This window comes from Anaerococcus octavius (genome assembly GCF_900445265.1).
GTDB classification, from domain to species: Bacteria; Bacillota; Clostridia; order Tissierellales; family Peptoniphilaceae; genus Anaerococcus; species Anaerococcus octavius.
This window is the reverse complement of record NZ_UFTA01000002.1, coordinates 1,211,101-1,268,771: the sequence shown is the minus strand read 5'-3', so window position 1 is coordinate 1,268,771 and position 57,671 is coordinate 1,211,101. Positions and strand designations below refer to the sequence as shown.

Below are 57,671 nucleotides of genomic sequence, written 5' to 3'. Positions count from 1 at the left end.
GTGCTAATTATGACAACTACCAAAAAGAAAAAGCTACAGTAACAGCTGATCTTGGTAAATCAGTACCATACGAAGTAAAAACAAAAATCAAAAAAGATTCACACTACAAAAAATTAGTATGGAACGATAACATGACAAAAGGTCTAACATACCAAAAAGATCTTAAAGTTAATGGTGCTGGACTTACAGCAGATGATTATTTCGTAACAGAAACAGACGGAGGATTTACACTAGTTCTTAAAGAATCTGGTCTTACAAAAGTAGAAAACGCAGCTAAAGAAAAAGATGTTGAAATTAAATTAGTTTACTCTGCAAAAATCAATGGTAAAGCAGTAGTTGATAAACCAGAACTAAACGACATCGCACTTGACTATGCAAATAAAAAAGGTCATGATAGCGAACCAAAAGAATTTACACCTGGTCAAAAAGAAATTACAATGAAAAAATCTTGGGATGTAACAGGTGACCAAACTGTAACAGAAGCAGATAAAGGCGTAACAGCATACTTTACACTTCAAAAGAAAAATGACCAAGGTAAATGGGAAGATGTTGAAACTGTTGAAAAAACAGAAAAAGATAATTTTGAAGTAAAATTCTCAAATCTTGATGAAAACGGAACATACAGAATCGTTGAGTCTGTAAAAGGCTATGAAGCTGAATACATGGAATACAACAAAGAAACTGGCGAAATTGAAATCAAGGACCATAAAGATACAGACAACCCAGAAAAACTTAACCCAACAGAACCAAAAGTTCAACTTGGTGGAAGAAAATTCGTTAAAACTAATAACGAAGAAAAAGGTAGCGACAAACTAGAAAGACTTGTAGGAGCAGAATTCTACGTTAAAAATGCACAAGACCAATATCTAGTAGCAGCTAAAAAAGATGCAAAAGCAGTTACAGATGCAAAAGCAGCTCTTGATGATGCAGTAAAAGCTTATAATGACCTTTCAGCTGAAGACCAAAAAGGCGATAAAGGAACAGAAGCTAAAAATCTAATCAATGATAAACAAAAAAAATACAATGATGCATTCGTAGCTAACGCAACAGAATATACTTGGGGCGCAAAAGATGATGCTAACGTTGTTGTATTAACATCTGACGCAGAAGGTAGATTTGAAATTAAAGGTCTTGAATACAAAGAAGGCTACAAATTAGAAGAAAAAACAGCTCCAAAAGGATATGCAAAACTTCAATCTGATGAAGAATTCGAAGTAAAAGATGGTTCTTACGTAAGTACAGCTGATGAACTTCAATACAACAAAGACAATGCCGATAAAGGATACGGTTTACAAATCAAAAATAAGAACGTAACAATCCCACAAACAGGTGGTATTGGTTCATTAATCTTTGTTGTAGCAGGACTTGCACTAATGGCAGTTGCATTTGTAGCTATGAAAAGAAGAAATTCTTACGAAGCTTAATTATAATTAATAAGTAAGAAAAAATAAAAAAAGAAAAAGCAATCAAAAAGGCTCAGGAGAAGATCCTGGGTCTTTTTTTAAAAGGATATTTAGGAGAAAAAATGTATTTATCTAAAGAATCAAAAAAAGATATAAGGATAGGTTTGTCTATAGTCGTATCTGCTTTATCAATATTAGCATACATATTTGTTTCTATTTTAATGTCTAAATTTATCACAAATGAAATTTTATTGATTATTTTGTTATTTCTTGTTAGCTTATTTATAACAGCTGTTATGATGGGAATAATGAGAAAAAGTGAAATGTTCAATATTAAAGACTACGAATTTGTAATCAACTTTTTTGATATAATTGATAATGTTATCACTGTTCTAACCTTTGTTTTAGCATATATAGGAATAGAAACAAAAAAGTTTGCTAGTTATAAAGAAATTATTTTATTATTAATATGTATTAAAATTTTAGCTACATCCGTCAAAGGGTTAAAGTTTAAAATTGATATTAATAAACTAAAATGATTTGATTCAATATGTAATTAATTGATTATTATCAATACTGTGTTTTGATAATTAAATTAATTTCTAACTAGTTCTATAATTGCTCATAATAAGATTAAATATTATGTAGAAGATAGATCATATATAGCCAATCCAGATGTAGAGCTACGTGATATAGAAACGGGTGTATTAAATATGTTGGTTTTACATTTTAATTTAATTAATAACATTAAAAATAGTTATCTAGGATCAGTCGATGATAATACTAATAATAGACAGGAAGTTAAAGAAATTTTCAACTTCTATTTTCCAGCACATATTAGATTTAATAAAAAATACATGGATATGTTGGAATACTCATTGGATAGGTTTGATATATAATATCTAATCGCATTTAAACTCTTAGAAAGTGCAACGTAAATTTTACGTTGTACAACGATAAAATAAAGTACTATTCCAAATTTTGCAAAAATAATTGTTATTATTGTGGAATTCGCAAATCAAATAAAAATGTTGATCGTTAATAAAAAAATATTTATAATTAGTATTTCATATTGTAAGTGGAATTATTTTAGAAACATTTTTAACAATCTTTTTAGATATGTTAACTTTATACTAAAATGCCTAAATTATAGGCTTTTTGGATTGTATATTTCCTATTAATAAGATATAATATATTTGAGTAAGTCTAACTTAATTTACAGAATTATTATACAAATATTTATGACAGGAGTTTTATTATGTTAAGGAAGAAAAGTTACAGTTTGATGGCTGGATTGCTTAGCTTATTTATGGTGCTAACTGCAATTTTTTCGCCTGTATCATTTGCTAAAAGTGCAAATGAAGATACTAGCAATAGTCATCTAACTATCAAAATCCCCAGAAATGGTAAGGATGCGGATGAAAATAGTTCGCCTCGTGAGTTGAAAGTGTATAAGATAAGTGATAAGAATCTTAGTACGGATGAACTTGTTTCTGCTCGTGAGAAATATGATGCTATGACTACAAATGAGATTAAAGATAAATTTGACCAAGTTGGAGAAGTTTTAACTTCAAAAGTTGAAAAAGATGATAATGGCAAATATATCGATCTCATTGAGCTAAAAGGATTAAAAGCGGGAGCTTACTTATTAAAAGAAACAGATGAGTCTTCAGAAAAACACGAATATAGGGTAATTAGCTCAACTACAAATATCCAAGATGGTATAATAGATGAACAAGAAATCAAGGTCAAAGTAGAGCTTAATAAGCCATTAAAATTACACAAATTTGCTTTAGTTGATGAAACTAAAGATGATAAGAAAGAAGAAAGTAAAGAATCAAAAGAAAAAAAGGAAATTGCATTAGCTGGTGTTAAATTTAATTTAATTGACAGTAGCCAAGAAAAGGAAGTTAAGCTTAAAAAAGCTGAAGATGGTACATATTCTTATGAAAATAACTCAGGAGAAGCTGAACTAGTTACCGACAAAGAAGGTAATATAATTATAAATAATCTTCCTAAAGGCAACTATTACTTTAAAGAGATTGAGACTATTGATGATTATGTAATTGATAATCCAAATACTGAAAAATTTGACTATTCTAGAAAAGATGGCTACGAATTAAATAAAATAAATAAGAAAGGAACTGATAAAGGTAAAAAGGTTAAAGTATCCTTACATAAAACAGATGAAGATACTAAGAAAAATTTAGCCGGAGTAGAATTTAGACTTTATCTAAGAACTGGTGATTTACTAACACCTGTTGGTAAAGATGAAAAAGGCAATTATGATGTTGGTGAACAATACACTGACGTTTTCAAAACTGATGAAAATGGTAATATCACTGTAGAAGATTTGCCTGCTCTATCTTCTTCATCAAATGAGTATGTATTTATCGAGACTAAAGCAATTGATGATTATTATTTAGATAAGGATAACAATTATCCAGTAAAAAATAATGATGTTGTGGAAATTGAAAACTACAAAAACCCAACACCTCAAGAATTAAAAATTACAAAGGTGGATTCATTTACAGATGAACCTATAGACAAAGTCGGTTTTGAACTTTACAAGGTAAGAGTAATTGATAATGGCAACAATACAAAAAAAATTACTGAAGAAAAAGTGGTGGTTGCTGGAAGCAATGGATCATACGAATACAAAGATAACATAGCCCAATCAGAACAAGTTTATCAATTATATACAGACAGTAATGGTCAAATCTCTGTTAAAAATTTACCAGATGGAGAATATTTCTTTAGGGAAAACGAACCACACAAAGATTATGATCTAGCAGAAAATCATGGCAAAGAAACAGAAAGATTAAGACGTAATAATACTAGCTACACCTTAAAGAATAGACCTATTAATCCACCAGGAATAGTTCCTCCGAATTCAAAATTTAAAAAGGGATCATATAATTTTGTAAAGGTAGACGATTCAAAGGATAAAAAAAGGTTAGCAGGTGCCACATTTGCCTTATACAAAATAGATGAGAATGGCAAGGCAATCCCATATGAGATGGATGGCAAAAGATATACAGTAAAATCTGGATCTAATGGAGAATTTAAAGTAGAAGACTTGACTTATGGAAAGTATTTACTAAGAGAAACAGCTGCTCCATCAGGATATATCCTAGATACAAAACCAATTGAGTTTACAATTTCAGAAAAATCTGCAACAGCAGAAGCTATTATGATTGTAAATAAACCAGATCAAGCAAAACCACCAGTAGTAACTCCACCAGGAAATACTCCTCCAGGATCAACTACTCCACCAACTACAACAAGAACCTCAGTCCCACCTACAAATACACCAAGAACTTACTATGTTCCAAAAGATAGACCAGGTTTATCAAAAGGACCTCTTGTTAAAACAGGTGATATTAGAATAATAATATTCGTAGTTATCGGTTTGGTAATGATTTTATTTGGTAATCATATAGTAAGAAAAGAAGAAAAAACTCAACTTACAAATATTCCTTTGCAATAGGAAGCTTTACTAATAAAAATAATTAAATAATAATAGCGGAGTATGAACAAAACGTTCATAAAAAAATAAACCGTGAAAGGTGCTTACGGAAAGCACCTTTTTTAAATGAAAAACGAGAGGCACTATGGCTTTTAAGAAAGAAGATAAAACTAAAGAAAAATCTAAAGATAATAAGTCAAATCCAAATGAAAAAGTCAAAAAGAAAAAGAAGCCTCAGTCAAAGGTTTCAAAGTGGGCCTGGCGATTAGTATTTTTATTGGGTATAGCCATAATGCTCTATCCACTAATAAATAAAATCTATTATCGTGTAGATTCTACTAATCAGGTAGACACTTTTAAATCTGGTACTGAAGAGTTGTCTACTGAAGAGATTAAAAGACGTATGGATTTGGCTCATGCTTATAACGAGTCATTATCAGGAGAAATTGCAGATGATCCTTATACTCGCAAAAAGCAAGAAGAAGGTCGTAAAGAATATGCTCGTATGCTAGAAGTAGAAGAAATGATTGGTCACGTAGAGATACCACGTATTGACCAAGATTTACCTATATATGCTGGTACTAGCGAGGATGTTTTGCAAAAGGGTGTAGGACATTTGGAAGGTACATCTTTGCCAGTTGGGGGCAATAGTACTCATTCAGTTTTGACTGCCCACACTGGCTTACCTGAAGCTACACTATTTACCCACTTAACAGAACTAGAAATTGGAGATAAATTTTATATTCACAACATAGAAGGCGTGATGGCATATCAGGTTGATCAAATAAAAGTTATCGAACCATCCAATTTCTCCGATTTGGAAGTTGTACCTGGTCATGATTATGTTACACTATTAACTTGTACACCGATTATGATCAACACCCACAGGCTGATAGTAAGAGGACACAGAGTACCATATGTACCAGCAGTAGATGAAGAATTAATTAGGACGAATAGAGCGAATTGGATGTTTAGAATATTATTTTTCGTAGCCTTATTCTTGATTTTAGTACTTATTATTAGATTGATAAAATTAAGAAAAGAAAACAAGGACTACTACAAACGACTTGAAGAAGTACGCAAAGAACAAGAAAATTTAAAAAATATTGTTATGAATGGTGCGGCTAATACTAGCTACCAATCTTATCAAAGTGGAACAGATATGTTTGAGCAAATGCGAAATACAGATGATCCAAATAATTCAAATGGTGGGATAAATGAATAGAAAAGATAGGCTAAAGAAAAATCTTCCCTTTGTTCTTATCTTTCTAGTAGGTCTTTTGATATTTGCCTATCCACTTATTAGCCAAAAATATTATGAAATAGAATCTGGTAGTGAACTAGTAGAATTTAAAAAGCAAACAGAAGATATTGACAAAGAAGAAGTAAAAAGGCGTATGGATCTAGCTCGTGCCTACAATGAGACTTTGGATCCATCACGTTTAGCCGATCCTTTTACTGAAAAAGAAAAAGCAGGACGAGCAGAATATGCAAGGATGCTGGAAGTAAATGAGATGCTAGGCCATGTGGAAATACCAAGAATTGGTCAAGACTTGCCAATTTATGCTGGAACTACTGATGAAGTTTTAGAAAAAGGCTGCGGTCACTTGGAAGGTACATCACTTCCAATTGGTGGAGATAACACTCACACAGTTATTACAGGACATAGAGGTTTGCCGAATGCAAAGCTATTTAGAAATCTAGACCAACTAGTAGAAGGGGATGTTTTTTACATTCATAATATAGAGGGCACCTTGGCATACCAAGTTGATAAAATTCAAGTGGTTGATCCATCAGACTTTAATCCTATTATGGTAGAAAAAGGTCACGATTATGCTACACTTTTGACATGTACACCATATATGATTAACTCTCATAGACTTTTAGTAAGAGGTCATAGGATTGCTTACCAAGAAGCTATAGATGATGGTGTAGCAAATAGTAAAAGGCTTGCTCCAGACTTTATGCAACTATTACTTATATTATTGCCAGTAATTGCTATTTTGATAATAATTGTAATTAAAGAACGTAGAAGAAGAACATCACTCAGCACGGAGGTAAAGACTATTGAAGAATCGATTAAGACTTACAAAAAGTAGCACCATAGGTTATTTGCTAATACTTTTTGGTTTGCTTTTTATAACTGTCCCACTTATTAGAAGAAGCTATAATGATTACTCAGCTATAGCCTCTAGAAAAAAATTTGAAGAAAGTCAAAAGCAAAGATCTGCTGATGAGATAGCTAAAGAAACTGAAAATGCAAAAGAATATAACCAAGTAATAGAAAATTCGGATATAACAGTTTCAGATCCCTTCACTGCTGAGGATTATGAAACAAAATATGAAAAATTTACAAAAACTAATACACCTTTTGCCTACCTATCCATTCCAAAATTAGATAAACATTTACCTTTATATTTGGATGCAAATCTAGATCATATATCAAAAGGAGTTGCCCAAGTAGATGGAACATCAATACCAATTGGCGGAGCAGGTACTAGATCAGTTATTGCAGGTCACAGAGGCTGGTGGACAGACACTATGTTTTTGTATGTTGATCAATTACAAGCTGGTGACTATGTCTATGTAGAACGTGCTGAAGAAACTATGCGCTATGTTGTCCATGACAAAGAGGTAATAGGACCATATGATTGGGACAAACTAGCTCCACGAGCAGATGAAGATATCATTACCCTAATGACTTGTAGCCCTTTTATGCCACCTAGACCAAACAGATTACTTATAAATTGCTATAGAGATGAAAGTGCTATAGCAGAAGAATTTGACATACCAGGCAAAGATTTGCCAGCTAGTCAAAATGAAAATACAGATGGCAAAACAGATAAAACGGTTAAGCTTACAAGAATAGCAACCCTTGTATTTGCAATACTTGGACTGGTATTGTTTGTAATGACTCTAATAAGATTTATAAAAAGATTAAAAGTAAATATATCTTATGCTAAATAAGATAATCCCTTACGTTTTGTGAGGGATTTTTTTAATTTGGACATTTCAGAGAATAATAAAAAAATTGCTTACATTTTATTATCTTAGGAAAATGATTTTCTTTATAAATGTTGAAATTACAATATTATAAAAAGAAAAAAACTTTGCTGAAATTTGAATTTTGATTGAAATATGTAGATTTTAGTGTAAAATAAAAACATAGTATATAATTAAAGAAAAAAATTAATTAATATAAATTATCATATATCAGAAAGGGGGAATGCTAAGTTTGAAATATAAGTTAATGTCAGCTATAATGGCTTTTACTATGCTGGTTTCTTCAACTATTGCACCATTTGTAGCAAGTAAATCTTATGCCAGTGCAAGTGAGACAGAAGCAAATACAAGCATTATGGAAGATAAAAATGATAAAAAAGATCAATTATCAGAAGAAGATGCTAGAGCAGATTTAGGAGAAGTAAAAATCGATGATAAAGAAAGACCTGAGTCGCAAACTAATGAAGAACAATCACAAGTTCATACAAATGATATAGAAAACTCAACAGATCAAACAGATACAACAGATTTAATTGAAGAAAAAGAAAAAATAATAAATAAATCTGTAGTTGCTAACTTATATATAGACCGTTCCTACACTAGATTGAGTAATAAAAATATAAATGTCAAAATCACAGGTCTCATGCCAGAAAATGCAAGTATCAAAGCCTATGAAATATCCAATCCGCCAATAGATAATCAAAAAGAAAGTTTAATAAGCATTGGATATGAAATATTTGATAAAGATAACAATATTTACAATAAAAAGTCTAGTGATAAATATAAAATAGAAATAAAATCTGACCAATTAAAAGAAGCAGATCAAATCTTTTTTTATGAAAGAAACTATGATCAATCAAGTTTTCAAGAAAGTAAAGACTTTATAAAAACTTCAGATTTGATAAAGCTAGAAAGCAAGGCAGATGAATTTGTGCTTGCTAAAGAAATAGAAAAGAAAGAAGATATATCAAAAAAAGAAGCTAAAAAAGATGAGAAATCTGCCTTATTAGCAGATAAAGATGCAAAGTCAGATAAAGAAAAGTTAATAGATAAAAAAGAAAGTACACAAGCAGAAGATATATTAGAAAATCTAACAAGTCCAATTGTAGGAAAAACTAATTTTAGCAATGAAAATAAAAATCTTGACTTAATAAATTGGAAAAAAGATTTACTAGAATCTTTGGTAGCAAGTAAAGAAAATGATAGTTCAAAAGAGCAAATAAAAAATAATCCTAGTATTTCTAAAAATGATTCGAAAAATATAGAAAAAACAGAAGATAAGGACGATGCTCAATCTAAAAACAAATTACAAACAAATATTACTGATCAAAGTTTAGAAGAAAATCTAACGTATCAACAAGTTTTAGCAGAAATCTATACAGATAGTAGCTATAGTCAAAAGTCTAATGATCAAACTAGTATAAAATTATCAGGCAATTTGCCAGGATATATGAGGGTAAAAGCCTATCCAGTAGAAATAAAAATTGAAGGCAAAGAAGTACTTGCAGCTTATGATATCACTATCTTTGATAAAGATAATAATGAATATAAAGTAGCATCAACTAATGATGTGAAAGTTCAAATCACAAATCAAAAGATACAAAAGGCAAAAGATGTAGAGGTTTATCATAAAGAAAACGAGCAGGCTCCAGAGGAGAAAGTAGCTATTGATAACAAGACAATGGATACTGTTATGTTTAGTGCAGAAAGCTTTTCTATCTATGCAGTTACAGATCCAAATGCACCAGCAACTAGAACATATGAATTTTGGATATTAGATGAAAATGGGAAGAAACAACAGTTGTGGGATAAGCAAACTATTAGAAATGGTCAATCCTTAGATAAACCACAAGTTCCTATCTTCAGTGACAGAGGTAGATATGCAGGATGGTTTCCTATTAATAAACAACAAGATGGATCGGATGAAATTGAATTTTTCAAGCCAATAAACTTTGATACATCTGTTAAGTCAAAAACTATAGATGTTACTCCAAAATTTATTGAAACGGCTCATATAGACTTTATTGATAGAAAATTTATCACTCCAGATAATATTGGAAATATGCAAGTGCCAGCAGGATATACTTTAAAAGATGGCTATTATGTCAATAGTGCTGGTGAGCGCTGGTATGTTGATAACATTTTTAAAACACGTACTCAAAATATGAATGAACCAATAGGACGTCCCAATGTACCTATTATACAAACTGAAAAAAACCAAAATTTAAGTACTGCATTAGAAAATGGATTTTCACACTGGTCAATAACACCAGACGGGGAGCCATTTGATATAGAAAACACCCCTATAACAAGAGATCTTATTGCTAAACAAAGCAAGTTGTCAGGGGAAGAGCAATTAACTAGATTAGATCTTTTTGCTGTATATAAAAAGGGTCATACATTAACTTTCGATACTCAAGGAGGAACTCACGTTCCAAAGCAATTCGTTGTTGAAGGTGACAAGGCTGATATGAGTAAAATAGATGGTCCTTATAGAGCAGGGTACAAATTTAAATATTGGTCTTTGACCCCAGACGGACCTGAATATCCAATTAATGACCATGTCATTACAAAAACAAAAACTTTGTATGCAATTTGGGAACCAATCCAAACTACTTATAAAGTTAATCATTATATAGAAAATCCTGATGATCAAGGATATTCTCTCTACAAATCTGAGACTATAAGTGGCGTAATGGTTGGAGAAAGTACTCAAGACGGTGATTATTTTAAAAACCCTTCAAATGATGATATAGCGAAAGACTTAAAATCACAACAACAATTTAAAGATCCTGAATACTATGGTCTAAGTGATCCTACAGATGATACAAAAGTTATCCATGCGGATGAAGAAGGAAATGGGATTACCGAAATTAATGTCTATTATGCTAGACCTCGTCATAAATTGACTTTTTATAGGCTAAAAGATGCTGGTGGAGGTGGTAGAAACTATCCACTTGAAACTTTTGATAATGTAAAATATGGAGAGAATACCTCTAAGTACTGGAATATTGCAACTGAGACTATGAGACAAAGATATAATAGACCTTGGATTGGTAGACAAGATGATCCAAACGGAAAAGAGCTTACATCTCCTCCTCAAATGCCAAATAGAGACTTTGAAATATTCTATAAGCAAGATTTGGGAAATGTTTTATGGACTCTAAAATTTAGAGAAATAAAGCCTGATGGATCTATAGGATTTATAAAAGATGAAGTATTTAATGCTATTCATCCTGATCAGGTTAACTATACTGGAGGAGCCACTCTCCCAGGCTATACCTATTCACATATAGATGATAAATTTATGTATGATAGAAATAGGGACATAGGAAGAGCTAAGGAAGTTTATGTTAATGGTGAGAAAACTTATGAGTTAATAGTATATTACACAAGAAATAACTATGATTTAAACTTTGTTGCTAATAATGTAGACTATAAAACACAAACTAACAGCGTAGCTTATCAAGAAAATATCAATAAATATGTACCTAAGAATCTTATTGTTAATCAAACTAGAGATAAAAAAGGATCCTTATTTAAGGGATGGTACGATAACCCAGACTTTACAGGTAACCCAATAGATTTTACAAAATATACTATGCCGGCTGGAGAGATGACCTTTTATGGCAAATGGGAATCTAACAAATATAGATTGAGGATTTACCATCAAATGACTACCCCTGGTGAAACAACCAATAAAGATATTTATGATGAGTATTCGATAGATAAAAATAGTTATTTAAGTAAAGATGATGAACGTCTTACAGCTAATAAACCAGTAGGACTAAACTATGATCCAAATAAATATAAGGTTGTTTGGTATGCCTTTCATGGTGGACAATATGAGCCTTACGATTTTAGAGAACCTATTAAAGAAGACTTGTTCCTTTATCCTGTTTGGAATTATCGTGAAGAAGGTAGTCAAAATTATAGGCCTCTTCAGACAGTACACACCATAACCTATGAAGGTGGTCAAGGTAATGGGGAATTCGTAGACCCAAACCGTTATTTGAATAATGCCGATGCAGTTGTATTAGCCCCATATGTTGATGGCAAGTATAACAAGGGTATTACTAAACCAGATGGCAAGCATTTCCAAGGATGGTTGATAAAAGGAAATGAAAATGCTGGTCTTCATAGACCAGGAACTACTATATCAGTTGATAGAGATATTACATTTGTAGCCCAATGGGGTGAATATGAATATACTACATTAGAACTATTTGATAGGAAACCAAATACTAATGATCAGTCTTCTCAAAAATTGAAATTAAAAGATAATGAAACGGTAAAATTGCCTATTCCAGAAGGTGTAGCAGGGTATAAATTTACAGGTTGGTCTACTAAAGAAAATGGTGGAAAAGTGTATGATGGAGGAGCAAGCATAATGGTAACAGATGAGAACTTACCAAATGTACTATATGGAAATTGGGAGAAAATATCTAATGTTCTAACTATCATAAATAAAACTTCTCAGGACTTAACTACCAAAGATAATAGCATTAACTATGAAATCACTTATAAGTTAGAAGGAGTAGAACACAAAGAAGAAATCACTATTCCTAATAATTCTCAAAAAGATATTTCTATACCTTATGGGACAAATAGTCTTAGAATACAATCATTAGCTGGCCAGAGAGTAAAGTATATTTATAATGGTTCTGAGTATGATAAAGATAGTCTTGATGTAGACTCAGTAAATGGTGATATTAAAGTAATATTTGAAACAGAACCACTCCCAGTGCCAACAGGCATTATAGATAATATTACCCCTATGGTTCTTATGCTAGCTCTTGCTATCATGGGATTTGCCTTTAGATTATATAAAAAATCTTTGCTAAAAGGGGGACTTGATGAATGATATAGAAAATATAGAAGAGTTTTTAAAGGATTTGAAATTTAAAAAGCAGACTTTTGGAGGAATATCTGAAAGCGATGCTCTGTCTAAAATCCAAAAGCTTTCAGATTTATATGCTAAAGCTTTTAAAATCCAACAAGTAAAATATGAAGCCTTGATTGATGAAAAGGACAAAGAACTAAGACAGTTAAGAGAGAATAGCAATGAGTAAGAAAGTAAAAATTACTCAAGCGGATAGTAAAAGCTTGCAAAATAAAATGGATTTTACTGAAATAAATAAAATCATTAGGCAAAAGCGAGTCGATGTTTCAAATAAAAATGCAATTAGAAGTTTTGTTAAAAAACTATTACTAATCATCTTAGTATTATGGTTGTTGTTCACTTTCATTTTTGGATTTTTTGTAGTCTATAATGACGATATGTTTCCCAAAATGGTACCAAGTGACTTGTTGATGTACTACAGGCTGGATAGAGATTTCTATGTTGGCGATGTAGTAGTGGTAGGCAAAAATGATGCAAACTACGCGCTACGAATAGTAGCGAGTGGTGGGGATGAAGTTGACATCTCCAAAGAAGGACAGTTGATAGTAAATGACTCATATCAAGCAGAAGATCAGATATTTTATCCGACAGGTCAGTATGAAGAAACTAGTACACAGGTAAAATTTCCAATGAAGCTAAAAGACAATGAGGTTTTTGCTCTGGGTGATATGAGAAAGGGCGCCAAAGATAGTAGATATTTTGGAGCGGTAGAGAAGAATGAAATAAAGGGAAAAGTATTTGCCCTTTATAGAAGAAGTAATTTTTAATAATATAAAATAGGAGAAAAGTAAATGAATTTAAATAACATTTTTAAAAAAGTAACAGGCATTGCACTAGCAGCAACATTATCATTTGGTGCATTTGTTGGTAATGCATTTGCAGCACAAACAGGTCCAATAAATACAGATGGTAGTTCTAATGCGCTAACAGAAGCACCATCTATTGAAAAAGAAGTAACAGGTGGATATTTCGGTGGTGGTACATTTGAATATGAAATAAAAGCAGCAGATGCACCAGCTTATTCTGGCTACCAATCTCGTACAAGTACAGATCCACTAATTGGTATAGGTGATGGAAATATAGAGTTAGAAGATGGAGAAACAACTGGTAGTGAAAAACTTACAGTAAATCAAGAAGCGGTAGATAAAGCACAACCTGGTGTTTATAGATATCAAGTTAGTGAAAAAGCTTCTGGTATTTCAGGTATGAAAGATGATGATAAAGTATATGATGTAGACGTATTTGTTACAAGTGATAACGGTACAGGAAGAAAAATTGCTTACTATATTGTTTCTTTAAAGGGAGAAAAAGCACCACTTAAATTTACTAATGAATTATCTCAAAAATCATTGAAAGTAACAAAAAAATAGATGGTAACCAAGCTGATCTATCTGATACATTTGAATTTACAATTGCTTTAGCTCAAGCTGAAGGAAAGAAAAATACATCCGTAAGATTAAATGGTACTACACCAATTAAGTCAGGCGAAAATGCAGTATCAGCAGGTCAAATTGGAAATGATGGATCATTTGAAATTACTGGATTAGCTAGTGGAGATAAAATTACAATTACTGAAAAAGATACTCAAGACAAACAAGGTTATAAAGCTAATGTAACTTATAATGATGGAAAATTAGAAAATGCAGATGTTAAAAAAGAAGGTACTAGTGTTACATTTACAGTTGCAGATGACGGGGAGATTACTTGGACAAATACAAGAAAAGGTGATATCCCAACAGGTCTTATTGAAAATGTAGCACCATTCGTTCTTGCAATCGCAGCAGCAGGTGTAATATTCTTTATCTACTTTAAAAACAACAAAAAAGAAGAGGAATTAGCATAACATAAATACTATCACCCCTTTTGTGGGTGGGTTTACATATTAAATTTTAAGGGAGGTAGATTTATTGCAAGTATTAGCTAATATATCACGCATTGGCGAGAAAATTCTTGACCGCATAGTCGCGATTTTTTTGATACTCGTTATACTTTTTGCAGGCTACTCCCTTTGGAATTCTTATATGCTATTTCGTGGGGGATTTGCGGGCGATGACCTCTTAAAATATAAACCACAGATATCAGAAGATGGAACAAACCCAACCTTGTGGGATCTGATGAAGATAAATGAAGATGTTATAGCTTGGATAACAATTGATGATACAAATATTGATCATCCAATTGTCCAAGGTGAGGACAATATGGAATATATAAACAAGGATGTATACAAGAAGTTTGCCTTAAGTGGGTCTATATTTCTTGACTATAGGAATAACAGAGACTTTACCGATCCTTATTCTCTTTTATATGGTCATCATATGGAAAGAGGAGGTATGTTTGGGGATGTAGTACTATTTGAAGACCAAAAATATTTTGATAAGCATAAGACTGGCACATTATTTTTGCCAGATCAGACTTTCAAAATAGAGATATTTATGGTCAGCAAAATTGATGCTTATGATCCAGTGATTTTTAATCCAAGTTCTATAAAAACTATGGATGGTAGAAATTACTTAATCGAACAAGCTAGGCAAAAAATGATTCATCAAAGAGATATAGATATTGGCAATGATAGAATAATAGCTTTATCTACTTGTGAAAAAGCAACTACCAACGGGAGGACTGTTATCTTAGCTGTGATTAGACCGATGAATGGAGACAAATAATGAAATCATCAAATAGATTTAAAAATTTAATATTAATAATGATGGTAGTTATATTTCCACTCCTTGTATCAAAAGCAGATGAAAAAATAAGCATACCCATATCTGTCGAATGGACTTATGAAGGTCAAAAATGGGAAAACAGTCCTCATCAGTCAAATGTCGTGATAAAAGCATTAAATGATGCACCAAGTTTTAGTAATAGCTCATTTAATTCTACAGGTAATTATAAAATAGAAATTACGGAGCCAAACTTTAATAAAGCTGGCAAATATGAGTATCTTATTTATCAAAACAATGAAGATTTTACAGAAAAAGGCAAAACTGTAATTTATGACAAAACAAAATACAGATTAGTATTTTTCGTACAAAATGGAACAAATGGTCTTACAAGTTCTGTGTATGTCTATAATGAATCGGATTATAAGGAAAATGATAATAATACTAATAAAAAAGCAGAAATAAAATTTATAAATGATGATCCTTACAAACATAAAGATAATGGTGAGATTGTAGGTCCTGATGATTCTAAAAATCCTCCTAAAAAAGAGGATGGGAATAAAGATAGTACTTTAGATCCAGAAAAGAATATTAAAGATAATAAGGGTAAATCTTGTATATATTTGGCAAATAAAAATAATAGTAATAGGCAATCAAACGACCGAGTTAAAACAGGTATAGAAAGTCTTGGAATTTGGTTAGTAATATTAATATTATCAGCATACTTACTTTATAAATTAGAAGTAAATAAAAGAAAAAAACCATACCATAGCTAAGAGCTTAGAGGAGATTTCCTTTAAGCTTTTTATTTTATACTAATATAAACTCATTTTTGTAAAACATTGAAATTTGAAGCTTGACACAGTATTTTTGATGATCACAATTTTGACATCATTTGCTAAATATTGTATAATTTATTTAGCTATAATTAAGTAATAGACTTAAATTTAAAGAAAAGTAGGAGCTAGAAATGAAAAGCAAAAAACTATATATAGGAACAATTGCTCTAGCGCTTTCTATAGGTACCCTAGCACCCTTAGGAAATAATGCGATTAGTTCTGTTGCATATGCAAGTGAGCAAAATAATCAAAAACAAAATGAAGAAAAAAATATAAATACCGAAGATGAAACAAAAAAAGATGAAAAACAGTCTGCAAAGTCAAATGAATTAAAAGAATTAATTGATGATGCATCATCAGTAAAAGAATCAGAGCGTTACAATAAAGCATCATCATTTGAGAAAGATGATTATAATAAAGCCATAGAAGCCGGTAAAAATCCAAAAGCTGAATCTGATCTACAACAATTAATAGATAATATTATATCAGCTAAAGAAAAATTAGGAGCAAGTTCATTTAATACATACAAACAACGTGAAGGTCTTAGCTCAACAATTGCCCTTGCAGAAAAATTATCTAAAAGCATAGAAAATAATAGCAATATATCAAAAGATGAAAAAGATAAGCTTAAAAATGCAATTGATAATGCAAAAGTATATGAAAAAAATGTAAACAAGAGTGGAGAAGAAATTAAATCTACAAATAACACTCTTGCTCAAAATATAAATGATCTAATTTCAAAATATAATTTAGATTTAGATAATCTTGCATTGACAAATGATGAATTTGATAAGATTATACCATCTGAAAATACAAGCTATGGTAAATCTTATAAAAATTTAGGATCATTAATAAATTCTGTAAAAGAATTTTCTGAAAAAGATACTTATAAAAAATTAAATTCAAAAGAAAAAAATAATCTAACTAATGCATCAAATCAAGCTATAGATATTCATAATAATTTTAAATCTACAACGGATCAGTTAAAACAAGCTTATAATAATTTGAACAAAGCTTATAATGATGCATTAGTAACTGTTAATTCAGAAGATACTCAAGTAAGTAGATTAAAAAAACAAATTCAAGAGGCAACTGCAAGCAATCCGGAAGGCTATGGCAATGCAGGAGAAGTAGCTAAACTATCTTATAATAATGCAAAAGCTAATGCTAATACTATTGCAAAAAAAGAAAATGCAACAGCTGATGAATTACAAAAAGCATTAAATAATTTAAAATTAGCAAAACTTACTCTAGCTCCAGTAAAAACAAAAACACTTGATGACGAACAAAATCAAAAATCAGCAAAAGAAAACTTGCAAAAACTAGTAGATGATGCCAAGTCTTATAAAAAAGAAAATCCTTACAAATCAGCTAGTGCTGAAAATAAAAAAGAATATGATGATGCAATTACAAAGGCAAGTGACCTTTTAAAAAATGCAAATTCAACTAATGCACAATTTGATGAACAATTAAAAAAAATTAATGATGCTAAAAGTAAATTAGCAGCTTCAAAATTAGATACAAACAATAATGATTTTGAACAAGGCAAAACATTTTTAGATAGTTTAGTAAGAAATAAAAAAATCGTAGAAGTTAGTTCTGCTTACAAGGATGCTGATTCTAGTAAAAAAGAAGCTTATGATAAGGCAATTTCTGATGCAAGTTTAATTTTGAAAGATATTGCTGATGGTAAAGATATTGCTGCTGAAAAAATAAATGAAAGTATAAATAAAATAGTAAATGCGCTAGCAGATATGAAATATATTGATGATATAAAATATCCATCTACCTTAAAAGAATTGATTGATGAAGCACCTAGCTTTAGGGAATCTTTGGGATACTATATTAAAAACAATAGTCAAAAAGATGCAGACAAGGCACTTATAAAAACTTATAATGATTTGATAGAAGAAGTTTCAAAAAATATAGATACTATTAATCAAGATCAAAAATTAGCTGAAAAATACGTAGAAAGAATTAATGATGTCAAGAAAACTATACAGGGAAAAATGACATCAGAAGAGCTTGATTTAAAATATAAGCTTAATAAATTGATAGATGATGCAGAAAAAGTATCAAAACGTCCAGACTTTAATAAAGCAGCTCAACAAAAAAGAGATGATTTAAATAAGGCTTTGGAAAAAGCGAAGAAAGCTGAAACAAATAAAGAAATAGAAGAAGCGATAAGCTATTTGGAAGCGGCTCTTAAAGGGTTCGAAAAAGAATCTTTAGAAGATTTACTAGCTTTAGCTAAAAAAGTTAAAGAACATGAAGATTATAAGGATGTTGGAGATACACAAAGAGAAAGCCTAGATAATGCCATAGCTGCTGCAAATAATGCTCTAGCAAGTGGAAATGATACTGAAAAAGAAATAGCTAGAACTGCTTTAGAAAACGCTCTAGATCAAAGCGAAATAAAAGCTATTGCAGATTTAATAAGATCTGGCAAAGAATCTAAAGATACTTCAAAAGATGGAAAAGAAACGGTAAATCCTAAACAAATAATTGAAAAAGTGATTGCTAATGATCAAACTCTAAAGGCAAGCGAAAAATACAAAAAAGCTCAAAAATCTTTAAGGGATGCATACGATAAAGCTCTTTTACAGGCAAGTGAATTAATTAATAAAGATGATGTTAAAGAGAAAGATCTAAAAGCAGCATCCGATAAATTAATTGCTGCTGCCCATGCATTAGATGGAGATAAATTCAAAGCGAGATTAAAAGAATTACAAGATAATTTTGCAAAAAATAAATCCAAAATAACAGATAAGACAAAAAGATCAGATCTAGAAGAAAAAATAAAAGCTTTAGACAATGAAAATGCAACAATGGATGATTTGTTAGCAGTAGAAAAAGCATATAAAGAAGCAACTGCAGTTACAGGTTCACAAACGCCTGTTCAAGGCAGTACAAGTACAACTACTAAATCAGTGCCAGGTACAACAACTACAACAACCCCAGTTACTACAACAAAAGAAGTTCCTGCTACAATAACTCCAGGATCAATAGTAAGAACGGGTATAAAATCAATTGTAGGTGTGGCGGTAGTTCTTGTAGTAGCACTTGGAGCATATGCTCTAACAGGCAAAAGCAAGAAAAAAGATGAAAATGAAAATACACAAAGGAGAAATGACAATGAAATTAAATAAAACACTAGCATCAGCATTATTATTATCAGTAGCACTAACAGGCTGCAACAATATGGTCGAAAATGAAGATTCAAAAGATAAAAATGAACCAGTTGTAGAAGAAAATAAAGATAAAGGTACTAATAAAACTGAAGATACAGCAGAGAATAAAGATGATAAAGACAATCAAGCTGACGAAAAAGAAACAGCAGCTGAAGATAGTGAAAAAAATACAGATGAAGTAGAAGATGAAGCTACAGATTCTGACGAAAATTCACAAGAAAGTGAAACAAAAGATACAGCAAATCTTTCAAAAGATGAAAAAATCGAAGCTTTAGAGCAATCTATCTTTGACAATAGATCAAGTGCTCGTGCAGTAGAATTATTATTTGAACTATCACCAGAAACTGCAAATCAACATTCAGATGAATTAAATGAATTATTAGATAATTCAAATATGCTCCTAGAAAAAGCTCAAACAGCTCTTGAAGAATTAAAAGCAGAATGATAAAAGACCCCTAGGGGTCTTTTTTATTACGATTTTAAAAATGCTTTATTGGGGTATAATACAACAAAGAATAATTCTTAAAATAAAGGAGTTATATATGAACAAAAAAATATTAAAAACTAGTGCAGCATTAGCACTTGGAACACTTTTACTAGTGCCTAATAATAAAAATGTATATGCTGCTAGCACAGATACTGAAGCTAATCAAAGTGTAAAAACCAAAGAACAAAAGTATAAAGAAGCGGTAGAGCAATTAAACTATGAAATTGAAGATTCCTATGCTTATATGAACAGCTACCAATATAAAAATGCTGATATAGATAATCAAATAGCTTTTAACAATGCTCTTTTAGGACTTGAAGAAACTTATAAACAATATAAGGACTTCACACCTAGTACTGATGGAGGTTATGATCTTCATACAAATACTATTTATAGAGTAATTAAAGCAAAAAATATAGCCAAATCAAATTTAAATGGTAGAGAAGTTGATAAATCAGAACTTTTTGGGCTTATTAATGAACAATCTCAGTTCCAAGCTACAGATGCTTATAAAAATGCTCCTAAGCAATTAAGAGATGATTACAATAATGCTCTTAAAAATTCTTATAAGGTTCTTAATGAGGGACAACAAAATCTAACCAATCTAGAAAATGAAGAAACAGTAAAAGCTATTAAAGATGCGAAAAATGCTATTTTATCTAATGAAGAAAGAACAAAAGCTATCAATAGCTTAAAAGATGAAATAGCTAAAGTAGATTCTATAAAAGCTGATAAAGCACTCTATACAGAAAAATCCTACAATTCTTATAATAATGCAGTTATTTTAGCAAAATCCACATTAGAAAATCCAAATTCTAGCCTAGATCAAATAAAATCAGCAACAGATTTAATAAAATCTGCTAAAAATAGTTTAGAGAAAAAACAAAATAGTACAGATAAAAGCCGTCAAGAGCAAATTAAGAGATTAGAAAAAGCTATAAAGGAAAATAAAACTACAAAAGAAGCTGCAAAACTTCTAAAAAAAGTTACACCAAATATAGCTTCTAAAAATATGAATAAGTTAAATAATTTAATTAAAAAATCAGATGATATTATAAATAAGTCCACTAAAGTTTTAAACCAACTAAAAGGAATAAGAGGTTAATATAATCTATATTTCAGGAGGTAATATGAAATTTAAAAAAAATATGCTGAAGGTTGCTTTACTTTTAAACATTGCTGTCTTTGGATTGAGTGGACAAAATTCTTATGCTGATGCTCTAGATGCTGAAGAAAATTTAATAGAAAATCAAGATAATGAAATTGAAAGCAAACAAGAAGTTTCATCAGACCAAGCAGATCCTAAGCAAGAAGAAAATGAATATGTAGAAGAAAACATTATAGAAAATCAAAACTATAATGCTCAAAATACAGCCCGAAATTCTCAAACATTAAATCGTGATCCAAAAATCGAAGATCAAATTAAACAATTGCAACTTGCAGTGGATGATGAAGTAAATGTTGTAAATTCAAATGCTTATTATAATTATGCTAGCCAAGAGCTAAAAGCAGATTATGAAGCGGCTATTAAAAATGCAAAAGCAGTACTTGCAAGAAAAGATTCTGCTAGCTATGAAGATCTAAGAAATGCTATGACCATGGTAAATACAGCTAAGCAAAATATTTCAAAACAAGTAAATCAACAAGCACAAAAAGAAAACAAAAAAAAGCAATTAAATGAAGCTATAAAAAGAAATCAAACAACTATAGCAGCAGCTAAGCAATTAAAAACCTTAATGCCAAATTCTTCAAAGAAATTTGAAAAGCAATTAAATGCATTAATGGTAAAATCTGAAACACTGATAGCTCGTGCTAATCAAATGTTAAAAAGCTTATAAATTTACCCCTACAAGTAGACCTTGTAGGGGTTTTTTTGCACTATTTTACTTTAAAAAACCCTTAATAAATGTATATTATATATAAGTAAATAAACTATTAGAGAGGGTTTTAGAGTTGAAAAAGAAAATATTTGGACTAACTATGGCTATGGTTTTAGCTATAAATCCTATAATAAATATAAGTGCACCAGCTAATACAGCCTACGCTGCCATTGATCAGTCACAATTAGATAGGTTAGATACAACAAATTTAGAAAGACAAATAAAAGCTGCAAGATATTTGATTGACAATTTGCCAAATATTATTAGTGGCGATAAGAAAAAAAGATTAGAAGAGCTGATTAAAAATAGCGAAGATTTAATTAGAAGGATAAATAAGTTAAAAGCTAGCCAAGCTGTTGCTGATAATTTGAATATAAGAGTTAAAAATATTATCAGAGAAAATTTAGATAAAAAAAATACTCAATTTACTATAAATATAAATTCTTATACAAGCAACCAAGAAATCCAGTCCTGGTTTTTACAAACAGTCAAAGAAGATTGGTACTTTTTTTATAGTATGTATGGCAAGGCAAATGTAAAAACTAAGTACAATTCCAAAAAGACTAAGGGTGATAAGGTGTATATTGACTCTGCTACTTTTACAGTAACTTATAGAGAAGATCCAGTAGTTGATGATCAGGTAGAAAATTTTGCAAACGAATGGGTAAGGCAAAATATAAATGATTATGATAGTGACCTTGAAAAGACTCAAAAAATCCATGATTTTATTGTAACTAAAAACCAATATAATAGAGGAGATATCAAAGATATCAGCGGTGGATATTCTATTTACCATCCAGCAAGTATCCTTTATGGAAATGGTGGAGTGTGCAATGCCTATGCAACACTTTTTGATAAATTAGCAAGAAAATCAGGTTTAGATGTAAGATATGCAACAGGATATTCTAAAAAAAATGGAGAGCCTCATATTTGGAATATGGTAAAAGTGGATGGAAATTGGTATAACATAGATACTACTTGGGATGATCCAACCATTACCTTTAATGATGGATATGTTGAAAACTTAGAAGACTTTATTATTTATGATTTCTTCTTAAAAAGTGATGGAGAAATCCAAAAATCAAGAACTATAGATAACAATCAAGATAGACCACAAAGTTTTTCTACATTAAATACTGGATTAACTGATACCACTATTCAAAAAGTTGGAGATACTTATAGGGTGGTAAGATAAAAAAGACTTTTTATAAAATAGACCCCTCAATCTGCATTTCGAATTGAGGGGTTATTTCATATTATATAATCTAATTTTTATTTTTTCTTTTTTTTATTATAGCGTTTTTAATATCATCAAATTCATCAACTTTTAATAGATAGACTGTTCCTATATAAATTACACCAGCAAAAGCAATTGTTACCAAAAGCCATAGATTTGATGGGTGGATATTATAAAAGTATTTAGCAAAGATTCCTAGAGCAGTTCCTGCTATTAGAATTTTTCCTATATTTTTTAATATATATTTATTTTCTAAAGATCCAAAAGTTTTTTTATACATTATGAAAGTTATTATTACAGCTGATAGTTGGCTAAAGGTAGTAGCCATTGCAAGACCTACTAGTCCATATTTCATTGATAAGGTGTAATCAAGAAAAACATTTATTCCTAATTGTACAAAGGAAATAATTGTAGGTACTTTTGTATTTTGGTGGGAGAAAAATGATAGATATAGTAAGTCCACTATGGCAGGACCTATTAAATATAAGGTATAGGTAAATAAAACCTTACTTGTCATTATCATATCATTGTAATTAAATTCTCCTCTATAATATACAAAAGAAATAATAGGCTCTGATAAAACCATCATTCCGATAATAGATGGTATAAATAAAATCATTATTTTTACTAATGTTTTACTTGTTAGATCTTTCATTGCCTGTGTGTCATTATCTGCTACTAGTTTACCGATGATTGGGTAGGCTGTAACTTGAAATGGCACTATAAATGTTGAGCTTACAATTCTAAGTATTTTTAAGGCATAATTTATAATCGAAACCCCACCATCTGGTGCAACTAAGGATGCAAATGATTGGTCAACTATAGTTGATATATACACAGCTGCCATCGAAAAAGTTGTTGGTAAGGATAAGATTATTATTTTTTTGACATTATCATCAAAAGAAAATTTTATTTTTCCTCTTTTGAACCCAGTTTTTCTGATAGCTCTAGGAAAAATTATAAACTGAATGAAATATGCTAAAAATATCCCTATAGTCATAACTTTTACATTACCCTTTGAAATGGCAACTGTAATAGCCAAAATTATATTTAATATAATAAGTGGTAGGGCAGGTGTTAAGAAATTACCTTTAATTTGCAAGTAAGCTGAAAAAATAGCTGCATATATATTTGGATATATGGTTAAAATTATAGCCCTCATAAAGCTAGTCGCTATTTTTAATTTTTCGCCGCTATATCCTGCTGCAAAAAGTTTTACAATTGCCGGAGCAAAGGTAAAAGCTAATATCATTATTGCCGATGTTAGAAATAAAGAAAAATTTAGCAAGTTATTTGTAAATTGATCTGCAGATTTTTTGCCGGATTTTTTTAATATTTCATTATAGGTCGGTATATAAGTTTTACTTAAAGCGTAAGTAATTACTGAAAAAATAAGGGTAGCCGCAGTTGTAGATGTATTAAAGGCATCGGTTATTGGACCTGTTCCGTAATAGAAAGAAAAAATCATCTCACGCACAAATGAGAAGATTTTTCCTACTAAATTTAATATTATAAGTATTAGTGTATTGTTCATGATTTTTTATTAGCATAACCTAATAGAAAATTGTCAATGGACTCTATTTCTAAGGTTATTAGTTCATTTATTGGTATTTCAAATTGGTCAAAAACTTTAGCATTAGCGCTATCTATAGCATCAATTATGACATATTTGTCATTAAAATCTTTCACATAACCTGTAGTTAGATCATAGTAATTAAAGCTTGTTGCTATGCTAATTATCTTATTGTGGCTTTTGGCATATCTTATAAGATCTATAAAATCTGGTTTTGATGCATATATTTCATTATCACTATCTCCAATTGAAATATTGCCCCAAAAATCCATATAAGTTTCTATTTTTTTAAGATATTCGGTATTTTTTTCTATACCATGTATAGTTGATTTATCAAATAAAAGATAACCATCGAATTTTCCTTGATCATCTACTAAATGAGTAAATAATCTATCTTTGCTTTGGTAGATAACATAACCTACTGCAAATGAATCTTCATTTGATGAATATATTTCTAATAATTCATTCATAAGTACTCCTAGTTATTTAAGAATCTTGATAAGAATTCTCTTGTTCTATTATGGTTAGGATTTTCAAAAATATCTTTTGGAGATCCGTCCTCTAGGATTATACCTTTATCCATAAATAAAACTCTAGTAGAAACTTCACGGGCAAAGTCCATTTCGTGTGTTACAACTATCATAGTAATTCCTGTTTTTGCAAGTTTTGTCATTACTTCTAAAACTTCTCCAACCATTTCTGGATCTAGGGCACTAGTAGGCTCATCGAAAAGTAAAACTTTTGGATTCATACACAAGGCACGTGCTATAGCAACTCTTTGTTTTTGTCCGCCTGATAATTGAGCTGGCTTTGCATGTATAAATCTTTGCATTCCTACATCTGATAAAAAGCTCATTGCTAGCTCTTCTGCTTCTTTTTTATTTTTGCCAAGAACTATTTCTTGACCTAAGGTACAATTTTCAAGAACATTTTTATTTTCAAAAAGGTTGAAGTTTTGAAAAACCATTCCTACTTGAGATCTATAATGTCTTTCATCAAAGTTATTTTCTAAAATATTTTTTCCTTCGTATAAGATTTCACCGCTAGTTGGTGTTTCGAGTAGGTTTAGACACCTTAAAAGGGTTGATTTTCCAGAACCAGATGAACCAATTATAGAAACAACTTCATTTTTTTCTACTTTAAAATTAATATCTTTTAGAACTTTGAGATCACCAAAACTTTTTTCTAGGTTATTAACTTCAATTATTGACATTTTTTACTCCTGTACTTGATTCTAGTATATATTCTTTGCCACTCATTCTTTTTTCAACTACTAATAATATTCTAGTAATCGCAAAGGTTAGGATAAAGTAAATTAGGGCTGTAATTAAATATGTTGGGAAATATTGGTAGGTAGATCCAGCAACTGATTTACTCATAAAGAATAATTCTGTTACAGAGATTACATTAAGAACAGATGTATCTTTTATATTAATTACAAATTCGTTTCCAAGTGATGGGATAATTGTTTTTACTGCTTGTGGTACAACTACACTCTTCATAGTTTGCCAATGTGTCATACCTAAAGCCTTGCAGGCTTCAAATTGTCCTTTATTTATTGAATTTATTCCACCACGAACAACTTCTGATAAATATGCACCAGTATTTACTGATACTATTAAAATAGCTGCAAACATTGTTGAAAGGTCTACACCAAAATATTGTTTTAGTCCATAAAAAATAATTACAGATTGAACCATCATTGGCGTACCACGGAATATTTCTACATAGGCTCCTAAGATAAAGTTAACTATTTTATAGATGGCGTAGCCTACAGGATTTTTTTCTTTATTGACTTCTGTTTTTCTAATAACTGCAACAAGTAATCCAATTAAAAATCCTAATAGAGTAGAAACTATTGCTATGAATAGAGTATTTACAATTCCTTTTAAAAATAGGGAGGAATATCTATTCCAAATAGATTGCATTTCTTGGGAAAATGTTAAATTCTCCTTGCTTTGATCTTCTCCAAAGCTTGCGATTTTTATCATATGGTCCATAATATCGTCTTGTTCATCTTGAGAAATATTTTTCAAAACATTATTTATATCATTTTTTAGAGGAGATCCTTTTTTTATACCTACGGCTATACTTGTAAGCATAGGATCGATATCAAATCCTTCTTCAGGATTAAAATCTCTATAAGATAAATCTGTATTTGCATAAATAGCTATCATTGCACCAGATTTATCAGAAACATAGCCATCAATATTGCCAGCTTTTGTTGCAGCAATCATAGTTGGAAATGAGTCTAGGGCCTGTTGCTTTTTTACACCATCCATTTGATCAATTAAATCATAATGAAAGGTGCCAAGTTGACCTGTAATTTTTGCATCTTTGTAGTCATGAATATTTGTTGCATTTGTATAAGGAGAATCCTTACGGGTTACCACACCTATAGATGCGTTGTAATAGCTATCTGTAAAATCAATTTGCTTTAAGCGTTCATCTGTAGGACTCATACCAGCAACGATTGCATCAATTTTTCCAGATGTAAGGGCTGGAATCAGTCCATCCCAATCAATTTTATAAATTTCTATATCCATGCCAAGTTCATCAGCAAGTTTTTTAGCGATTGTTACATCATATCCATTTGCAAATTCTCCTGGAGAATTTGCAACTTCTAGACCTCCATTTTTATCGTCTACTTCAGAAAAGTTAAATGGAGCATAGTTTACCTCCATGCCTACTTTTAAAGTGGGCTTTTCGTTACTAGCAAAGCTAGTATTTATAAATGTCAAAAAAACTAAAGCTAAACTTAATAAAATTTTTCTTACTTTTTCCATAATATTCCTTCCTTGGGTTAAAAAATTCCAAAAAAATACACGTGCTCTTTCACCATCCATGGGACGAAAGGCCGTGTTACCACCCAAATTTATGCACTTTTCACAAAGTACACCTCACTAAGTACCATCATACTCGGTTGCTGTAACGTGCAATCACGTCTTTGAATCAAATAATCCTCAAAGAAACTCCAAGACTTTTTTCACTTATCTTCCAAATATCCCTTTCCACCAGCTGGGACTCTCTAGATTCTTCCAAAAAGTTACTCCTCTTTTCAATGTTATTGAAGATATAATACAAGATTTTGATGAAAAAGTCAAGACTAAGATGGTATAGTTAAAAAAAGAGGTAAACTATGAAATTAAGTAAAAGGCAAAATGAAATAATAAAATTTTTGCAAGAAAGTAATGATCCGATTTCTGGAGAAGTTTTAGGAGAGAAATTTGGAGTATCTAGGCAAATAATTGTAAAAGATATTGGAGTTTTAAAAGCTTTTGGACTTGATATAGTATCAACAAATAAAGGATACAAAATAGATACTAGCCATGGATTAACTAAAATTATAGAATCAAGCCATGATGATAGTGCTATAAAAGATGAACTAAACACTATTGTTGATAATGGTGGAGTAGTTATAGATATTTTTATAAATCATCCAGTATATGGCGTTATCCGCAAAGATTTAAATATAAAATCTCGTAATGGAGTAAATAATTTTGTGAAAAATATGGATATATCAATACCATTAAAGAATTTGACAAATAATGTACACTATCACACTATCAGTACTAAAAATGAGGAAAGTTTTGAAAATATTAAAAAAGCTCTAGCAAAAAAAGGATATTTAAAATAAACTTCCCACTGTATATACAATAAATATTTTTTATGTTATACTTTAGCTAAGAAAAAAATTAGGAGAGTATATGAAAAAATATTTAAAAGAGCAGGGAATAACACTTTCACCTAGAGTTTATTTTATAGATGCCCTAGGAGCTATGGCATTTGGACTTTTTGCATCCTTACTGGTAGGCACAATTTTAAATTCTATTGGCAATACTTTTGATATTCCCTTTTTAACTGAAAGGATATGGTCTTTAGTAGGCCAAGCAACAGGTGCCGCAATCGCAGTATCTATTGCTTATGCCTTAAAGGCACCTAATCTAGTTTTATTTGCATCTACTATTGTAGGTCTTGGCTCCTATGAGCTTGGTGGACCAGTTGGTGTTTATATTGCAACAATTTTTGCAACAGAGTTTGGTAAACTTGTTTCAAAAAGAACTAAGCTTGATATAATTATCACACCGACTATTACAATTTTGGTTGGAATACTTGTAGGAGATTTTATAGGACCTGGTGTTGCTGCCTTTATGACAGGGCTAGGCAATATAATTATGAAAGCTACAGAATTGCAACCATTTTTAATGGGAATAGTTGTTGCAGTTTTGGTCGGAGTATCGCTAACTTTACCAATTTCTTCCGCTGCTATTTGTATGATGCTTTCTTTATCAGGAATAGCAGGAGGAGCTGCTACTGTTGGTTGTTCTGCTCAAATGATAGGCTTTGCAGTTATTTCTTATAAGGATAATGGTTTTGAAGGATTACTTGCCCAGGGACTGGGTACGTCTATGTTTCAAGTGCCAAATATTATAAAAAATCCTTGGATTTGGTTGCCAGCAACTCTTGCTGGTGCAATTTTAGGACCTGTCTCCACTTTGGTTTTCAAAATGGAAAACTCACCCCTAGGATCTGGTATGGGCACAAGTGGATTAGTAGGGCAAATCTCAACTATAAATACTATGGCGGCAAGTAGGAGCTTTTCTATCTTGCTAGTTCAAATTCTATTATTACACTTTATACTTCCAGCCTTAATTTCGTATATTACTTACAAGATAATGTATAAAAAAGGACTTATAAAGGATAATGATATGAAAATAAATTTCTAAGCTTTAAAATAAGCTGTTTTAGCCAAGATTTATGGAAATTTAATAAAAAATAGATATAATTAAGGAAGAAGCATTAAATAATAATGCTTTTTTCTTTTATAAAGGAGAGTCCAATGGAAAAACAAAGAAATTTCGACCAATTTAAAGTAAATCTTAATGAAGGTTCTTCAGTTGGTCATGTTATAGCAGTAATGAGTGGTAAGGGTGGAGTTGGTAAATCATCCGTAACTAGCATGCTAGCAAATAAATTAAATAAAAAAGGATACAAAGTAGCAGTTTTTGATGCTGATATTACAGGTCCATCAATTCCACAAGCTTTTGGTATTGATGAAAGTGTAACAGGTACCAAAGAAGGAATCATGTATCCAGGAGTAACTCGTGATGGTATTAAAATTATCTCTGTAAATATGATTTTACCAAATAAAACAGATCCTGTAGTATGGAGATCATCAATAGTAACAGGAGTTATCAAACAATTTTATACAGATGTAGACTGGGGCGAAATAGATTATATGCTAGTTGATATGCCACCAGGAACAAGCGATGTACCGCTTACAGTTTTCCAATCACTGCCAATAGATGGAATAGTAGCGGTTGCAACTCCTCAAGATTTAGTAGGTATGGTTGTAGAAAAATCACTAAAAATGTCAAAAATGATGGGCAAAAAAGTAATAGGACTTGTTGAAAACATGTCATATTTCCAATGCCCAGATTGCGGAAGCAAACATAAAATTTTTGGAGATAGCCATATAGATGAAGTAGCAAGCAAATATGACATCGATACTATAGCAAAAGTACCTATAAATCCTGAAGTAGCAAGTAAAATAGATGCTGGACTAGTAGAGGATGTGGATCTTGAAGAACTAAATCCAATCTTAGAAAAAATAGAAAGCTTATAGGTAAGTATATGAAAAAAAGACTTTTAGTACTATTGTGTGCTTTTAGTATTTTGCTACCATCGGTGGCCTTTGCAAAAAGTGCTGATCCTAACAAAAATGATGTTGTTTATGGTGCCGCATTAAGCGAAGAACAAATAAACCAAATGAATGAAACTTTTGGTGTAGGCAAAAATGACGAAAATTTAAACTATACAAAAGCCTCAGGTAGTGACTTACAAAAATACTTAGGATATTATACTGATGATAGTAATATGATATCATCAGTATATATTAAGAAATTGCCAGAAAATTCTGGTATTAAGGTAAATATTGTAACTCCAGCAAATATTACATCTATTACTCAAGGTCAATACACCAATGCAGCAATTACAGCAGGCATTAGTGATGCTGATATATATGTTGCTAGTCCAAAACCTGTAACAGGTGAATCTGCCTTAGTTGGTGTATATGTAGCTATGGAATTAAGCGGTGAAAATGTAGATCCAAATCGTGCAAAAGTTGCCCAAGATGAGCTTGAGACTGTAAATGAAATTGCAGAAGAAAACAAAAATAATTCCGATTTTGACCCATCAGATTTAGACAAGGTTGTTATAGAAGTAAAACAAAAACTTGCTGACCACAAAGAAGAAACTGGTGAAGCTGCAGATGCAAATCAAATAAATATATATATTCAAGACGCTCTAAAAGATGTCAATCTTGAAAATATATTAAGTGATAATAATATAAATATTTTGATTAACTACTTTGATAAATATCAAAATTCATCTGCAATCGATAGTGAAGAAGTAAGAGAAAATCTTATGAAATTTGGCAATGAACTAGCAAATAATGCTGGCAAGTTTTATAATGACAACAAAGATTCTATCGATAGTATAGCAAAAGAAGCTCAAGATAGTGGATTATTAGATTCATTATTAAATTTCTTTAGGCAAATAGGAAATTCATTTATAAGAATATTTGGTTCATCTAATGACAGTAATGACAATAATTAAATTAAAAGGTGGTGTTGCAGAATAGGTAAATCTATTCTGCTCATTACCTTTTTTCGTGTATATTGGTATCAAGCCATTAAATTCTGTATCTTTCTTTAATATGAAAATGAATTTATCCACATTTTTCATAAAAATAGGCTCAATTAATACAGCTAAGATTTTTAATATTTTTTTTCTTAAGCAGCTTTGTATTTTATGAGTTCTAAATTCTTGTTTTCTATTTTGGATGCCAGTTTATTTAGGTTTAGTGCCATTGATAAGAGGCATATTTCACTTATTATATTTGATTTTCCTCTATGGTGGAATCTGTTGTATTTTAGTCCTGATTTTATTTTGGAAAATGCTCCTTCGGCTTGGATTGATCTATTTATTCTTTCTTCTATTCCTTGGTCTGAGCTTATATTTTCTAAGGATTCTTTCCTATATTTTTGAAAGATTTCTGCTATGTAGATTCCTTTGGTCTTCTGACCATCTTTGTTCCAGTTAAAGCATCTGTATACTTTGCTGGTTGTTGTGTATCCGCTTTTTCTTTTTCTGTATCTATCAGTGCACCTTATGAATTCTTTGCCTTCTTTTGATATGTATTTGTCTGATGTTTTATCATATCTTAGACTATTTCTGAATTCTTCTTTTTTATACTTTCTAGTTTTTAATTGTTCGTAGTTGGATGGTTTTATGTATGATAAGAGCTTGTTTTCTGCAAGAAAAACATAATTTTCTTCGCTTTCATATCCTGAATCTGCTACTATCTTGTTTAGTTTGTCGGGGTGGTTTTTGAGTAATTTATTTAGAAATGGTTTTAAGGTGTACATATCGGATGGATGGTGGGATACATTTTCTCCTATGATGAAGCCTGAGGAACTTGCTAGCTGAATGTTGTAGGCTGGTTTTAATTGACCATTTCTCATGTGGTCTTCTTTCATTCTCATGAAGGTTGCATCATGGTCTGTTTTTGAGTAGGAGTTTCTGTGCTCTCCCATTATTTCTATATGTTTTTGATAGCTTTCTAGTTTGTTCTTCCAATCTTTGAGCTTTTCATAGTCTCGTTGGAGTTGGTGTTTTCTTTTTCCTTGTCCATGTACAAAGTTTATTTTATTTTCTGTACATTCTGTACTTATCTGATTGAATGCTATTCTTACTACTGCTAATACCTGTGATGGTGTTAGTTCTCTATTTAAATTAAAGTGCTTTATTATTTTTACTCTTAGTTTCTTTTGCCATTTTTCAATGCTTCCTCGCCACACGAAACTATATCTATTGGCGTAGGCTTCTATTTTTGTTCCATCTATGTAGATGCTTGATAAGTCTATTTGATTTTCTTCTATTAGTATTTGAATCATTTGGTTTAACAAGTTTGGTGCTAGTTCTACGATTTTTTGTCTAAATCTGTTTATTGTACTATGATCTGGTGGATTTTCTCCATCTAAAAGGTATTTTATCCTCAAATCATATTTGCATGATTTTTCTATATTTCTTGATGAGAATATTCCTTCTGAGTAGCAAAATATTATTATTTGTAGCATTGTTACTGGGTTTACTGTAGGTTTTCTTCCTAATGATGAGTAGACTTTTTTTATTTCAGATAAATCCATCCTTTCGATTATATTTTTTACAAGCCTTAACTTAACATCATCTTTGACATATATTTCAGTGTCAAAATTCATTTTTAATTGAATAGTATCATTAACTAGCGTAAAATTAGTTAATGATGATGTATTTTTAACGGTTTTCATAAATACATTGTATCAGAAAAAGACGAGGATTTCAGTTTCCTCGTCTTTTTTCTATATTAGGACTTTTGCAACAGCCCCTTATTGTACAATTCTTTTAATTGATATAGGATTTCTAATCGGTCCTATAATGATACCTGTGCGTGGACTAGATGCATGTATCATATTTCCATTGCCATCAGCCATTCCTACATGGGTGATATTATTTAAGCTTGTTCCAAAGAATACTAAATCTCCAGCTCTTTCTTGGCCCAAAGGCACTTCTACTCCATACCTTTGTTGGCTTTGAGCAAAGTGTGGAAGGTTAATTCCTATTTGACGGTAGGCTTGCATGGTAAATCCTGAGCAATCTATACCGTGAACTGGATCTATACCGCCCCAAACATATGGATTACCTAAATACTGAGTAGCCCATTTATAAAGTTCGCTACCAGTTTGTGAACCTGTAACAGGAAGCATAACTGTATCTGAATTTTCTTTACTAGTTATAGCCTGATTAGTTGTTTGAGTTGTAGTTATATAAGATATTTCTGTAATCTCGCGAACTGCATTTTTTGCAGCTTCTTCTTTTTCTAATTGTTCTTTTATGTAGTTATTCATATCATTATAAAACTTGGTAAAATTTTCTAGATCCTTTTTATCTTTTTTTGATATAGCAAGGTCTTCAAGTTTTACATAACCTTCTTTGATGCCATTATTTTCGCTTTCCTTTTCTACATCCTTATCTGATTGCCTATTTTGGTCCAAGGCTACAGTATCTGGTGCTTCGTGAAGGGTAACGACACTTGGGCTTTGTTTTTGATCATCTTCTAGAGTGACTGTTTTAACTTTAGAAGACGAATTTTCATCTGCCAAGTCATAAAGTAAATTGTTATTTTCAAGTTTTTCTAAATCTATGGTATTTAATTTTTTGTTGTCTTTAAAATCTTCATTATAGGAAACTTTTACAAAATCACTATCTGGCTCAAACCCTAGAATTGTAAGCTTAGTTTTTTCTTGTAATTTGTTATCGGTAATATTTTTAGAATCACTATCTGGTTTTTCTTTTAAGTTACTTTCGGCAAGTAAGCTAGTATGGTTTAATTTATAAAACCATCTTTTAGCTACGTAGCCTTTTTTGCCTTCGAATTCTATTTCATACCAATCTTTACTTTCACTTTTTATTTCATAGGGTGTAAAATCTTCAATGCCACCAAGGATGTCACTATTTACATCTTCTTTTACTCTGACATTTACTCCATCTGTAGTATTTTTGTTTAAAATTATAGAGTCAGCATAAGAATTTACTGGATTTATAAAAAGATGAGAAATTAATAATGAAGTAATAAAGGCTTTTTGAAATCTTTTTGCCACATTAATCTCCCTATTAAAGTACTATAGTATAATTTTAAAAGAAAATAGCTAAAAAGTCAATTTTAAAAGCATGTTGAATTTAAGAATATTTACTATTTATTAAATTTTATAAAAATTTTTTAATTAAAAAATAGGGTATAGATGTTAAGAGGTGTTTATATGTTATACAAAAGAGATTTTATTGATCAAAGAATAAAAAGTGTTATAAGAACAAGTGAATCTTGCATAGGGGAAGGAAAAGTTGCTAGCTATATACCAGAACTTGCAAATGTCAATCCGGATAATTTTGCACTAAGCATTACATCTGTCACTGGTGAATCTTTTAATTATGGCAATTATGACTATGATTTTTCAATACAATCAATATGTAAAGTTTTGCTTTTAATAATGGCTTTGCATGATAATGACCCGGAAGCTGTCTATAACAAGGTAGGCAGTGAGCCAACTAAATATGAATTTAATTCCTTAGTTCCAATAACAGATAAGGCATCCAATCCATTTATAAATGCAGGAGCAATTACTACAGCATCTATGATTTTAGGAAATAGTGTTGATGATAAATTTGATAGGATCCTAGATTACTATAAAAAATTATCTAAACATGAAAAAGCTTATTTGATGGAAGAGGTATATTCTTCAGAAATGGAGACTACTGATAGAAATAAAGCTATAGCTTATTATTTAAAGAGCAAGGAAATATTTGATGATGATCCAGAAATGGTTTTAGACTTATATATTAGAGCATGCTCTATATCCACAAATGTAGTTGGTTTGTCAAGAATGGGTGCAGTACTTGCCAATAAAGGTTTTGAAATAGATAGCCACTACAATCTATTATCAAAATCTGAAGTGCAAATTGTCTTAAGTCAGATGGCAACATGTGGTATGTATGAAAAATCTGGTAGATATTTGATGAATGTAGGTATTCCGTCAAAATCTGGAGTTTCTGGAGGTATCTTAGGAGTGGTTCCAGGAGTTTGTGGCATAGGAGTATATTCGCCAAGACTTGATGAAACAGGAAATAGTGTACGTGGCAAGGAAATATTTAATATGCTTGGCCAAGAATTAGATTTATCTATTTTTATTCATTAAAAAGAGCAGAGATTCTGCTCTATTTTTCTAATCTTATTTTTTTTATTTTCATATACATTTAAAATGAACATTATAGCATATATAAAACTAAAAGCAGTAAAAGCAAGGGTAAGAGATGTAGTTTCTAGAATATTATTTACTAATTTTAGGAAAAAAGGTGCTATAAATCCACCAACATTGCAACCTATAAAAATTAGATTATTAGCAATTCTTCCATGAGATCCCTTTACAAATCTAGAAACTTCAGCAAATAAGTATGGTATGCAAAGAGATTGAGAAAATGCAATAAATACCATGCAAAGTAAAAATATATACATATCATTACCCAAAATAGCTAAAACTATATTTACTATTATATAAATACCAAGACCTAAAAGAATAGTTTTTTCTCTTAAAATGCGATTTATAATTCCAAACAAGAATCCAAAGATCATTCCAGACATAGGAAGGATAATCATATATAAATTGGCGTCTACACCAATTCCTTTTTGATTTGTAGCAACAGTTGGAAAACGTACGCTAAGTGCAGTTACATTCATAATCATTAAAGCGGCAAAAATTGCATAAAATAATATTTGCTTATTTATCTTAAATTTACCAATATCAACTGCATCTTTTGTAGCAACTTCAGGTATGATTTTATTAAAGTAAGACATTATAAAAAATGCGAAAAAGTAAACTAAAAAGGCATATTTCCAGTGGATTTTTATTAGTAATCCAGCAATAAATAAAAATATCATTTGACTTATAAATTCTGTAGAATTTCTTATGCCGTGTAATCTATAAGCTTCTTCATCCTTATAAAAAACATTTATATAGTTTGCACTATGACCATTAAATAATCCTACACCTGCACCCATTATTAAACGGCTTATAAAAACCGATGGATAACTAGTAGAAATAATTGGTAAAATCGAACTTAGACCTACTAGAAATAAGCCAATCATTACGCATTTTTTCATACCTATTTTTTGAGTGATTTTTTCACTTAAGAAAATTGTTATTATTGTTGCTATAGAAGATAGGGTAATTAAAGATTCTGCATTTGTAATAGAAATACCAAAATCTCTTTGCATAAAAACAAGGGTACCAGAAACAACACTATTGCTTGCCACATAAAGTGCAATGCTTAGTATTGCTATTTTAATTTTTAAATCCTTTTTCAAAATAATTCCTTTATTAATTTATGATATTTTTAATATAAATGTTAGATTAATAATATCAAATACAAAGATTTTGGTAAAGATGTATTTTACTTTAAAATATAAAAATAAGTTTGTAAAAAAAAACTGAGCTTTAGCTCAGCTTTATAATTAATTATGCTCTGGCATCTATATCGCCATATTTTTTTGTTTCCTTATCAAATTTTTTTACTGCATATGAGCAAATTGGTAAGATCTTTTTGTTATTTTCACGGGCTTTATCACAAACCTTATCTACTAATCCTTCAGCAAGTCCTTGACCTCTATAATTGTCATCAACAACTGTATGAGTGATAGCCCAAGTATTTTCTGTTTTTTCTTCAACTTCGCAATATCCTACTTGCTTATCTCCATCAAAGGCTAGTGCTTTTAATTGATCTTCGTAAAATTTAATAATCATTATATCACCTCTTAGTTATAAAATACCCAAACTTGGGTAAACTAATAACGAAATTTTAATGACTTTTTTAATTAGTAAGGAGAATTGAATGAAAAGAAGTTATAAATTTTCATCTGTATTTTTGATACAGCTAATAATGGCACTTATTATTTTTATAATTGGAAGGCTTTTTGGAAACTTAAGTACTGATGTAGAAGACTTAACAAGCTCTTTATACAGCTACATTTCAAGTTTACTTATAATCATAGTTTTAATTATTTTCCAATTTATGTTAGCTCGTGGACTTATATATAATAGGATGGGTTCTATTGGAGAATATATGGATAATATAAATTATTTAAAGTTTAAAACATTTGGAGTTTGCTTTGTCATTATGCTTATCCCATATGTTGCTTTGGCAATACTTGGAGCTAGTGTAGCCTCAGCGCTTACAGCAGATATGATGGTAAATGGAGAAATATCTAGTCTATCTTCTTTGTTTGGTTTAGCTATTTTGGTACTTATAGGTCAGGTTATTTATGGTGCTTTTACCTGTTATCGTTATTTTCTAGCGGCTGATCACCCACAGGCAAGTTTTGGTGAGTTATTTAAAAATACATTTAAGCTTGGTAAAAACTTATTTGGAAAAACTATAAAAACATATCTAAAATGGTATATATTACCAGTTATAATATTTGCACTACTAGCAGGGCTAATAACAAATACAAATAAAGGTATGACTAGCATAGGGATACTTTCTATATTATCAATAGTTTTTGTAATATATGCGATAATATCTTCCACCATCGTTTTAGGAGAGCTATCAAATCATTATTTAGATTATAATTCAAATGTAAAATATGAAGATAATTCAGTAGTATATGAATCATAGAGTATACTTGTTTTATAGTTTTTAAATGAAAGGTCAATTAGTATGATAAATAAAAAATTAAAAGAATTAATATATAACGACGAAGATAGAATAATTAAACAAAGACGTGAGATTCACCAAAATCCAGAACTTGCTATGGAAGAGATAAAAACTAATGATTATATAAAAAAAGAATTGGAGTCATATGACCTAGAAGTAAAACAACTAGAGCCAACTGGTCTTATTGCAGAAATAAATCCAGACAGGGATGGCAAAACAGTATTACTACGTGCTGACTTTGATGCTTTGCCAATAGAGGAAACAAATGATTTTGACTTTAAATCTAAAAATCCAGGTAAATCTCATGCATGCGGTCACGATACTCATACAGCAATGTTGCTTGCTGCAACTCGTGCCTTGATAGAAATAAAAGATGAATTACCAGGTACAGTTAGGCTTTTATTCCAACCAGGTGAAGAAACTGGTGATGGAGGTAAAGCAGTTGTAAAACAAGGTGTTACAAAAGGAGTTGATAGTGGATTTGCTATTCATATTCATACAGCTTTTCCTCTAGGATATGCTGCAACGGGCTATGGTGAAACTATGGCAGGAAATTACTTTTTTGAAGTAAATTTTAAAGGAAAATCAGCTCATGGTTCTACACCATATCTAGGACATGATGCAATTATGATGGTAAATACTTTTATAAATGAAGCAAATGCAGCAATGGCGAGGAAAGTGGATGCCTTAAATAATCCAATTGTCTTAAACTATGGAGTTATTTCAGGTGGTTCAGTTGCAAATGCAGTAGCAAGTGATGCAAAACTTACAGCAAGTTTTAGATTTTTTTCAAATGATGCTGCTGATGAATTTTTAAAAGAATTAAAAAGAATAGCAGATTTTTCAGCGGATATGTATGGTGGAAGTGTAGAGTTTAACTACAATCAAGGTGCAGGTCCAGTTATAAATGAAGAAAATTCCACAGATACAGCTGTTAAAGTTGCTAAAGAAATTTTTGGAGAAGATAAGGTTATGACAGATCTTAAAGTAGCTGGTTCAGAAGATTTTGGATTATTACTTGCAGGATTTGAAGATTATGAGGCAATGCCAGGAACATATATGGCAGTTGGTGCAAAAAATCCAGATGATCCTTCAACATTTCCAGTAAATCACTCACAAGACTTTAACCCTGATGAAAGTGCCTTTAAAAACGGAGCTCTTTTACTAGCTCAATACGCTTATGATTTCTTAAATGAAAATTAAAATTAAAGCTAATAAATAAAAATTAATATAAAATTGAGGCGATTAGCCTCTTTTTTATTTTAATTATCTAATATTTATTATAAAATACAATTATATTAGAAAGGAAAAATTATGAGAATAGTTGTAATGGGTGCAGGATCAGTTGGATCATACATAGTTTCAATTTTAACAGATGAAGGTCATGATGTGTTGGTAGTAGAACAAGATCCAGATGTATTGAATTATGTTTTAGCAGAAAATGATGTGATGGGCATTTTAGGAGATGGTACGGATCCAGACTTGCTTCGTGAAGCTGAAATTAAAGATGCTGATTTTTTTATTTCTCTTGCAGATGATGATGAGGTAAATATTGTAGCTGGAAATATGGCTAAAGTTCTTGGAGCAAAGTTTACTATAGCTCGTGTACGCTCTCCAAAATATCAGAAAAACAATGAATTTATGAAAACTTTCATGGGTATAGATTATTTTTTAAATCCAGAAAGATTATCTGCTATTTCTATTGAACTTACCTTAGGTTATGCTATGGCAAGCTCTGTTGAATCATTTTTTCATGACCAAGTTGAAATGATCCAATTTGAAATTAGAGAAGATTCGCTTATGGCAAATAAAACTTTGTCTGATATTACAAAATACGGATTACTTAACAAGGTTTTGATTACCATAGTTGATAGGGATAAAAAAATATTTATTCCAGGTGGTTCTTTTAAAATAATGCCTCATGATAATGTTCATGTTGTCGGAACACCATATGATTTAAGACAGCTATATCTTAGAGAATTTGGATCGAAAACTGATATAAAATCTACCCTTATTATAGGTGCGTCAAGGATATCTTATTATCTTGCAGAAAATATTTTGCAAAAAGGATATGATGTCAAAGTTATAGAAGTTGATGAAAATAAGGCAAGGAAGTTTCACCATATGTTGCAAAAAGCTGTTGTAATTCATGGAGATGGGGCGAATTCTACATTTTTGGCTGAAGAAAACTTTGAAGATTATGATTCGGCGATTGCTCTAACAGGTATAGATGAGAGAAATATTTTGATTGGTCTTTTAGCCCAAAAAGCAGGAATTCCAGAAGTGATAACTCGAGTTGATAATAAAGATTTATTAAGAGTTACTGGAGTTTTGGATATTGATATAACAGTTACCCCTATAAAAGAAGCCGCAAATCATATTCTAAAAGTTATTAGAAGTAAGGAAAATGCCAATGAATTTTCTATTTCTAGCTTGTATTTACTAGAAGATAATGAAGTAGAAGCTGTAGAGTTTTTAGTATTGAAGGGATCAAAAGTAATAGGAAAAACTCTTAATTCATTAAAAATAAAATCTGATACACTAATTGCATTTTTATATAGGGCTAAAACTGGAGAAATCATTGCACCTAATGGTGAAACTATTTTAGAAGTAAATGATCAAGTAATTGTTATTACTAAAATGAAAGCCTTTGAAGATATTGATGATATTTTGGAGGGAGAATGAATAGAAAATTTATTTTAAGTTCTATTGCAAGATTAAATATGCTATTTGCAGCTATTATGCTCTTTCCCTTTGTAGTAGGAGTTATATACCACGAGCCTTTAAGATATAGGCTTAATTTCCTAATACCTGCTGTAATAATATTTTTAATAGGATACATATTAAAAGAAAATACTAAGTTTAAAAAAACATTTAATACTAGAGATGCTCTTACCCTAGTAGCTTTTTGCTGGATACTATATTCGATCTTTGGGGCTATCCCTTTCTATCTTTATCCAGGAGATTTCAATACTTTTTTTGATGCTTTTTTCGAATCGGTGGCAGGTTTTTCTACAACAGGTGCAACCATTGCAAGAGATGTAGAAAGTTTGCCACATTCTATTATTTTTTGGAGATCTTTTGGGCAATTCATTGGAGGTTTGGGAATCATTTCTTTAACTGTTGCTATACTTCCAAAACAAAGTAAAAAGTCAACTATGATTTTAAAAGCAGAATCGGTTGGTCCGACTTTTGGTAAAATAACTCCCAGAGTTTCAGATCAATCTAAAGTGCTTTATACAATTTATATTGCAATGACTTTTATTACTATTGCTTTTTTGTGGGCAGGAGATTTAAATTTATTCGATGCAATTATTTATGGTCTGGGTGCTGCTGGTACTGGAGGATTTGCTAATAAAGATTTGTCAATTGGATATTATAACTCAACTTATACGGAACTTATTTTAGCTATAGCTATGTTTTTATTTTCCATAAATTTTAATATTTATTATGCAAGATTTTTTAAAAAGACAAAAAACTTTTTTAAATCAGAAGAGCTAAGATGGTATATATGGATGCTTTTAATATCCTCAGCCCTTATTTTTATAAATACTTATAATATATATGAAAAACTTAGCAGACAAATAGTAGATGTATTTTTTGCGGTAACTAGTATTTCTTCTACTACAGGATATGTAGGTAGTGATACATCTAGGTGGCCGATATTTTCTAGGATTATCTTAGCAGGACTTATGTATATAGGTGGTATGGCAGGATCAACTGCTGGTGGATTAAAAATGTCTAGGTTTGTTTTATTAGTAAAGTCAGCTGCAAATCAGTTTCGCATGACTATAAATCCAAATCGAATAACAGTAGTTGATTTTGAAGGGAAAACTGTAAGTGAAAGAATCCAACAATCTGTAATGAGTTATTTTATCATCCACATTTTGTTATTTTTTTTGTTATTTGCTATAGTAGCCATAGATATAAATGATTTTTTACTAGCTTTTAATGCTGTAGCTACAACTTATAATGGTCTAGGGCAATTTGGAGAAGCTCAAACTTTTTATGAATTAAGAGAAGCAAGTAAATTTGTACTTTCCATTGCTATGCTTTTAGGAAGGCTTGAGATTTATCCGCTACTTTTATTATTTGCACCTTCAACATATAAAAGGAAGTAAATGTTTTCCCTTGGATGTGTAAAAATAGCTATTTAATTTATATATAAAACATACTTGTATTTAATTAGAATAATGCTATACTAATTAGGCTTAGGAGGATTAGATGAATATTATAATTTTGGGAGCGGGTAAGGTTGGTTCCCACTTAACAAATGAATTATCTTTGCAAGATCATAATATTTTAGTAATCGATCATAACAAGGAAGTATTAAATAGACTGCTTGAGCAAAATGATGTGATGGCAATAGTTGGTGATGGCCGCAATGTGGATGTCTTAGAAGAAGCGAATGTTGGTAATTGCGATTTATTTATAGCTTTAACAATGAGTGATGATGTAAATTTAATTGCTTCATCCCTAGCAAAATCTCTAGGAGCTAAAAATATTATTATTAGACTTAGGGATCCCAAGTATGTAAATCATTTTGACCGCATCCAAGATGTAACAAATTCTAGTTTAATCATAAATCCAGAATTTCTAGCAGCAAAAGAAATTCAAAGATCTATAAAGTATTCCCACGCTAGAAACGTCCAAAGTTTCTTAGAGGATAAGGCACTTATGACAGAAATAACTATTAGTAAAAATTCGAAATTAGCAGGGAAAAGCCTAATAGAAGCAAACTCATATTTAAGGCAATTTGATATAATAATTGGAATTGTAAATGGTAAGGGAAATATCACTATTCCAAAGGGGAATTTTACTTTAGAAAGTGGAGACAAAGTTTATATAATGGGCACCAAAGAGGGTATAGATAAATTCTATAAAGCAGAAATTCCTGAAAGTATAAGAATTAAAGATGTGCTAATAATAGGAGCAAGCTCTATTACCAGACAATTAACCAGCCTATTACTAGAAAGAAACTTTAATGTAACCATAATTGAAATAAATAAAGAAAAAGCCATTGATATACAAGAACAATTTAGTGATGCAATTGTTATAAATGCTGATGGATCTGATCCAGATATACTTCAAGAAGTAAGAATAGATACTTTTGATGCCCTGGTATCACTAACTGGTATTGATGAAGAAAATATATTAATTGCTCTAATGGCTGAACATTATGGTATAGAAAAAATAATTGCTAAAGTAAATAGAACCAACCTTCTAAAGATAACTGGTATATTAGATATTGATGCAACATTTACTCCAAAAACTGCAGCAAGTAATTATATTAATAGATTGATTAGGTCAAAGGAAAATGCCAAAGACATATCAACTCTAAATAATTTATATAAGCTTGAAGAAGATCAAGTAGAAGTACTCGAATTTCAAGTAAATGAGCAATCAAAACTATTTAATCACAAGTTAAAAGATTTAAATATTAAACAAGACACTTTGGTAGCAATTATTGAACACCACGAAAACAATGGGGCAATAGAAGTCGCAACTGGTGAATCGATAATTGATATGGGTGATAGAGTTTTATTAATTACGAAAAGCAAAAATATCACCCAAATAGATGATATATTGGTGTAAGTATGAATTTAAAGATCGTAAATAATGCGATAGGAAGGCTTTTACAAGTTCTTGGTCTACTAATGGTAGTTCCCTTGCTAGTAGCCTTCATCTATCATGAAACATTAAATGATAAATTAAATTTTATAATACCTATATTAGTAGCAGGCATTTTGGGAACTATAATGGTAAAAACCGGTTCGGAAAAAGGTCACATATATACAAGAGAAGCAATGTTTACTACTGCTTTTTGTTGGCTTTTATACTCTGCAATAGGAGCTATTCCACTTTTACTAACACCAACAAATTATCCTACCTTTATAGATGCATTTTTTGAAATGGCAAGTGGTTTTACAACATGTGGTGCCTCTGTTGCACAAGATGTAGAAATTTTACCACATTCTATAATATTTTGGCGTTCATTTTCCCATCTTATTGGAGGGATGGGTATTTTGGTATTTACACTAGCAATCTTGCCAAAAGTAAATAAAGAATCAACCAATCTAATGCAAGCTGAAGTTCCTGGTCCTACATTTGGGAAAATCACACCCAAACTTTCTCATACTGCTAGAGTTTTATATATTATATATTTAGTAATGACTGCAATTACAGCTATATTTTTACTTTTTGGTGGTATGAACTTATTTGATAGCTTAATATTTGCATTTGGTACTGCAGGAACAGGTGGTTTTGCAAATCGTGGTATATCCGTTGGCTATTATAATTCAAGATATATAGAAATTGTTCTTGGCGTTGCAATGTTTTTATTTGGTGTAAACTTTAATCTTTATTATTATGCTATTTTTAGATCGGTAAAAGATAGCTTTAAGTCAGAAGAATTGAAATGGTATGCAATAATTGTTGCTCTTTCAACAATCCTAATATTTATAAACATTTCAGGCATGTATGATGATAAATTTTATGCAGGAGTAAATTCGTTTTTTACAGTGACATCAATTATTACAACTACAGGATATGTATCCGCCCACTATGGAAAATGGCCGATGTTTTCTAGAAATATTTTGATTTTACTAATGTTTATAGGTGGCTCAGCTGGTTCCACAGCTGGTGGTTTAAAAGTTTCAAGAATAACTATGCTTTGCAAATCAGCAATAAATCAAGTAAAGCAAACAATTAACCCAATGAGAGTTACAGTTAATAAACTAGATGGAAAGAAAGTAGATGACGAAGTAGAAAATTCTGTAAATAAATATTTACTAGTATATCTATTAATTTTTATTATATTTATGCTCATTGTCACACTAGAAACAAATGATCTAGAAACATCATTTACAGCTGTAGCTACGACCTTTAATAACGTAGGGCCAGGACTTGGCGAATTTGGACCTATAAATAGCTTTACCAACTTAGGTTACCTATCAAAATTCACATTAACACTAGCTATGCTTTTTGGTAGACTTGAACTATATCCAATGATCCTACTATTCTCACCAGCCACTTATAAAAATATTAAAAACAAATAATTTGACAAATATTTTTTTGTTCTATAAAATGAAAATATATAATAAATAAAATATTATTTAAAAGGGAGTTCTTAAATAGATCTGAGAGGATGCAATAAAATCTCTTGGCTTAGATAAGACTATATTGACTAGTAAAAATCAAGCTATAAAGCATCGACCTAACCTGATTTGGATAATGCCAACGTAGGAAAAATAAAAGTAGCTTAGAATATCTCTTAAGGGATATTCTTTTTTTTATAAAAATAAGGGGAGGAAATATGAAAACAGCACTAACAATAGCAGGATCAGATTCATCTGGTGGTGCAGGAATTCAAGCGGATTTAAAAGCTATGACTTTAAATGGAGTTTTTGCAATGAGTGCAATTACAGCTTTGACTGCACAAAATACAACGGGTTTAACAGATATAATGGATGTAAGTCCAAAGTTTTTAAATGAACAAATTGATGCTATTTTTACAGACATACGTCCAGATGCAGTAAAAATTGGCATGGTATCTGACAAGGAATTAATAGTTGCAATTGCTGATAAATTAGTAGAATATGACGCAAAAAATATAGTTTTAGATCCAGTAATGGTTGCCACAAGTGGAGCAAAACTATTAAAAGATGATGCTATAGACACATTAAAAGAAAAATTGATTCCGTTAGCTAATCTTATAACTCCTAATATTCCTGAAGCAGAAATCTTAGCTAATACTGAAATAAAAGATGATAAGGATATGGAAATAGCAGCAGAAAAAATAGCCAATGAACTTGGTGTAAATGTACTTTTAAAAGGTGGACACTCTATAAATGATGCAAATGATCTATTATATGAAACTAATTTAAATAAAATGACATGGCTAAATGGAAAACGAATTAATAATGAAAATACCCATGGCACTGGTTGTACACTTTCATCTGCTATAGCTGCAAATCTTGCTAAAGGTAAATCAATGCAAGAATCTGTAAGATCTGCTAAAAAATATTTGGAAGCTGCGTTAAAAGATGGGCTTGATTTAGGCAAGGGTAGTGGGCCTATGAATCATGCTTTTGATTTAAAAGAAGAATACAAAAACTAATATGAAAAAAACAAGCATATATGAAAATGGACTAATTTGGTTTGGTGCAGCTGTTTCTATTGCAGAAATTTTAACTGGTACCTATTACGCACCAATGGGTTTTAAAGAAGGATTTTTAGCAATAATTGTAGGTCATACAATTGGATTTGCACTTTTATATTTTGCTGGACTTATCGGGGCAAAATCAAAAAGAACTGCTATGGAAACTACAAAACTTACTTTTGGCTCAAAAGGTGGGATAATATTTGCGATCCTAAACTTTTTGCAATTAGTAGGTTGGACAGCAATTATGATTTATGATGCATCCTTATCATCTAGCGAGATATTTTCTTTTGGTCATACATTTTGGGCGATTTTAACTGGTGGATTGATAATTGTTTGGATATTAATAGGCATATCTGATCTTGGGAAAGTAAATACAGTATCAATGGCTTTGTTATTTGTCCTAACCCTCATATTATCGAGATATATTTTTAAAATGGATCTATCATCTATTTCTCCATCAAAAGAGGCAATGAGCTTTGGTGGTGCAGTAGAGCTCGCTGTTGCTATGCCTCTTTCTTGGCTACCACTAATTAGTGACTATACATCAAATGCTCAAGAAGGTAAGAAATCAACTTTCATTTCAGCTTTAATTTATAGTGTGATTTCCATTTGGATGTATACAATTGGTATGGGTGGGGCATTAATAACAGGAGAACATTCTCTAGCAGCTATTTTTGGCATTACAAAACTTGGTCCATTGGCTGTGCTAATTATTATTTTATCAACAGTTACAACAACTTTTTTGGATTCATATTCTGCTGGAGTTTCCTTTAAATCTATAAAATTAAATGCAGATGAGAAAAAAGTTGGAATTATGGTTACAATTATCGCCATTATTGCTGCTATAATTTTCCCAATGGATGATATTACTGACTTTTTATATTTTATAGGATCGGTGTTTGCACCAATGATATCTATCCAAATTGCAGATTATTTTATACTTAAAAACGAAGGTTATACTGGTGATTATAATATTTTAAACACCACTTCGTGGATTTTGGGTTTTGTAATCTATCGTATAATTTTAAATAGAGAATTTGCTGTAGGGCCAACCTTTTTAGTTATTATAATTACAATGATTATCACTGTCATTTTAAATAAAGTTTTTAGTAAAAAATAGTTTGACAATTGATATTTTAAACTTTATAATTGGGTTAGTTACAATCTAATAAAAATAAAAAAACATTAAGAACACTTGTGGGGTAAGAACTGGTGGGGCAACTCACATTTAACCATACTTTAAACTCATTTATATGGTTAAAACTCACAACCACAGGGGGCAAATTGCCAAATCCGAATAATAAATTTCGTACCTAGAGGGTTTAAATAATGAGTAAGTAGGTATGATAATAAAATCCTTGTTCAAAATAATGTGCAAGGACTTTTTTTGTCTAATTTTAAAATAAAGGGAGGGAATATGAAAAATAAAGTTTTATTAGTAATAGTACTTATGCTTAGTCTTGTATCATGTACTAGCAGAAATAAAAACCAAGTTGTTGTTTTTAATGCAGGTGAGTATATGGATATGGACTTGGTAAAAGAATTTGAAAAAGATACCGGCATAGAAGTAGTATATGAAACTTTTACATCAGATGAAGAAATGTTTATAAAGCTTTCCCAATCCTCAAATAACTATGATGTTATAGTACCAAGTGACTATATGGTTGAAAGGTTATTAAAAAATAATATGCTTGAAAAAATTGATCAAGCTAATATTCCCAACTTTAAATACATAGATGATGAGTATAGGGGTCTTAGTTATGATCCTGAAAATGAATATACAGTACCATACTTTGCATCTCATTTTGGCATAGTTTATAACACAGATATTATAAAAGAGCCTATTACAAAATGGGCTGATCTTTGGGATCCAAAATACAAGGGCGAAATAATTATGTATGATTTGCCAAGATTATCAATGTCAGTAGCCCTACAAAAATTAGGTTATTCTATAAATACTAAGAATATGAATGAGCTTAGAGAAGCAAAAAATGAACTTATAAGACAAAAACCTTTAGTTTATGCTTATCTAACTGATGAAGCACGTGATTTGGTTATTCAAGGTGATGCAGCTATCACTGTTATGTATTCTGGAGATGCACTATTAATGAGAAAACAAAATCCAAATTTAAAATACGTCATTCCCAAAGAAGGTATGAATATGCAAGTTGATAATCTTGCGATTCCTAAAGGAGCAAAAAATAAAGCGAATGCTGAAAAATTTATAAACTATTTTACAGATCCAAAAGTGGCAGCAAAAAATGCTGATTGGATGCAAGGCTTTACAAGCACTGTAAAAGGTGTTAGAGACCAACTACCAGATTATATAGCAAAATCAGAAGAAGCTTATCCAGATTTTTCAAAACACCCAGAGCCTGAAATGTTTAAGGACCTAGAAGATTATATGCAAGTTTATAATGATTTTTGGGTGGAAGTCCTAGCAGCTTATTAGGAGGTAAAAATGAGCGAAGTTTTACAATTAAAAAACATAAACAAGTTTTATGAAGAAAAGCAAATACTTAATTCTATAGACTTAAAAGTAGAAAGAGGCGAATTTTTAACTCTAATTGGTCCATCAGGTTGTGGGAAAACTACAACGCTTAGAATAATAGGAGGTTTTGAAAAACCAGATAGCGGAGAAGTTATTTTTGAAGGAAAAGAAATATCAAATTTACCTCCAAATGAGAGAAATATAAATACGGTTTTTCAAAACTACGCCTTATTTCCGCATTTAAATGTTTTTGATAACGTTGCCTTTGGTCTTCGCATCAAAAAAATAAAGGAAAGTGAAATAAAGAAAAAAGTAGAAAATGCCTTAGACTTAGTAGATCTAGCAAAATATAGTAATAGAGATATCTCTAGATTATCAGGTGGACAAAAACAAAGAGTAGCCATTGCCCGAGCTTTAGTAAATGAACCAGAGATTATTTTATTTGACGAACCTCTAGGCGCTCTAGACTTAAAATTAAGAAAAAGAATGCAAATAGAACTTAAAAATATTCAACAAGAAGTAGGTATTACCTTTATTTATGTAACTCACGATCAAGAAGAAGCACTTTCTATGTCGGATAAAATAGCAGTTATGAATAAAGGGATCATCGAACAATTTGGAAGTCCACAAAAAATTTATGAAGAACCAGTAAATGCTTTTGTTGCAAATTTCCTTGGAGATTCAAATATTTTTAGGGGGAAAATGGTTGATAAATCAAAGGTAAATTTCCTAGGTCATGATTATCCTTGTGTTGATAAGGTAAAATCTGGTAAGGATGTTAGCGTTATGCTACGTCCGGAATATCTATATCTTTCTGAAAATGCAAAATTAAAAGGAAAAGTAGAAAGATCTATGTTTAAAGGAACCTACTATGATATACGTGTTTGTGGTGATGACTTTTGCATAAATGTTCACCATCCTGAAAATATTGAACTTGGCACAAATGTATGCGTAGCTATAGATGCAGATGCTATTCATGTTATGGAAGAAAGAACTGGTTCTGGTGAATCAGTAGAACCTGGAGGAAATGTTTGATGAAAAAATATTTAAATATCTATTTGCTTTGGGCAGGTGTGTTTATTATTTTGCCCTTAGTATTAATACTTTTTTATTCCTTTAATGGAACAGGTTCTATAGCCTTTGAAAATTTTAGCTTTAGTTTATCAAACTATAAGAGATTTTTTGAGCCATTATATTTAAAGATGCTTGGAATCACCCTTTTGATATCCTTTTTGGCGACATTGGGTTGTTTATTAATTGGTTACCCTGTTGCTTATATCATTTCAAAAATGGATGAAACTATTGCTTCATCACTTATTTTTGTTTTTATAATGCCAATGTGGATTAATCTTTTGCTTAGAACCTATGGTTGGATCACACTTTTGGGAAGAAATGGAGTTTTAAATAGATTTCTAGCTTCCTTTGGCAGTGGACCTTTAGGAATAATGTATACGCCAACTGCTGTAGTTTTGGGCATGGTATATGAATTTTTACCTTTCATGGTTATTCAAATTTATAATGCTTTAAAAAAAGTAGATAAAAATTTAATAGATGCAGCCTTAGATTTAGGAGCTGATAGAAAAACTATATTTAGAAAAGTTATTTTTCCCCTATCTCTACCAGGTGTCTATACTGGTGTAATTATGGTATTTATACCTGCAATATCAACATTCGTTGTTTCAAATTTACTAGGGGGTCAAAAAGTTTATATGATAGGAAACCTAATTGACCAGCAATTTACTTTTACAGGCGATTGGGGATTTGGATCTGCGACTGCTATTATACTTATGCTAATTTTATTTCTAGCCTTATTTATTCAAAGAAAATTTGGACGAGAACTAGAAAGAGATATAGTATGAGAAAATTTTTGGAAAAATTTTATACAATACTAGTTTTTATATTTTTGTATGCACCAATAATAGTAATGATTATTTTTTCGTTTAACGATAGTAAGCTACGCGGTCGCTGGGTTGGTTTTACAAGTAATTGGTATAAAGAACTTTTTTTAAATCCAGAAATAATCTCTGCTGTAAAGACAACTTTAATAGTTGCTGTAGTAGCTACAGTCATAGCAACTTTTATAGGAACATTGTCTGCTATAGGCATATCTGAGCTTCGTGGTAAGAAGAGAAACATGGTATTAAATATAAATTATTTGCCAGTCCTAAATCCAGATATTATAACAGCTATTTCTCTGATGGGTCTTTACGGATTTTTGAAATTAAATTTAGGTTATATAACTTTAATCTTATCTCATGTTATGTTTTGCATACCTTATGTTGTTTTAACAGTATTGCCAGCTGTAGAAGCTATGGATAAGAATATCATAGAGGCAGCCTTAGATCTTGGAGCAACCCCATCGTATGCTGTTAGAAAAGTTTTGATACCAAATATTAGAAATGGAATATTTGCAGGAGCATTGATTTCATTTACTCTGTCTTTAGATGACTTTGCTATATCTTATTTTACATCTGGAAATGGAGTATCAAACTTATCTATGACAATTTATGCTATGGCAAGGCGTGGTATAAATCCATCAATAAATGCTCTTTCAACTATTATATTTGTAGTTGTATTTATATTTTTACTTATACAAAACAGAAAAGTTTTATTTATAAAAGAGAAAAATCCAACAAGTTTTATGCCATAAACACTTGACATTTGCACGATCATATAGTATTATAAACCAGTCGACTAAGAAGTTTCTTTTATGAAACTTTTCGATCAAATCGCGCATCCTGTAAGCGATTTTAAAAATAAATGTCAGGACGAGTACAGCCGCCACCTATCAGTTGCGGTGTCCAAATATGATAGGCGAAAAATTTTATAGGAGGAATATTGATGAAATATCAAAAAACTTATACTCCAAGTGCAAACGACATCGAAAGAAAATGGTATGTTGTTGATGCACAAGGAGTTGTTTTAGGACGTCTTGCTAGCGAAGTCGCAGCAATTTTAAGAGGAAAACATAAAGCTACATTTACTCCAAACATGGACATGGGAGATTATGTAATTGTTGTTAATGCTGACAAAGTTAGACTTACAGGTAATAAAGAAAACCAAAAAGAATACAAAAGATATTCAGGTTATGCTGGTGGTTTAAAAATTACATCTTACAAAGATATGATGGATAAACACCCAGAAAGAATCGTTGAACATGCAGTTGTTGGTATGCTTCCACACAACAAACTAGGTCGTCAAATGGCTAAAAAACTTAGAGTTGTTGCAGGTCCAGACCATAATCACGCATCACAAATGCCTGAAAAATTGGAAATAAAGTAAGGAGACTTAAATGGCAGATACAATTATACAATCAACAGGACGTAGAAAATCCGCTGTTGCCAGAGTTACTATGAAACCAGGTAGCGGAAATATCCTAGTAAATGGTAGAGATATAGAAGAATATTTTGACTTTGAAACTTTAAGAATCATAGCTAAATCACCACTAACACTTACAGAAAATGAAAATAGCTTTGATATAAAAGTAAATGTAAACGGTGGTGGATACAACGGTCAAGCAGGAGCTATTAGACATGCTATAGCTAGAGCACTTCTAGAAGTAAACCCTGACTACAGACAAGCTCTAAAAAGAGCAGGATTTCTTACACGTGACTCACGTAAAAAAGAAAGATATAAACCAGGTCAAAAGAAAGCAAGAAAATCTTCACAATTCTCAAAAAGATAATATTACAGAAACTTACAAGCACATATACCCTATGTGCTTTTTTTATTTGAAATTTAAAAGGTATAATCATTTTTATGAATAATATAAACTATAACATTGAGATGGAAAAAATAATAGATAAAAATAGAAAAGAAGGATTAAAACCAAAACTTCTAATGCAGGTATGCTGTGCACCATGTTCAACAACTGTTATACATAGGATTAAAGATGACTTTGATATAGATATGTATTTTTACAATCCGATGATATACCCACGAACTGAGCTTGAGAAAAGAAGCGATTACGTAGAAGTTTTGGCAAAGAGAATAGGACTTAATGGAAAAGTGATAGTTCCTGCAAATAATGCTTCTGATTTTTATGAAATAGCTAAAAAAAGAAAATATAGTAAAGAGGGTGGTAAGGCTTGCTATGAGTGCTATAGGCTACGTTTAGAAGAAACTGCTAAATACTCTAAAGAAAATAGTTATGATTACTTTTGCACGACCTTATCAATATCTCCATACAAAAATTCCAAGTGGATAAATGAAATAGGAAGGGATTTAGAAGAAGAATATGGTGTAAAATACTTGTATTCCGATTTTAAAAAAAGGAACGGCTATAAAATGTCTATAGAACTTTCAAAAAAATATCAACTGTATAGACAATCTTATTGTGGATGTGTTTTTTCCTATAATGAGATGTTAGAACACAATGAAAAAATGAGGGAAAGAAACACAGATAAATAAATCTGTGTTTTTTTATCTGAATTGGGTATCCTTATAATATAAAATTTATGGGACTTGATGGGACTTGTAATATGAAAAATATATCTTTAATCAAGAAAATTGAATATGAAGATGATTTATCAAAGCCATATCCTGTAACATTTAATATAGATATAGGCTATGATAAAGCAAAAGCAAGATCTATTTTTAATGAAATTAAAGAACAGTCTTTGCTTGCCCAAGATATATTAAATCTAGGCAATAATTCATTTACAATCCACATTCCTTTGACAAATATACCGAAGATTACAAAAATTTTATTAAAGTATAAGTTTAATTTTTACGGTATTTATGTAGTGTATGATAATTATTTAGAAATGAAAGAGGTAGAAGATGAGTGAAGTATTAGAATTATTAAATGAACAAATGAACTTTGAGTTTGAATCAGCTTATATTTATAAAGCAATGAGTGCTTTTACAGATGATTTAGATCTAGATGGTTTTACAAAATGGTTAGATATACAAGTAGAAGAAGAAGTTATGCATGGAGAAGGCATGAGAAAATTTCTTCAATCTGTAGGATATAAACCACATTACAAAGCAATTCCAGAACCAAAAGATGATTATAGATCAATACTTGAAGTTATAAAAACAGCACTAGAACATGAAAAAGAAGTTACAAAAAGAATCACAGAAATTGCAGATAAAGCTCGTGAGCAAGATGCAAGAGTATTTTCATTTATCCAATGGTATATAGATGAGCAAGTAGAAGAAGAAGAAAATTTCACAAAAATGGTTAGCAGACTTGAAAGAGTTGGAGATGATTGGCATTCAATTTATATGTTAGATCAAGAGCTTAGCCAAAGACAGCCAGCTCAAGCACCTGATGTTGCAAACGTATGAAAATTAGCCTAAAAAATTCACTTGCCAGTCTTGAAGTAAATACAAATGGTGCATACATCGACAATTTTGAAGTAAAAGATACAGCCGTATTTTTTCCTAAAGTTATGGTAAAAATAGGTGATGTTTTGAAAATTCGTGGTGGTATGCACGTTTGTGCTCCAAATTTTGGCGTAGATGAAAGATTAAATACCCTTCCATCCCATGGTTTTGGAAGGGATTTATTATGGAAAATTATTCAACAACAAGAAGATTTTGTGAAGCTTTCTTTAGAAGGTATAGAGGACTACGAGGATGTTAGCTTTATTTTGACCTATAGACTAGAAAAATCTAGTTTGTTTTTAAAACTTGAGATTGAAAATGATTCAAATGAGAAAAAATTGATAGCTCCAGGCTTTCATCCATATTTTTATTCAAACCATAGTCCAGTATTAATTGAAAATGAAGAAATAGATAAAGAAGCCTTGCTAAATAGTATTTATATTGATGGTAAGGATCAAAGTTTTATTAGCAATAATAATGATATTGAAATAATAGGCTTGGAAAATATTAATAAGTATGTTATTTGGTCTGACTTTAAGGGTGACTATATTTGTGTAGAACCAACTTATGATGCAAATAGTTTTGAAGATGAGAATAAGAATGTATACGAATTAGCTTCTGGTGAAAGATTTGAAATATCTGCAGAAATAAAAGTAAATATTTAAAGTTGTACTTGAATATTTTAAAAATATAGTATAATATTATTAGGATATTAAAATTACGATTAAATCTCGAGAAAGGAAAAGATTATGTTAACTACAATTTTAACTTTTGCATTAGGTGCATTTATATTTTCCCTAGTATTTAAAATTATTTTTGGTGTTTTAGGTCTAGTGTTTAAAGTAGTTGGAAAAGCCTTATTATTACCATTTTTAATAATTGGGGGCATACTTTTCCTACCAGTAATAGTCCTTGGCCTAGGCATAGGTATTGTAGTACAACTATTGCCAGTTATTATAGCTGGTGGGGCAATATACTTTATCTATAAAAAATTTTTTGCAGAAGAAAAGAAATATTGGTAAAAAAAAGACTGACTTAATATAGTCAGCTTTTTTATTTTGAGTTAAATGCGTATTTTTCAATTGCTTCTGCTACAGCACCTTGGTTATTGTTAGCTTCGGTTACAAAATTAGCAACTTCTTTTACTTGAAGATGGGCATTTGCAACGGCAACACCTATACCAGCTGCTTCTATCATGGCAACATCGTTGTAATTGTCTCCAATTACTAGGGTGTTTTCCATATTTATGCCATAACTGTTACAAACTTTTCTAAGTGCTGTGGCTTTATTTACATTTTTGGCATTTATTTCCATATATAAATCTGAGGAATAAGCAATTTCACAATCATAGTTTGTTATTTCTGCTACATCAACTTCTAAAGAATGTAGAAAATCTATATCCTTATTTTTTATAAGAACCTTTAGTATTAGCTCATCCTTCAAAAAATCTATATTATGATCGGTTATTTCTTTGACATTTGTTTGGCTTGTATATTCATTTGCCTTTTCTATTGGATCTATATTTATAGCATATTTGCAATCTATAGTATAGATAAAAAATTCTAGTTTATTTTCATAAGCATACTCAAAAACATTTTTTACATACTCAAAATCTAGTGGCAATGAATCTACAATTTCTTTTTCTTTGGCTTTTAAAGTAATTGCTCCATTACAACAGATGATATATCTATTATCTCTTATAACACCAGCTTGATCGGGGATTTGTCTTAATTCATAAGGACCACGACCGGTAGCTAGTATTACTTTTATGCCATTTTCTTCGGCTTTATCTATAGCTTTTCTATTTACTACTGGTACATTTTTGTAATCATCTACCAGGGTTTCATCAATATCAGACGTTATTAGTTCTATCATAATTGCTCCTTCTAAAATTTATTCCCAATTGAGCAAAAAATAGAACAAATTATTTATTTTCTTTCAAAAATTCTATAATATCATCTGATTCATAAAGATATTCGCCATCATGGAATAGGCAAGGTACTTGTCTTTTGCCACCATTTTCGATTAGATCACGCATAGCGTCACGATCATTTTCAATATTAACTATTTCAATTTCTATATCGTTTTCTTTCATAAAGTTTTCTACTTTTTGGCAGTAAGGGCAAATAGTACCTACAAATAACTTATAATCATTCATTATTTTTCTCCTTAAATTTGTTTTCATAATGTCTTCATTATGGTATATTATACTAATAGTAAGAAAATTTTAAAGGTGGTAAGATGAAATCTAAAGTAATGAGTGTCATTAGATTTTTCCTCATCCTAATAATACTTGCATGTATTGGAATATTGGGAAAAAGACTACTAGATTACAGAACAAATGCAAATAATAATAAAGAATTAGCCAGTGTTGTTAAAGAAGTAGAAGATATGGAGCAAGACGATGGAAATACTTCTGATATGGCTACTGACCCTTGGGAGCAAAAACACCAACATTATATAAAGGTAATGGATGCTCTTGCTAAAAAATATAACAATGATGATATTGTAGGTTTTATGGAAATTCCAGATGTTGGAGTAGCATATCCAATTATGCAAGGACCAGACAATGATTATTATCTACATCGTGGTATAAATAAAGAATATGATATAGCTGGATCGATATTTATTGATATGAATAATAAACCAGACTTTAATGATGACAATACAGTAATATATGGTCACCACTTAGAAATAAACTCAATGTTTACACCACTTGATCAATATAGAAAACAAGAATTTGCGGAAAATCATACAACTATATATTTGGCAACTAGAAGCGAGCTTCGTGAGTATCAAATATTTTCAGCATATGGTATACCTGCTGATTATGCATACAGAACCCTTTATTTTACAAATAGAGATGATGTAGTGCCATATTTTAACCAACTTAGAAGTAATTCGGAAGTTACTCTTCCAAACCATCAATTCAAATCGGATGATCAAATTATTACTCTTTCAACTTGTCAGTATGATTATGCAGATCAAAGACTTGCTATTCATGCAGTTAGGGTGAAATAATGAGATATAAATTTGAAGAAAAAGAAAAAATAAATATAAAAGAAAGTGATGAAGGATTAGTTTTAGTTCATGATTCATTCAATCCAACTCATATTTTTGAGTGTGGTCAGTGTTTTAATTTTTATATAGAAGAAGATGGCTCATACACAGCAGTCCACCTAGGAAAAATTATAAATGTTCTAGAAAGAGAAGATGATATTTTGATTAGAAATATATCTCTTGATGAGTTTTATGATATATTCTATGATTATTTTGACCTAGGAACTGACTATAGAAAGATAAAAGCAAAGTTATCAGAAAATGAAATTTTAAAAACTGCTACAGATTATGGTTATGGAATACGCATATTAAACCAAGAATTGTTTGAAACTGTAATCTCATTTATTATTTCTGCTAATAATGGTATAAGTAGAATAAAAAAATCTATTAGAATCATTAGCGAAAGATATGGAGAGTATATTGGCAAATATATGGGACGAGAATATTATTCATTTCCAAGACCGGAAGTTTTGGCAAAAGTAGATCCATTAGAACTTCGCGAATATGCAAGAGTTGGATTTCGTGATGTAAGAATTGTAGAGGCCAGCAAAATGGTTAGTGACGGTTTTTTAGATTTTAAAGAAGATCAAAAATTAGAAACTAGACAATTAAAAGAAAAATTAATGCAAATGCCAGGTATTGGACCAAAAGTTGCTGATTGTGTGCTCTTATTTA

The 57,671-nt window shown here is 30.7% G+C and carries 54 protein-coding genes and 1 other annotated feature (2 of these 55 only partly in view); of the genes, 44 read left to right on the top strand and 10 right to left on the bottom strand.

Annotation, left to right across the window (positions count from 1 at the left end; translation table 11 throughout):
• From DY249_RS06240 to DY249_RS06160, 18 genes are all read left to right on the top strand, one after another.
• Nucleotides 1-1,424, top strand: partial view of a pilin N-terminal domain-containing protein gene (locus DY249_RS06240; protein WP_115595554.1) — the 3' portion only. Its footprint begins 715 nt before the window's first position; the window shows 1,424 of its 2,139 coding nt (coding positions 716-2,139); its start codon lies off the left edge, out of view; its stop codon occupies nt 1,422-1,424.
• A gap of 101 nt (nt 1,425-1,525) precedes the next feature.
• On the top strand, nt 1,526-1,942 hold the full coding sequence (locus tag DY249_RS06235; protein ID WP_115595553.1) for a hypothetical protein: 417 nt from the start codon (nt 1,526-1,528) through the stop codon (nt 1,940-1,942).
• A 719-nt stretch (nt 1,943-2,661) separates the two neighbouring features.
• Nucleotides 2,662-4,893, top strand: a complete 2,232-nt coding sequence (locus tag DY249_RS06230) for an MSCRAMM family protein (RefSeq protein WP_147291903.1) — start codon at nt 2,662-2,664, stop codon at nt 4,891-4,893.
• A gap of 124 nt (nt 4,894-5,017) precedes the next feature.
• Nucleotides 5,018-6,097 carry a class C sortase gene (locus tag DY249_RS06225; RefSeq protein ID WP_115595551.1) on the top strand — a complete coding sequence of 360 codons (1,080 nt, stop codon included), beginning with the start codon at nt 5,018-5,020 and terminating at the stop codon, nt 6,095-6,097.
• Nucleotides 6,090-6,971 carry a class C sortase gene (locus tag DY249_RS06220; protein WP_101539416.1) on the top strand — a complete coding sequence of 294 codons (882 nt, stop codon included), beginning with the start codon at nt 6,090-6,092 and terminating at the stop codon, nt 6,969-6,971. Before DY249_RS06225 ends, DY249_RS06220 begins: the two co-directional genes overlap by 8 nt.
• Nucleotides 6,940-7,839: a class C sortase gene (locus DY249_RS06215; protein ID WP_101539415.1), complete on the top strand. Its 900-nt coding sequence runs from the start codon at nt 6,940-6,942 to the stop codon at nt 7,837-7,839. The genes DY249_RS06220 and DY249_RS06215 overlap by 32 nt, the downstream gene beginning before the upstream one ends.
• A gap of 268 nt (nt 7,840-8,107) precedes the next feature.
• Nucleotides 8,108-12,739, top strand: coding sequence for an InlB B-repeat-containing protein (locus tag DY249_RS06210; protein WP_172540065.1), 4,632 nt, complete (start codon nt 8,108-8,110; stop codon nt 12,737-12,739).
• On the top strand, nt 12,732-12,947 hold the full coding sequence (locus DY249_RS06205; protein WP_101539413.1) for a hypothetical protein: 216 nt from the start codon (nt 12,732-12,734) through the stop codon (nt 12,945-12,947). The genes DY249_RS06210 and DY249_RS06205 overlap by 8 nt, the downstream gene beginning before the upstream one ends.
• Nucleotides 12,940-13,545 carry a signal peptidase I gene (gene lepB, locus DY249_RS06200; protein ID WP_115595549.1) on the top strand — a complete coding sequence of 202 codons (606 nt, stop codon included), beginning with the start codon at nt 12,940-12,942 and terminating at the stop codon, nt 13,543-13,545. The genes DY249_RS06205 and lepB overlap by 8 nt, the downstream gene beginning before the upstream one ends.
• A 24-nt stretch (nt 13,546-13,569) precedes the next feature.
• Nucleotides 13,570-14,148: a Spy0128 family protein gene (locus DY249_RS06195; protein ID WP_115595548.1), complete on the top strand. Its 579-nt coding sequence runs from the start codon at nt 13,570-13,572 to the stop codon at nt 14,146-14,148.
• Nucleotides 14,112-14,621, top strand: a complete 510-nt coding sequence (locus DY249_RS09510; RefSeq protein ID WP_425450983.1) for a DUF7601 domain-containing protein — start codon at nt 14,112-14,114, stop codon at nt 14,619-14,621. The genes DY249_RS06195 and DY249_RS09510 overlap by 37 nt, the downstream gene beginning before the upstream one ends.
• 64 nt (nt 14,622-14,685) lie before the next feature.
• On the top strand, nt 14,686-15,441 hold the full coding sequence (gene srtB, locus DY249_RS06190) for a class B sortase (protein ID WP_115595547.1): 756 nt from the start codon (nt 14,686-14,688) through the stop codon (nt 15,439-15,441).
• Nucleotides 15,441-16,214, top strand: a complete 774-nt coding sequence (locus tag DY249_RS06185) for a hypothetical protein (protein WP_115595546.1) — start codon at nt 15,441-15,443, stop codon at nt 16,212-16,214. Before srtB (DY249_RS06190) ends, DY249_RS06185 begins: the two co-directional genes overlap by 1 nt.
• Nucleotides 16,215-16,408: 194 nt before the next feature.
• A complete protein-coding gene (locus DY249_RS06180; protein ID WP_115595545.1) occupies nt 16,409-19,426 on the top strand; it encodes an FIVAR domain-containing protein in 3,018 nt (1,005 codons plus the stop codon).
• On the top strand, nt 19,413-19,913 hold the full coding sequence (locus tag DY249_RS06175; RefSeq protein ID WP_115595544.1) for a midas domain-containing protein: 501 nt from the start codon (nt 19,413-19,415) through the stop codon (nt 19,911-19,913). Before DY249_RS06180 ends, DY249_RS06175 begins: the two co-directional genes overlap by 14 nt.
• A 97-nt stretch (nt 19,914-20,010) precedes the next feature.
• On the top strand, nt 20,011-21,060 hold the full coding sequence (locus DY249_RS06170) for an FIVAR domain-containing protein (protein WP_115595543.1): 1,050 nt from the start codon (nt 20,011-20,013) through the stop codon (nt 21,058-21,060).
• A gap of 25 nt (nt 21,061-21,085) precedes the next feature.
• Nucleotides 21,086-21,793: a hypothetical protein gene (locus DY249_RS06165; RefSeq protein WP_115595542.1), complete on the top strand. Its 708-nt coding sequence runs from the start codon at nt 21,086-21,088 to the stop codon at nt 21,791-21,793.
• A gap of 115 nt (nt 21,794-21,908) precedes the next feature.
• Nucleotides 21,909-23,030: a transglutaminase domain-containing protein gene (locus DY249_RS06160; protein ID WP_115595541.1), complete on the top strand. Its 1,122-nt coding sequence runs from the start codon at nt 21,909-21,911 to the stop codon at nt 23,028-23,030.
• A 70-nt stretch (nt 23,031-23,100) separates the two neighbouring features.
• Here DY249_RS06160 and murJ read toward each other — a convergent pair whose 3' ends face one another.
• Genes murJ through DY249_RS06140 form a run of 4 tightly spaced genes read right to left on the bottom strand, consistent with a single transcriptional unit; the run spans nt 23,101 to nt 27,431 of the window.
• Nucleotides 23,101-24,606 carry a murein biosynthesis integral membrane protein MurJ gene (murJ, locus tag DY249_RS06155; protein WP_115595540.1) on the bottom strand — a complete coding sequence of 502 codons (1,506 nt, stop codon included), beginning with the start codon at nt 24,604-24,606 and terminating at the stop codon, nt 23,101-23,103.
• The gene (locus DY249_RS06150) at nt 24,603-25,115 is read right to left on the bottom strand and encodes a hypothetical protein (protein ID WP_115595539.1); all 513 of its coding nucleotides are present in this window, start codon (nt 25,113-25,115) and stop codon (nt 24,603-24,605) included. The genes murJ and DY249_RS06150 overlap by 4 nt, the downstream gene beginning before the upstream one ends.
• A gap of 8 nt (nt 25,116-25,123) precedes the next feature.
• Nucleotides 25,124-25,858, bottom strand: coding sequence for an amino acid ABC transporter ATP-binding protein (locus tag DY249_RS06145; protein WP_115595538.1), 735 nt, complete (start codon nt 25,856-25,858; stop codon nt 25,124-25,126).
• Nucleotides 25,845-27,431 carry an ABC transporter substrate-binding protein/permease gene (locus tag DY249_RS06140; RefSeq protein WP_115595980.1) on the bottom strand — a complete coding sequence of 529 codons (1,587 nt, stop codon included), beginning with the start codon at nt 27,429-27,431 and terminating at the stop codon, nt 25,845-25,847. Before DY249_RS06140 ends, DY249_RS06145 begins: the two co-directional genes overlap by 14 nt.
• Nucleotides 27,432-27,487: 56 nt before the next feature.
• Nucleotides 27,488-27,716, bottom strand: a binding site (T-box leader).
• A 68-nt stretch (nt 27,717-27,784) separates the two neighbouring features.
• Between DY249_RS06140 and DY249_RS06135 the strand changes: the two genes are divergently transcribed.
• The 4 genes from DY249_RS06135 to DY249_RS06120 all read left to right on the top strand — a co-directional run bounded on the left by DY249_RS06135 (nt 27,785) and on the right by DY249_RS06120 (nt 31,263).
• Nucleotides 27,785-28,282 carry a transcription repressor NadR gene (locus DY249_RS06135; protein ID WP_115595537.1) on the top strand — a complete coding sequence of 166 codons (498 nt, stop codon included), beginning with the start codon at nt 27,785-27,787 and terminating at the stop codon, nt 28,280-28,282.
• A gap of 70 nt (nt 28,283-28,352) precedes the next feature.
• Nucleotides 28,353-29,372 carry a PTS sugar transporter subunit IIC gene (locus DY249_RS06130; RefSeq protein ID WP_101539399.1) on the top strand — a complete coding sequence of 340 codons (1,020 nt, stop codon included), beginning with the start codon at nt 28,353-28,355 and terminating at the stop codon, nt 29,370-29,372.
• A 113-nt stretch (nt 29,373-29,485) separates the two neighbouring features.
• A complete protein-coding gene (locus DY249_RS06125) occupies nt 29,486-30,271 on the top strand; it encodes an Mrp/NBP35 family ATP-binding protein (protein ID WP_101539398.1) in 786 nt (261 codons plus the stop codon).
• Between the two features lie 8 nt (nt 30,272-30,279).
• On the top strand, nt 30,280-31,263 hold the full coding sequence (locus tag DY249_RS06120; RefSeq protein WP_115595536.1) for a DUF1002 domain-containing protein: 984 nt from the start codon (nt 30,280-30,282) through the stop codon (nt 31,261-31,263).
• Nucleotides 31,264-31,439: 176 nt separating this feature from the next.
• Here DY249_RS06120 and DY249_RS06115 read toward each other — a convergent pair whose 3' ends face one another.
• Entirely contained in the window at nt 31,440-32,996 is a 1,557-nt protein-coding gene (locus tag DY249_RS06115) for an IS1182 family transposase (protein WP_115595535.1), read from the bottom strand.
• 78 nt (nt 32,997-33,074) lie between these two features.
• Nucleotides 33,075-34,346, bottom strand: a complete 1,272-nt coding sequence (locus DY249_RS06110; protein ID WP_115595534.1) for a C40 family peptidase — start codon at nt 34,344-34,346, stop codon at nt 33,075-33,077.
• Between the two features lie 159 nt (nt 34,347-34,505).
• Between DY249_RS06110 and glsA the strand changes: the two genes are divergently transcribed.
• Nucleotides 34,506-35,438 carry a glutaminase A gene (gene glsA, locus DY249_RS06105; protein WP_101539395.1) on the top strand — a complete coding sequence of 311 codons (933 nt, stop codon included), beginning with the start codon at nt 34,506-34,508 and terminating at the stop codon, nt 35,436-35,438.
• On the opposite strand, the gene DY249_RS06100 is transcribed toward glsA, so the two are convergent.
• Together DY249_RS06100 and DY249_RS06095 are read right to left on the bottom strand one after the other, a co-directional pair.
• Nucleotides 35,435-36,604, bottom strand: coding sequence for an MFS transporter (locus DY249_RS06100; protein ID WP_245943543.1), 1,170 nt, complete (start codon nt 36,602-36,604; stop codon nt 35,435-35,437). The two genes, glsA and DY249_RS06100, sit on opposite strands and share 4 nt — an antisense overlap.
• 151 nt (nt 36,605-36,755) lie before the next feature.
• Entirely contained in the window at nt 36,756-37,040 is a 285-nt protein-coding gene (locus DY249_RS06095) for a GNAT family N-acetyltransferase (protein ID WP_115595532.1), read from the bottom strand.
• Nucleotides 37,041-37,128: 88 nt separating this feature from the next.
• Between DY249_RS06095 and DY249_RS06090 the strand changes: the two genes are divergently transcribed.
• The 19 genes from DY249_RS06090 to DY249_RS06000 all read left to right on the top strand — a co-directional run bounded on the left by DY249_RS06090 (nt 37,129) and on the right by DY249_RS06000 (nt 54,958).
• Entirely contained in the window at nt 37,129-37,911 is a 783-nt protein-coding gene (locus DY249_RS06090) for a hypothetical protein (RefSeq protein WP_115595531.1), read from the top strand.
• A gap of 42 nt (nt 37,912-37,953) precedes the next feature.
• Nucleotides 37,954-39,153: a M20 metallopeptidase family protein gene (locus DY249_RS06085; protein WP_115595530.1), complete on the top strand. Its 1,200-nt coding sequence runs from the start codon at nt 37,954-37,956 to the stop codon at nt 39,151-39,153.
• Between the two features lie 111 nt (nt 39,154-39,264).
• Nucleotides 39,265-40,635, top strand: a complete 1,371-nt coding sequence (gene trkA / locus DY249_RS06080) for a Trk system potassium transporter TrkA (RefSeq protein WP_115595529.1) — start codon at nt 39,265-39,267, stop codon at nt 40,633-40,635.
• Complete coding sequence (locus DY249_RS06075; RefSeq protein WP_115595528.1) at nt 40,632-42,071, top strand: TrkH family potassium uptake protein; 1,440 nt, start codon at nt 40,632-40,634, stop codon at nt 42,069-42,071. Before trkA (DY249_RS06080) ends, DY249_RS06075 begins: the two co-directional genes overlap by 4 nt.
• A gap of 103 nt (nt 42,072-42,174) precedes the next feature.
• Nucleotides 42,175-43,545, top strand: a complete 1,371-nt coding sequence (gene trkA / locus DY249_RS06070) for a Trk system potassium transporter TrkA (RefSeq protein ID WP_115595527.1) — start codon at nt 42,175-42,177, stop codon at nt 43,543-43,545.
• A 2-nt stretch (nt 43,546-43,547) separates the two neighbouring features.
• Nucleotides 43,548-45,008, top strand: a complete 1,461-nt coding sequence (locus tag DY249_RS06065; RefSeq protein WP_115595526.1) for a TrkH family potassium uptake protein — start codon at nt 43,548-43,550, stop codon at nt 45,006-45,008.
• Nucleotides 45,009-45,265: 257 nt separating this feature from the next.
• Nucleotides 45,266-46,069, top strand: coding sequence for a bifunctional hydroxymethylpyrimidine kinase/phosphomethylpyrimidine kinase (gene thiD / locus DY249_RS06060; RefSeq protein WP_115595979.1), 804 nt, complete (start codon nt 45,266-45,268; stop codon nt 46,067-46,069).
• Between the two features lies 1 nt (nt 46,070).
• Nucleotides 46,071-47,234 carry a putative hydroxymethylpyrimidine transporter CytX gene (cytX, locus tag DY249_RS06055; protein WP_115595525.1) on the top strand — a complete coding sequence of 388 codons (1,164 nt, stop codon included), beginning with the start codon at nt 46,071-46,073 and terminating at the stop codon, nt 47,232-47,234.
• Between the two features lie 297 nt (nt 47,235-47,531).
• Nucleotides 47,532-48,566, top strand: a complete 1,035-nt coding sequence (locus DY249_RS06050; RefSeq protein ID WP_115595524.1) for an ABC transporter substrate-binding protein — start codon at nt 47,532-47,534, stop codon at nt 48,564-48,566.
• A gap of 9 nt (nt 48,567-48,575) precedes the next feature.
• Entirely contained in the window at nt 48,576-49,640 is a 1,065-nt protein-coding gene (locus tag DY249_RS06045; protein WP_115595523.1) for an ABC transporter ATP-binding protein, read from the top strand.
• Nucleotides 49,640-50,464: an ABC transporter permease gene (locus DY249_RS06040; RefSeq protein ID WP_115595522.1), complete on the top strand. Its 825-nt coding sequence runs from the start codon at nt 49,640-49,642 to the stop codon at nt 50,462-50,464. The genes DY249_RS06045 and DY249_RS06040 overlap by 1 nt, the downstream gene beginning before the upstream one ends.
• Nucleotides 50,461-51,255 (top strand): ABC transporter permease, encoded by a 795-nt coding sequence (locus DY249_RS06035; protein WP_115595521.1) that lies wholly within the window; start codon nt 50,461-50,463, stop codon nt 51,253-51,255. Before DY249_RS06040 ends, DY249_RS06035 begins: the two co-directional genes overlap by 4 nt.
• Nucleotides 51,256-51,446: 191 nt before the next feature.
• Nucleotides 51,447-51,887 carry a 50S ribosomal protein L13 gene (rplM, locus tag DY249_RS06030; protein WP_115595520.1) on the top strand — a complete coding sequence of 147 codons (441 nt, stop codon included), beginning with the start codon at nt 51,447-51,449 and terminating at the stop codon, nt 51,885-51,887.
• 10 nt (nt 51,888-51,897) lie between these two features.
• Nucleotides 51,898-52,290 (top strand): 30S ribosomal protein S9, encoded by a 393-nt coding sequence (gene rpsI / locus DY249_RS06025; RefSeq protein ID WP_115595519.1) that lies wholly within the window; start codon nt 51,898-51,900, stop codon nt 52,288-52,290.
• Nucleotides 52,291-52,364: 74 nt separating this feature from the next.
• Nucleotides 52,365-53,015 (top strand): epoxyqueuosine reductase QueH, encoded by a 651-nt coding sequence (locus DY249_RS06020; RefSeq protein WP_115595518.1) that lies wholly within the window; start codon nt 52,365-52,367, stop codon nt 53,013-53,015.
• Between the two features lie 71 nt (nt 53,016-53,086).
• On the top strand, nt 53,087-53,395 hold the full coding sequence (locus DY249_RS06015; protein ID WP_115595517.1) for a hypothetical protein: 309 nt from the start codon (nt 53,087-53,089) through the stop codon (nt 53,393-53,395).
• A complete protein-coding gene (locus DY249_RS06010) occupies nt 53,388-53,897 on the top strand; it encodes a ferritin (protein WP_101539376.1) in 510 nt (169 codons plus the stop codon). Before DY249_RS06015 ends, DY249_RS06010 begins: the two co-directional genes overlap by 8 nt.
• Nucleotides 53,894-54,601: an aldose epimerase family protein gene (locus tag DY249_RS06005; protein ID WP_115595516.1), complete on the top strand. Its 708-nt coding sequence runs from the start codon at nt 53,894-53,896 to the stop codon at nt 54,599-54,601. Before DY249_RS06010 ends, DY249_RS06005 begins: the two co-directional genes overlap by 4 nt.
• Nucleotides 54,602-54,685: 84 nt before the next feature.
• Entirely contained in the window at nt 54,686-54,958 is a 273-nt protein-coding gene (locus tag DY249_RS06000; RefSeq protein ID WP_101539374.1) for a hypothetical protein, read from the top strand.
• 31 nt (nt 54,959-54,989) lie between these two features.
• Here the strand turns inward: DY249_RS06000 and DY249_RS05995 are convergent, their stop codons facing one another.
• Both DY249_RS05995 and DY249_RS05990 read right to left on the bottom strand, forming a co-directional pair.
• Nucleotides 54,990-55,811, bottom strand: a complete 822-nt coding sequence (locus tag DY249_RS05995; RefSeq protein ID WP_101539373.1) for an HAD family hydrolase — start codon at nt 55,809-55,811, stop codon at nt 54,990-54,992.
• A gap of 49 nt (nt 55,812-55,860) precedes the next feature.
• Nucleotides 55,861-56,094: a glutaredoxin family protein gene (locus DY249_RS05990; RefSeq protein WP_101539372.1), complete on the bottom strand. Its 234-nt coding sequence runs from the start codon at nt 56,092-56,094 to the stop codon at nt 55,861-55,863.
• An 83-nt stretch (nt 56,095-56,177) separates the two neighbouring features.
• Here DY249_RS05990 and srtB (DY249_RS05985) point away from each other — a divergent pair, with 83 nt between their 5' ends.
• A complete protein-coding gene (srtB, locus tag DY249_RS05985; RefSeq protein WP_101539371.1) occupies nt 56,178-56,957 on the top strand; it encodes a class B sortase in 780 nt (259 codons plus the stop codon).
• On the top strand, nt 56,954-57,671 hold the 5' portion of the coding sequence (locus DY249_RS05980; protein ID WP_115595515.1) for a DNA-3-methyladenine glycosylase family protein. 188 nt of this gene lie beyond the right edge of the window; only the first 718 of its 906 coding nucleotides appear in the window; it begins with the start codon at nt 56,954-56,956; its stop codon lies beyond the right edge, outside the window. Before srtB (DY249_RS05985) ends, DY249_RS05980 begins: the two co-directional genes overlap by 4 nt.

Excerpts from the sequence above, each read along its gene's own strand:
- DY249_RS06235 (WP_115595553.1), top strand. The coding sequence starts at position 1,526 with ATGTATTTATCTAAAGAATCAAAAAAAGATATAAGGATAGGTTTGTCT.
- trkA (WP_115595529.1), top strand. The coding sequence starts at position 39,265 with ATGAGAATAGTTGTAATGGGTGCAGGATCAGTTGGATCATACATAGTT.
- thiD (WP_115595979.1), top strand. The coding sequence starts at position 45,266 with ATGAAAACAGCACTAACAATAGCAGGATCAGATTCATCTGGTGGTGCA.
- DY249_RS06125 (WP_101539398.1), top strand. The coding sequence starts at position 29,486 with ATGGAAAAACAAAGAAATTTCGACCAATTTAAAGTAAATCTTAATGAA.
- DY249_RS06085 (WP_115595530.1), top strand. The coding sequence starts at position 37,954 with ATGATAAATAAAAAATTAAAAGAATTAATATATAACGACGAAGATAGA.
- DY249_RS06115 (WP_115595535.1), bottom strand. The coding sequence starts at position 32,996 with ATGAAAACCGTTAAAAATACATCATCATTAACTAATTTTACGCTAGTT.
- DY249_RS06045 (WP_115595523.1), top strand. The coding sequence starts at position 48,576 with ATGAGCGAAGTTTTACAATTAAAAAACATAAACAAGTTTTATGAAGAA.
- DY249_RS06150 (WP_115595539.1), bottom strand. The coding sequence starts at position 25,115 with ATGAATGAATTATTAGAAATATATTCATCAAATGAAGATTCATTTGCA.
- rplM (WP_115595520.1), top strand. The coding sequence starts at position 51,447 with ATGAAATATCAAAAAACTTATACTCCAAGTGCAAACGACATCGAAAGA.
- DY249_RS06095 (WP_115595532.1), bottom strand. The coding sequence starts at position 37,040 with ATGATTATTAAATTTTACGAAGATCAATTAAAAGCACTAGCCTTTGAT.
- DY249_RS06000 (WP_101539374.1), top strand. The coding sequence starts at position 54,686 with ATGTTAACTACAATTTTAACTTTTGCATTAGGTGCATTTATATTTTCC.
- DY249_RS06185 (WP_115595546.1), top strand. The coding sequence starts at position 15,441 with ATGAAATCATCAAATAGATTTAAAAATTTAATATTAATAATGATGGTA.
- DY249_RS06225 (WP_115595551.1), top strand. The coding sequence starts at position 5,018 with ATGGCTTTTAAGAAAGAAGATAAAACTAAAGAAAAATCTAAAGATAAT.
- murJ (WP_115595540.1), bottom strand. The coding sequence starts at position 24,606 with ATGAACAATACACTAATACTTATAATATTAAATTTAGTAGGAAAAATC.
- DY249_RS06035 (WP_115595521.1), top strand. The coding sequence starts at position 50,461 with ATGAGAAAATTTTTGGAAAAATTTTATACAATACTAGTTTTTATATTT.
- DY249_RS05990 (WP_101539372.1), bottom strand. The coding sequence starts at position 56,094 with ATGAATGATTATAAGTTATTTGTAGGTACTATTTGCCCTTACTGCCAA.
- DY249_RS06090 (WP_115595531.1), top strand. The coding sequence starts at position 37,129 with ATGAAAAGAAGTTATAAATTTTCATCTGTATTTTTGATACAGCTAATA.
- DY249_RS06015 (WP_115595517.1), top strand. The coding sequence starts at position 53,087 with ATGAAAAATATATCTTTAATCAAGAAAATTGAATATGAAGATGATTTA.
- DY249_RS06170 (WP_115595543.1), top strand. The coding sequence starts at position 20,011 with ATGAACAAAAAAATATTAAAAACTAGTGCAGCATTAGCACTTGGAACA.
- DY249_RS06140 (WP_115595980.1), bottom strand. The coding sequence starts at position 27,431 with ATGGAAAAAGTAAGAAAAATTTTATTAAGTTTAGCTTTAGTTTTTTTG.
- DY249_RS06165 (WP_115595542.1), top strand. The coding sequence starts at position 21,086 with ATGAAATTTAAAAAAAATATGCTGAAGGTTGCTTTACTTTTAAACATT.
- DY249_RS06145 (WP_115595538.1), bottom strand. The coding sequence starts at position 25,858 with ATGTCAATAATTGAAGTTAATAACCTAGAAAAAAGTTTTGGTGATCTC.
- DY249_RS06065 (WP_115595526.1), top strand. The coding sequence starts at position 43,548 with ATGAATTTAAAGATCGTAAATAATGCGATAGGAAGGCTTTTACAAGTT.
- DY249_RS06195 (WP_115595548.1), top strand. The coding sequence starts at position 13,570 with ATGAATTTAAATAACATTTTTAAAAAAGTAACAGGCATTGCACTAGCA.
- DY249_RS06040 (WP_115595522.1), top strand. The coding sequence starts at position 49,640 with ATGAAAAAATATTTAAATATCTATTTGCTTTGGGCAGGTGTGTTTATT.
- DY249_RS06220 (WP_101539416.1), top strand. The coding sequence starts at position 6,090 with ATGAATAGAAAAGATAGGCTAAAGAAAAATCTTCCCTTTGTTCTTATC.
- DY249_RS06205 (WP_101539413.1), top strand. The coding sequence starts at position 12,732 with ATGAATGATATAGAAAATATAGAAGAGTTTTTAAAGGATTTGAAATTT.
- srtB (WP_101539371.1), top strand. The coding sequence starts at position 56,178 with ATGAAATCTAAAGTAATGAGTGTCATTAGATTTTTCCTCATCCTAATA.
- cytX (WP_115595525.1), top strand. The coding sequence starts at position 46,071 with ATGAAAAAAACAAGCATATATGAAAATGGACTAATTTGGTTTGGTGCA.
- DY249_RS06075 (WP_115595528.1), top strand. The coding sequence starts at position 40,632 with ATGAATAGAAAATTTATTTTAAGTTCTATTGCAAGATTAAATATGCTA.
- DY249_RS06230 (WP_147291903.1), top strand. The coding sequence starts at position 2,662 with ATGTTAAGGAAGAAAAGTTACAGTTTGATGGCTGGATTGCTTAGCTTA.
- trkA (WP_115595527.1), top strand. The coding sequence starts at position 42,175 with ATGAATATTATAATTTTGGGAGCGGGTAAGGTTGGTTCCCACTTAACA.
- DY249_RS06120 (WP_115595536.1), top strand. The coding sequence starts at position 30,280 with ATGAAAAAAAGACTTTTAGTACTATTGTGTGCTTTTAGTATTTTGCTA.
- DY249_RS06005 (WP_115595516.1), top strand. The coding sequence starts at position 53,894 with ATGAAAATTAGCCTAAAAAATTCACTTGCCAGTCTTGAAGTAAATACA.
- DY249_RS05995 (WP_101539373.1), bottom strand. The coding sequence starts at position 55,811 with ATGATAGAACTAATAACGTCTGATATTGATGAAACCCTGGTAGATGAT.
- lepB (WP_115595549.1), top strand. The coding sequence starts at position 12,940 with ATGAGTAAGAAAGTAAAAATTACTCAAGCGGATAGTAAAAGCTTGCAA.
- DY249_RS06010 (WP_101539376.1), top strand. The coding sequence starts at position 53,388 with ATGAGTGAAGTATTAGAATTATTAAATGAACAAATGAACTTTGAGTTT.
- glsA (WP_101539395.1), top strand. The coding sequence starts at position 34,506 with ATGTTATACAAAAGAGATTTTATTGATCAAAGAATAAAAAGTGTTATA.
- DY249_RS06175 (WP_115595544.1), top strand. The coding sequence starts at position 19,413 with ATGAAATTAAATAAAACACTAGCATCAGCATTATTATTATCAGTAGCA.
- DY249_RS06050 (WP_115595524.1), top strand. The coding sequence starts at position 47,532 with ATGAAAAATAAAGTTTTATTAGTAATAGTACTTATGCTTAGTCTTGTA.
- DY249_RS06135 (WP_115595537.1), top strand. The coding sequence starts at position 27,785 with ATGAAATTAAGTAAAAGGCAAAATGAAATAATAAAATTTTTGCAAGAA.
- DY249_RS06180 (WP_115595545.1), top strand. The coding sequence starts at position 16,409 with ATGAAAAGCAAAAAACTATATATAGGAACAATTGCTCTAGCGCTTTCT.
- DY249_RS06130 (WP_101539399.1), top strand. The coding sequence starts at position 28,353 with ATGAAAAAATATTTAAAAGAGCAGGGAATAACACTTTCACCTAGAGTT.
- rpsI (WP_115595519.1), top strand. The coding sequence starts at position 51,898 with ATGGCAGATACAATTATACAATCAACAGGACGTAGAAAATCCGCTGTT.
- DY249_RS06020 (WP_115595518.1), top strand. The coding sequence starts at position 52,365 with ATGAATAATATAAACTATAACATTGAGATGGAAAAAATAATAGATAAA.